This window comes from Paenibacillus monticola (genome assembly GCF_009664975.1).
Classification (GTDB): Bacteria; Bacillota; Bacilli; order Paenibacillales; family Paenibacillaceae; genus Paenibacillus_AQ; species Paenibacillus_AQ monticola.
This window is the reverse complement of record NZ_WJXB01000006.1, coordinates 173015-230685: the sequence shown is the minus strand read 5'-3', so window position 1 is coordinate 230685 and position 57671 is coordinate 173015. Positions and strand designations below refer to the sequence as shown.

Here is a 57671-nt window from a genome sequence, read left to right as displayed (position 1 = left end):
CTCTATTATGGAAGAAAGTCAAAAAAGGCTTGTCCGCCGGACGGGTGCAGTCGGTAGCTGTGAAGATTGTCATGGACCGGGAAAATGAGATTTCGATGTTTGTTCCGACAGAATATTGGAGTATTACAGCCAAACTTGGCATTCGTGATTCCCTTCTTGAGGCTAAATTTCATAAGTTGAATGGCCAGAAGAAGGAGCTTAACCAGGAAAGTGATGTGCAGGAGGTTCTTGAGGCCATCAAGGATGCTGCTTTCAAGGTGAGTGAAGTTAAGGAAAAGGAAAGACAGCGTCACCCATCGGCTCCGTTTACTACGAGCTCGCTTCAACAGGAAGCCGCCCGCAAGCTGGGATTCCGTGCAGCCAAGACGATGTCAGTTGCGCAACAGCTGTATGAGGGTGTGGAATTAGGTAAAGAAGGAACCGTTGGTTTAATTACTTATATGCGTACAGACTCCACGCGGCTGTCCGTAATTGCGCAGGATGAAGCCAAAGAGTTGATTGCTGCGAAATACGGTGAGAAATTCATTCCGGAAACACCGCGGCAATATTCCAAGAAGGCTGCCGGAGCACAGGAAGCACATGAAGCGGTTCGGCCGACTTCAGCCATGCGAGAACCTGATATGGTGAAGGAATTCTTGAGTCGGGATCAGTTCCGTTTATACAAACTGGTTTGGGAACGTTTTGTATCCAGTCAGATGGCTTCCGCCCTACTGGATACGCTTTCGGTTGATATCACTGCTGGCACAGCCATCTTCAGAGCTGTGGGTTCCAAAGTTTCTTTTCCTGGTTTTATGAAGGTCTATGTGGAAGGAAACGATGATGGAACGACGGATGAAGATAAATATTTGCCTCCGCTTAAAGCAGGAGATGACTTAATCAAGCAAGATATCGAACCTAAACAGCATTTTACGCAGCCTCCGCCTCGATACACAGAGGCCCGTTTGGTAAAAACAATGGAAGAACTGGGTATTGGACGTCCAAGCACCTATGCACCAACCTTGGAAACCATCCAGAAGCGCGGCTACGTAGCCATCGAAGAAAAAAAGTTCATGCCGACAGAGCTCGGAGAACTTATTATTGAACAAATGGAACAGTTCTTTCCTGAAATCCTTAACGTGGAATTCACGGCACACATGGAAGGGGATCTTGACCATGTGGAGGAAGGTGCGGAAGATTGGGTGAAGGTTCTTGCCGAATTTTACGAGACCTTCGAGAAGCGTCTTATCTTTGCAGAAGAGGAAATGAAGGAGATAGAGATCGAAGATGAGGTCTCTGATGAGTTCTGTGAGAAATGCGGTAAGTCAATGGTGTATAAGCTGGGACGATTCGGTAAATTTCTAGCTTGCTCCGGATTTCCAGATTGCCGCAACACCAAGCCTATCGTGAAGGATATCGGTGTCAGCTGTCCGAAATGCAATGAAGGACGGGTAGTGGAACGTCGCAGCAAGAAAGGGCGAGTCTTCTATGGCTGTGATCAATATCCTGCCTGCGATTTCGTTTCATGGGACAGACCGTCCATTAAGCCTTGTCCTGTCTGTGGTTCTTGGATGGTAGAGAAGCGTAATAAGCAGGGAACCAAACTGCAATGCACTTCTTGCGACCATACAGAGGCAGTCCTTGACAATGAGGAAGAACTAGCAGAATAAAGTCTTTACAGGAGGAAGTTTAAATTGACCGAGATAGCAAAAGTTACAGTAATTGGGGCAGGCTTAGCCGGAAGCGAAGCAGCCTGGCAAATAGCCTCACAAGGCGTACCAGTGAGATTGTATGAGATGCGGCCTGTCGTGAAGACGCCAGCGCATCATACGGATCAATTCGCGGAGCTTGTGTGCAGCAACTCGCTGCGTGCTAACGGACTCGCTAATGCAGTGGGTGTACTGAAGGAAGAAATGCGGCGGCTAAATTCACTTGTGCTAGGCGCAGCTGACCGAAATGCAGTACCAGCTGGCGGAGCACTTGCTGTGGACCGGGATGGATTCTCTGGCGAGATTACGGCAACTCTGCACAATCATCCCCTTGTAGAAGTCATAAATGAAGAACTTACGCATATACCGGAGGAAGGGATTGTCGTTATTGCTACGGGTCCCTTAACTTCACCGGCATTATCTAATGATATAAAGACTTTACTGGGTGAAGAATATTTCTACTTTTATGATGCCGCTGCACCCATTGTTGAGAAGGATACCATTGATATGAGTAAGGTATATCTCGCCTCCCGTTATGATAAGGGAGAAGCAGCCTATCTGAATTGTCCTATGACAGAAGCCGAATTTGATGTGTTCTATGATGCGCTAATTGCAGCAGAGACCGCTGAACTCAAGGATTTTGAAAAAGAGATTTACTTTGAGGGCTGTATGCCAATTGAAATTATGATGCGGCGTGGCAAACAAACAGCACTGTTTGGCCCGATGAAGCCGGTGGGGCTGGTAAACCCACATACGGGTAAGCTGCCTTATGCGGTTGTTCAGCTTCGTCAGGATAATGCAGCCGGAACGCTCTATAATCTTGTCGGCTTTCAGACTCATTTGAAATGGGGCGAGCAGAAGCGCGTTTTCTCGCTGATTCCAGGTCTTGAACAAGCAGACTATGTGCGTTATGGGGTTATGCACAGAAATACCTTTATTAACTCACCTAAGCTGCTGCATCCTACCTATCAAATGAAGGGTCATGAAAGATTGTTCTTTGCCGGCCAGATGACAGGTGTAGAAGGTTATGTAGAGTCGGCAGCTTCTGGTCTTATCGCTGGGATTAACGCTGCCAGAGCCGTTTTAGGTCAAGAAGGTCTGGTCTTTCCCGAGGATACGGTTCTGGGTAGTATGCCTGCATACATCACATCGGCTGATCCAGACCATTTTCAACCGATGAATGCCAATTTCGGTTTGCTACCAAAACCTGAGAAGAGGATGCGGAGTAAGCGAGAAAAAAATGAACTTCTAGCCCTCCGAGCACTGGACAGTCTTGCTGGGTTCGCAGCCCAGACAGGTCTTGCCTACACAGCGCCGGAGGATGAAGAGCAGAGCCCATCTTAAAGGAGGTTTTTCACAATTATGGTTCCTAGTTTTCATGCCACTACAATATGTGCTGTAAGACACAACGGCCAGGCTGCTATTGCTGGTGATGGTCAGGTTACCTTCGGAGAGAGCGTTATCATGAAGACGACGGCTAAGAAAGTCCGTCGTTTGTATAGAGGACAAGTAATCGCTGGGTTTGCGGGTTCGGTAGCGGATGCAATAACCTTGTTTGAGAAGTTTGAAGGAAAGCTTGAGGAACATCACGGCAACTTGCAGCGCGCTGCTGTAGAGCTTGCCAAAGACTGGCGCCAGGACCGTATCCTGCGCAAGCTGGAAGCACTGATGATCGTAATGGATAAGGATGGCATGCTGCTCATTTCCGGTAACGGTGAAATCATCGAACCGGATGATGATGTGCTAGCCATTGGTTCTGGAGGTAATTTTGCCTTAGCATCTGGCCGTGCGCTTAAGCGACATGCCCCTGCTTTAAGTGCTGCAGAAATCGCCAGAGAAGCACTCCAGATTGCTTCCGAAATATGTGTGTACACCAATTCCAATATTATTGTTGAACAATTATAGGCCCCGGTGCCATAAGAGAGATGGAGGAAGTCACGATGGTGAATCAATCACTTACACCCCGCCAAATCGTAGCCGAATTGGATAAATATATTGTAGGTCAGAAGCAGGCCAAGAAATCGGTAGCCGTTGCACTGCGCAACCGCTATCGGCGTAGTCTGTTGGCCGAGGAACTCCGTGATGAAGTCGTACCGAAGAACATTTTGATGATTGGTCCAACTGGCGTAGGGAAGACCGAGATTGCTCGCCGCTTGGCGAAGCTCGTAAATGCCCCTTTTATTAAAGTGGAAGCAACCAAATTCACTGAGGTCGGTTATGTAGGTCGCGATGTGGAGTCAATGGTTCGCGATCTGGTGGAGACATCCATTCGCATGGTGAAGCTAGAACGGACGGAAAAGGTTAAAGACCGTGCGGAAGAGTTGGCTAACGAGCGAATTGTCTCTATTCTGGTTCCTTCATCCTCCAAAGGCAAGACTCAACGTAATCCTTTTGAAATGATCTTTGGAGGGAATGGTTCCGGCCAGGAGGATTCCAAAGAAGATGACGAACAAGACGGAAGTCTAAGTGAGCGCCGTCGCGGGATTAAGTTTAAGTTGCTGGCTGGCCAATTGGAAGAAACAATCATCGAAATCGATGTTGAAGACACCACTCCAAGCATGTTGGATATGTTTGCTGGCCAAGGGAATGACCAGATGGGCATGAATATGCAGGAAATGTTCGGTAGCCTGTTGCCTAAACGCACCAAGAAGCGTAAACTTCCAATCCGAGAGGCACGCAAAGTGCTGACTCAGGATGAAGCAGGCAAGCTAATCGATATGGATGATTTGATTCAAGAGTCAGTGTCGCGGGCTGAGCAGTCCGGTATTATTTTTATTGATGAGATTGATAAGGTGGCTAGTCAAGGCAAAGGTTCTGGACCAGATGTATCCCGCGAGGGCGTACAGCGTGATATCCTGCCGATTGTCGAAGGGTCTACAGTGATGACGAAATATGGCCCTGTGAAGACGGACTATGTACTCTTTATGGCAGCCGGTGCTTTTCATATCGCCAAACCTTCTGACCTTATCCCAGAGCTTCAGGGCCGCTTTCCGATCCGTGTGGAGCTAAGCAGCCTGACGCTGGAGGACTTTGTATCTATTTTGACTGAACCGGAGAATGCACTAACAAAGCAATATGTGAATTTGCTCAAAACAGAAAACATTGAAATACAGTTTCAGCCGGAAGCTATTTATGAGATCGCCAGAATAGCAGCTTCAGTTAATCAAAATATGGAGAATATCGGCGCACGACGTTTGCACACCATTTTGGAGAAATTGCTTGAAGATTTGTCCTTCGAGGCCCCCGAGTTAACTTTGGATACTATGGTAATCACACCGGAATATGTACGTGAGAAACTGGCGAGCATTGCACAGGATCGGGACTTAAGCCAATATATCCTGTAAAGTGCCGACAACCTTCGGCATAGTTCGAAATTAGGTAGTTTGAATTAGAAATTTAAAATTGTGTGTCCGAAAAAAGGCATAAAAAGTAAGAATATGAAATAAAGAAGAAAATTTTGGAACGAAAAAGGTTGAATATGGAAGAAAAATGATTTAAGCCCTGTCTTTTCTGAAAAGATAGGGCTTATTTCTTATTGTAATAATATACAAATTCTAAGAGAATCAATGTATATGAGAAAGACATAATAATGATTGACGACATCTTTCGACTAAATTCGAGGAAAATGGGATTTTTTTTGCTTTTTTTGTCGAATCTAGCAGGAATTTAGAAGGAGTTGTGGAATTCTTTTCATTATGATAGCTTTGAAAGGGGGATATCCATGGGATTGCTGAATAGTGTCAGTTTTCAACGATTACAGGGAGGCATTGACGCTGCCACCAAACGACAAAGTGTTCTAGCTAACAATGTGGCTAATGTCGATACACCAAATTTTAAACGTTCTGATGTTTCATTTGAAAGTTTTCTCCAACAACAAGATAGTGGACTAAAGTCCCAACTCAGTGCCAAGGTTACGGATTCCCGCCATTTTCAGTTCGGATCGAATACTGTTGTACCCGCTACAGTCGTTACTACAGATGAAACAACCTCGATGAATAACAACGACAATAATGTAGATATTGACCGGGAAATGGCGCTTAGCGCTGAGAACCAGCTCAGGTACAGTTCTTATATTCAACAAATGAACAGTCAGATTTCGATGATGCGTACAGTAGTTGAGGGGAGATAATTAAAGATGAACTTTGGTAGTAGTTTTGGGATCAGCGCTTCTGCGCTAACTACTCAGCGGTTGCGAATGGATGTTATTTCTTCCAATATTGCCAATGCCGAAACAACGAGAGCGTCTGTCGTTGACGGCAAAGCTGTTCCTTACAAGCGTAAGCTTGTAGTACTGGAAGCCACCCAGAGTGATAAATTTTCGAATATTTTACACTCCAAAATGAATGGAAGCCCTGAAGGTGTTAAGGTTCAATCTATAATTGAAGACTCTTCTCCACTAAAGCCTGTGTACAACCCAAGTCATCCTGATGCAGATGCGAATGGATATGTGTATATGCCAAACGTAGACATCACAAAAGAGATGGTAGATATGCTATCTGCTTCACGTTCTTATGAAGCCAATGTTACTATGCTGAATGCAACAAAAGCTATGGTAAGTAAAGCGCTTGAAATAGGAAGGTAAGTAAAAACATCTAGGAGGGTAAACGTCTATGTCAAGTTTGTCTATTGGAACTCAAGCTGTGCAGCAGCTCGCTATGAAACCGACAACAACTAATTCTTCAGCAGCCTCCACTGATTCAACGGAGAGCTTTGGTTCTTATCTGGAGGATGCACTGAATCAAGTAGCTGCTCAGGAGCAAACTTCTAAGGATATGAGTAACAAGTTTGTTTTAGGAGAAGTAAATGTAGACGAGGCAATGATTTCATCGCAACAGGCTCTGCTAAGTTTGCAACTGACTACACAAGTCCGGAACAAAGTGATTGAAGCCTATCAGGAAATTATGAGAACTCAGATTTAGATAATCCTAGTTTAGTTTCGGATGGGGTGACACTGTGAATGAAAGATTGGCCCAATATCGGGAGAAAATCATCCTGTATTGGAACAAATTTAGCGGTAAACAGAAAATATTATTTTTCTCAACACTTTTTATCATCATCATAATAATCGTAGTTTTGACAATGCAGCTATCGAAGACGGAATACGAAGTGGCTTTTCAGGATTTGGATAGCACAGATTCAGCGGGTGTAATGACTTATTTGGACTCAGCTGGGATCTCTTACCGTTTAAGTCCTGATGGAAAAAGTATTTCTGTACCTAGTACTGAAGCAGCACGAATTAAGGTTGACATAGGTTCTCAGGGGATCGTGCAAGGCGGATCTATCGGTTACAAAGTATTTGACACCAATTCATCAATGATAGGCACCACTGATAGTGAATTTAATGTGAAGTACAATAACGCACTAAATGGTGAAGTGGAACAATTAATGAGGCGTATGCAGGGGATCAAAGACGTCAAAGTTCTTATCAATTTACCTAAAGAGACCGTTTTTGCCTCGCAGTCTGATCAGGAACAGGCATCCGCTTCCGTGGTGCTTACTTTTAATCCGGGATTCAGGCCGAGTCAAGATAATATCGACGGATACTTCAATCTCGTAAAGACTGCGGTACCCAATCTGCCGATTGCAAACATAACAATTGCTAACGATGAAGTTGAATTAATGCCTACAGCCAAAGGTGGACAAGCAGGCGTTTCCAGTCAAGTAGAAGAGAATTTTACACTGCAGAAGAAATTTGAGGAAGATGTCAAAAAAGATGTCAAACAATTTCTGAGTACTCTTACTGGTCCGGACAAAGTGGATGTATTGGTATTCTCCAAGCTGAACTTCGATAAAGAGAGTCGTAAAGAAGATCTTGTAACACCTGTTGATGTGCCTAACATGAAGGGGATCGAGATCAGTTCGCAAATTATCAGCAATACTTATTCGGGTCAAGGAAATACCACTGGTGGTGTCGCGGGTACGGGTTCACAAGATGTTGCGGGGTACCCTTCAGATACGAATTCAGGCACTTCAACCTCGGATGAATCGTCGGAAACGAGGAACTACGAGGTCAATAGAATTACGAGAGATATAATTGCCAGTCCTTATTCTGTAAAAGATTTAACCATAAATGTTGCGGTTGAACCACCTACGGGGCAAACAACTTTGGATCAGGCAACATCAACTGCTATCCAAAATATTCTGGTTAATATCGTTCGTGCTTCACTTGCGGATTCTGGTGTTATTTATACAGACGCGGATTTAGCGAAGAAAGTTTCGGTCTATTCACAGCAATTTGGTAGTAATACAGCAACTACTACTTCGGCTGGACTAGCAACATGGATGATATGGGCGATCGGCGCAGCTGCACTGCTCGTCGGTGTCGGTGGTGGATATCTGTTCTATCGGAGTCGCAAAAAGACTGCTGAAGAGGAAGAAGAAGACATACCTTTACAAGTTCCAACTGAATTTCCATCCATTAATATGGAGAGCGTGACGAATGACAGTCAAGTTCGTAAGCAGCTTGAGAATCTGGCTAAGAAGAAGCCGGATGAATTCGTAAATCTGCTGCGTACATGGCTTGCTGACGAACAGAGGTGAACCCATGGCAAAAGCTAGCCAGCAGGTGCTTAGCGGCCGTCAAAAGGCGGCAATCCTGCTTATCACACTAGGACCCGAGGTATCTGCACAAATATTTAAGCATTTGAAAGATGAGGAAATTGAACAACTGACACTCGAAATTGCCAATGTCCGCAAAGTGGAGAGCGGTGAAAAAGAAACGATCATGTCAGAGTTCCATCAGATATGCCTCGCCCAGGAGTATATATCGCAAGGTGGTATTAACTACGCCAAAGAGATTCTGGAGAAAGCGTTGGGTCCGCAAAAAGCAATGGAGGTCATTAATCGCTTGACTGCAACCTTGCAAGTAAGACCCTTTGATTTTGCGCGTAAGGCAGATCCTAACCAGATTCTGAACTTTATCCAGAATGAGAATGTACAGACGATTGCATTGGTTCTATCTTATCTTCAATTTGAACAGGCTGCGGCTATTCTATCTTCACTCCCACAGGAGAAGCAGGCTGAGGTTGCCAGAAGAATTGCCGTCATGGATAGTACCTCTCCAGAAGTTATCACTCAGATTGAGCGAGTGCTGGAGCAGAAACTTTCGGCAACTGTAACTCAGGATTATACAAATGCGGGTGGTATCGAATCGATTGTACAGATTCTGAATGGGGTAGATCGCGGAACAGAGCGGACCATTCTGGATTCCCTGGAGATCCAAGATCCGGAGCTTGCCGAAGAGATCAAGAAACGGATGTTTGTGTTCGAGGATATTGTCAATGTGGACAACCGTTCGATCCAACGTATTATTCGGGATATCGAGAATGCAGATTTGCAGTTGGCGCTCAAAGTCGCCAGCGAGGAAGTGCGGGATGTTATTTTCCGCAATATGTCCAAACGTATGGCAGATACATTCCGGGAAGAGATGGAGTATATGGGTCCGGTGCGGCTGCGTGATGTCGAGGAAGCCCAGACCCGCATTGTTGGCACGATCCGTAGACTGGAAGAGTCCGGTGAAATAATTATTGCCCGCGGTGGAGGAGATGACATAATTGTCTAAGCTGATCAAACACTCCCAATATGTTCCGGTAGATGTTCTGAAGAGACTGGAGCAGGCAAGGCATTATGCCGGCCTTGTCGAAGAGCCTATTCTGGAAGAGATTACCGGAGAAGTACACTATCAGGACCCCGCCCGTGAAGCTGCGGAACTAGCCCGTAAGCAAATGCTGAAGGATGCCCAGGAATTTGCCGAAGGGCAAGTCCGAAACGCATCCCAAGAAGCAGAAATTATTGTGGAATCGGCGCGGTCGGAAGCTGAAGAGTGGTGGCGTCAACGCCGGGAGCAGGATGAGCATCTTGTCGAAGCAGTCAAATCCGAGGGGTATCAGCTAGGTTATCAGGAAGGCGTATCGCAGGCAGAGCAAGAAATGAAAGAGAAAATGGCCGGAATGATGGAAGAAGCCCGAACAGTGCTGTATGAAGCCTACAAGGCTAGAGATGTCATCATACAGGAAGCAGAGCCTTTTCTGGTAGAGCTAAGTTGCGATATTGCTGAAAAAATAGTAGATAGGCAGTTAACTATTGAACCACAGTTTACTATGGAGTTAATCCGAAAGAATCTGGCTCGTAAACGCGAGCAAGGAATGATTTCCTTGTGCGTAGCACCCGCACAGTTTGCATTTGTGAATGCGGCAAGGGAGGAATTAACACTCGCAGTTGATTCCCAGGCTGAATTACAAATTTTGCCTGACTCTACTGTGAAAGACCGTGGTTGTGTGATCCGCTCTTCCTTTGGAAGCATTGATGCCCGTATTGATACTCAGCTTGCAGAAATTAAGAAAGAGCTGGTAAGGATCGCGCTCGATACTGAGGAGCACGGAAGTGGGGAAGATGATGCTTGACAGCAAGCGTTACAAAGAGCAGCTGCGTAATTTCGACCCTGTAAGGATCAATGGTAAAGTTACACAAGTTATAGGGCTAATGGTTGAATCAGAAGGGCCGGATGCCAGCATAGGTGATGTGTGTTATATCTATCCGGCAAAAGGCAATAAGCCGCTGCAGGCAGAAGTCGTTGGTTTCCGTGACAACAAGGTTTTACTTATGCCGCTTGGAGAGTTGCAGGCTATTGGCCCCGGCTGTGATGTTGTCGGTACAGGAAAGCCATTAAGTGTTCAAGTTGGTTCCGAACTGCTCGGTAAGATACTTGATGGTCTTGGACAGCCGCTTGATGGCTCACTCATCCCTGCTCGTATGCCGCATAGCTCTACTTTTAACATCCCGTCCAATCCGCTCAATCGTCCACGGGTACTAGAGCCAATCAGTATTGGTGTTAGAGCGATTGATGGATTATTGACCATTGGTAAAGGGCAGCGAGTGGGTATCTTCGCAGGCTCAGGTGTTGGGAAGAGCACATTGATGGGCATGATTGCCAGGAATACTTCAGCAGACGTAAATGTTATCGCTCTGATTGGGGAACGGGGCAGGGAAGTCCTGGATTTTATTGAACGTGATTTGGGACCAGAAGGTCTACAACGTTCGGTGGTTATCGTAGCTACATCAGATCAGCCAGCGCTAATCCGGATTAAGGGAGCACTTATTGCTACAACGATTGCTGAATACTTTCGGGATCGTGGACTCAATGTCATGCTGATGATGGATTCTGTTACACGGTATGCCATGGCTCAGCGTGAAGTTGGGCTTGCAGTGGGTGAACCTCCGGCAATGAGAGGGTATACTCCTTCTGTATTTGCTAGTTTACCCAAGTTGCTGGAAAGAGCAGGAACTGGGCCTACGGGTTCAATAACCGCTTTTTATACCGTGCTGGTTGACGGTGATGATATGAATGAGCCCATTGCCGATGCTGTTCGGGGAATACTGGACGGACATATTGTGCTAAATCGGAGTATTGCCAACAAAGGACATTTTCCAGCAATTGATGTACTTTCGAGTATTAGCCGTGTAATGAAGGATATCGCACCTGAAGAGCAGATCGCAGCAGCAGAAAATGTTAAACGTCTAATGGCAGTTTATAAGGATTCAGAGGATTTGATTAATATCGGAGCTTATCAGAGAGGTTCTAATGCTCAGATAGATGAGTCAATGCATTACATTGACAGTATTTGGGAATTTACCAAGCAGAAGGTAGATGAGAAAGTAACACTGGCTGAAGTTCAACAATCTTTAATTTCTCAATTCTCAAGGAGCTGATCCGGTATTATGAGATTTCATTATACTTTTCAAAAAGTAGTGGATTTGAAGGGCAATGAGAAGACTCAGGCAGAGTGGATTCTTTCAAGCGCGTTAGTTGAACTACAGGCTCAGGAAAAAAGTCTTGAAGAGTTAACGGTGCAACGCAATGCTATCATAATCTCTCTACAAAGTGCTGCTGAACAAAAGACGCCAATCGCAAAGATTATGGAAATGCAGGAATATGTTAATTATCTCGATACATGCATTGCCCGTAAAAATAAAGACATTAGCCATGCGCATCAGGAAGTCCAGAACAAGCAGGAAACGCTCAGTACGAAGGTGCTGGATGAAAAAGTATGGTTGAAGGCAAAAGATAAAGCTCAAACCTTGTTTCAGCAGAGTATGAATTTACGGGAACAAAACGAAATGGATGAGATGGCTACCGTCCGGTTCGCGATGAAATCCCTCTAACTGGGAGGTTTCCTCAAGTGGCTAAGAAAGATATAGAGCTTGAAAATGAAGGGTCAGCGGGGAAGTTTGAACGGTTTTTATTTTTAATGATTCCCATTATATTCACACTTGTCCTACTTGGTGTACTGTTAACGCTTTTTAACATGGACATTCGCAAAAATGTGCTCGAAATTGCAAATAAGATCCCTATTGTTCAAAATTGGGTCCCTGATCCAGTTGCAGTAGATACAGAGAAACAAACTGTGGAGCAGGCAGCGAGCTCGGACACGACGATCAAGCAGTTAAAGGCTGAACTTGCTAAGCAGGAAACGACTTTGAAAAAGGCTCAGGAAGAGAAGACGGCTCAGGATACACAAGTGAAATCGTTGCAAGCTCAAGTTGAGAAAATGAAAACGGAGGCAGCGGCAGTAGCGGTAACAACGCAGGCTGTAGATGATCCGTATCAGAAGAACGTAACAGATCTTGCACAGCTTTACGCAGGAATGAAGGCTGCAAATGCGGCACTGATTATGGCAAACCTGACTAATGAAGAAATGGTACAAATCTTTAGTGTAATGAGTAATTCAAGTAAGACCGCTATTCTGGAAAAGATGGATCCCAAAAAAGCAGCAGAAGTTTCAATAAAGCTAAAAGAAACGACAACTTCTACCGATATGGCAATTGCAGCCCTTCAATCACGATTGAAAAAGGATACCCCCACGACGGCTACAACTGGAACCAGTGCTAATCTGGACAAAGCAAAGCTTGTACAGACCTTCACTACGATGCCAGCGGCCAATGCGGCTGTACTTCTTGGATCGATGTACACGATAAGCCCAGATAAAGTGCTTACTATACTTAATTCAGTAAGCGACAGCGTACGCTCCTCTATATTAGGGGAAATGACCAAGAACGATAGTGAACAGACAGCCAAGGTCGTTAATCGGCTAATGGGTGGTAAGTAACATTTGAAGGGAGGTGAAAATATATGAGTATAGTTGTTCAATCAAATTCTAGTGGTAACGCCTCAATTGCAAACGGGACAACTTCCACTTCTGCTTCTAGCGGTTCTGCGGTGGTACTGCCCTTTGCACAAGCTCTTGTCCAAACTATGGGTGAGAATACGGCGCAGAAACCTGCCACTCCGGTACTTGGAAATCTTGCTTCTTTGCTCCAAGGTTTACTAAATGCGGTACAGCCGACTGGAAAAGAAAGTGGGGATTCGGTTCCTAAGAGTACTGATCTCGTAGCTAGTCTGAAAGAAGATATCGATAAGCTGGATGATAGTATCAGTGCAGACCCAGCCTTACTTGTTGCCTTACAAAGCTGGCTTCTTCAGGTATCTGCATTATTATCAGGAAGTAGTACTCCAAAGGCAGTGACGACAACTGGAGCAGAAGTCGGAAGTGAAGTCCCAACTGAAGCCGCTATTGAGACAGTTGGTAGTTTGTCGCCATTAGCACAGAGTCCTGCTACTATCCGGTTTGCCGTTCAGGATGATCTCAACAGTCTGGTTACCTTGGTTCAGCAAGCAGTTGTCAGTGGGGATACAGAAACGGCAACTAAAGGAATTAATTTATTGAATAATTTTACGGCACTGTTGGAGCAGGTACCTTCTACAGACAACAAAAATAAAGCAACAGCTTCCAGTATTGTAGTGAATTCTGGCGTAACCGTAGAACAGCCGGCTGTAACTGAGAACAAAGTAAGCACCAAAACAGCAGCTACGAATGTAGTGGTGAATTCTGGCGCAACTTTTGAACAGCCAACCGGAGCAGAGAACAAAGTGGATTCTAAAGACAACACAGTAAAAGCTCTTCCCACTTTGGTTAACCGTTTGGAAGATATCTTAGGGCTTAAGAAAGAGACAAGCGCAACTGCTGCAGCTTCTTCCTCGGCAACTGCTTCAGCTGCTACCGAGATTTCAAACATACCTTTGCTTAAAGTGATTGTAGCTGCTGGAGATGTCAAGAAGACTGATACAATTAAGGATACCTTGCCAGAGGCAATGGTGGTTTCCGAAGACCCAGAAGTTGTTACTGCGGGTCAATTATCCTTGCGTGGTGGAATTACAGCTCCACTGAAATCGGAGGTGCCTCCGGTACCGATTCATAGGTTTGTGCAGGAAATGACCGGACTTATTACTGGTAAATTGGAAATTGTCAACAAGGGTGGAATTGCTGAAGCTACGATCTCACTCTTCCCGGAGAATCTTGGACAAGTGGATGTTAAGATTACTATGCAGAACGGCAATCTGGTCGCTCAGTTCTTAACGCAAAATTCAACAACTAAAGATATGTTGGATCAGCAAATGACTCAGCTGCGGACAGCATTGCAGTCCCAGGGTTTGCAGGTTGAGAAATTGGAAGTGACACAGAACAATACACCATTGCAGTCCCAATTCGGTCAAGACGGACGCCAGCCTGGTTCTGGAGGACAGCAGTCAGACAGTCGTTCCAAAAAAAGCCGCGGAGATTCCGAAGATGCAATCCATGCCGCTGAGCTGAATAGTGAATGGAAAGAATGGACCGCAAACGCAGTGCAATCAGAACGGAATCAAGGTGGAACTTTTTCTGCTAAAGCTTAAATCTTGTATTTCATGAAAGTGAGGTGAATCAACATGACAACTAACCCTGTATCTACCAGTGACCAATGGAACTACTCGGCTGCTAATGCAGCTGCAGCAAGCAAAACTACTGGAAACTCTACTTTAGGCAAGGATCAATTCTTGAAAATTCTTATTACTCAGCTACAGAATCAGGACCCGATGCAACCGATGGAAGACAAAGAGTTTATCGCTCAGATGGCCCAGTTTTCATCCGTAGAGCAATTAATGAATATTTCAACCCAGTTAACTGCATTAAACCAATCACTTGGCTCAGTATCGGGACTTATTGGTAAGGCTGTCACCTGGAATGATGCAGAAACAAAATTGCCGAAGACGGGTAATGTTGAATCTATCGTTGTAAGTAGCGGTGTTCAATATGCGGTTGTAGGTAGTGAGAGAATTGCTTTAACCGATATTACTCAAATTCAGAATGCTGCAGCGGAAGTAGATACTATTACAGACAGTAATACTAATACTTCAGGAGACAGTGGGGAGAGCGGGGCGTAACTATGAGCGACCGGCTGACTATAGGTCAAATGTATCCTGTAAATGTTCATTCATCAGTTCTACAGCGTCCATCAGCAACTAAGAATGTTGTGACTCCGGAAGCTTCATTTGAAACTGTTTTGCAGCAAAAAATGCTGAAATTCAGCAATCATGCCGCGAAACGTCTGGAGCAAAGAGGGATAGAGCTCGGAAGTGGCGAGTTGGAACAGATTTCGTCCGCTGTGGACAAGGCTGCAGCCAAGGGCAGTAAAGAATCACTAATATTGATGAAAGACATGGCTCTAATCGTTAGTGTACAGAACCGTACGGTAGTTACAGCTATGGATGGCAGCTCGATGAAAGACAATGTTTTTACACAAATTGATAGTGCAGTAATCATATCGTAAACCGGCCGGTCCTAACGGAGAGCCGGGGTGACCGCCGACCGATTGACGCGGTCCCAGCTCTGAATCACTTATACAAATCCAAATAATTCACTTTAGGAGTCATAAGACTTCATAATCTGGGAGGACAACAAACATGTTAAGATCTATGTATTCAGGAGTTTCAGGAATGCGCGGTTTCCAAACAAAGTTGGATGTTATCGGTAACAATATTGCTAATGTTAATACGATTGGCTTCAAATCAGGACGTGTAATGTTTAAAGATATTATGAGTCAGACAGTATCTGGGGTTACAGCTCCCTCAGATGGCGCACAGGGTGGTGTGAACGCCAAGCAGATTGGGTTGGGCGTAAGTATAGGATCTATAGATACTTTGCATCTAGCTGGCAGTGCAATGACAACCAATAATCCGACTGACTTGCGGATTGACGGAGATGGATTTTTTTTGGTGAAGCTCTCAGAAGATCAAGAGGTACCTTTTCTCACCCGTGCAGGTGACTTCCATATGGATGCAAGCCGCAACCTTTTAACCGCTGATGGAATGCACGTACTGGACTCGGACAGTACACCCATCCAGTTAGGAGAAGAAGTAACAGCTTTTACTATCTCCAATGATGGTACGCTTGTCCAAACAATGGCTGATGGCACTACAGAACAAGGTGTCAAAATTGGAGTGGCCAAGATAACAAACCCCGAGGGTCTGGAGAAAATTGGCGGCAATCTCTATCGTATGACTTTGAATGCTAATACTGATGGTGAACTGGTTCCAACGACAGCGAACAACACAGAAACAGGTACTGGAGCAATTGTTGCTGGGCAACTGGAAATGTCCAATGTAGATCTTACGAATGAGTTTACAGAAATGATTGTATCTCAACGTGGTTTCCAAGCAAACTCACGTATAATTACAACGTCTGATGAAGTGCTGCAAGAAATTGTTAACCTGAAACGTTAATATAAAGAGCATTAGCGAGGGTTTATTAAATACATTTCGATTTTGGCAAAAGCTTTTGGTGAAGTCACGGGGGAGGGTCTCCTTCCCCTATTTTTGTTAGGAGGCCTGCTATGATTTCGGTAACAAGATTAAATGGTACACCGATGTGGCTTAACGCTCTGTTGGTAGAAATGGTTGAAGAAAGCCCCGATACATATATTACACTCGTCACGGGGAAACGATTGATCGTTCTTGAAAAAGCCGATGAAGTCATTACGAAGATCCGGGATTATAACAGGGACATAGGCACATATGCTGCCACCATCAAAGTCCAATCAATGGAGGAGCTTTCATGAAAAAGATGCTGCCGTGGCTCATCACAATTTTATTGGCGATTACACTTATCGCAGTAGCCGCATTTTTGTTAATGGATAAAATCTTCCCGAATAATGCAGATCCTGTAACTGCAGCAGTTGAGAAGGTGGAAGCCAAGAAATTAAGCGCCGACGAAATCGTTAAATTAACGTCAGAAATCATTGATATCAAAACTAATCTTGCTGACCCCGATTATATCGTTATGATAAACTTCGCATTTCAATTGGATACTGAAACCGCCAAAACGGAATTCGATAAAATTAAAGATATTAAGATCAAGCCGCTTATTATTAAGACGCTAGCTGACACTAAACCGACCGAGCTTAATGGGGCAAATGGCAAAGATCAAATTAGTAGCAAGCTTGTTAATCTAATTAATAAGACTTTGACTGAAGGCAAGCTGACTCAAATAGAAGTGACTAGCTTCATTTTGACTACGTTGTAGCTGCAGTCGTGATTATTCTCTGATGGGGGGGTGAATGAATTGGTTGATGTACTTTCACAAAACGAAATTGATGCTCTGCTTGCTGCGCTATCATCCGGTGAGATGGACGCTGATGAGCTAAAAAAAGAAGAAACACAGAAAAAGATCCGTTCTTATGACTTCAAACGGGCTGTACGCTTTTCTAAAGATCATATCCGCAGTCTTACGCGGATTCATGACAATTTTGCCCGCTATCTCACAACCTACTTTTCAGCTCAATTGCGGACTTTTGTGCAGATCAGTGTCGTTCAGGTAGAGCAACTCCCTTATGATGAGTTTATTCGCTCCATTCCGAAAATGACGATTTTGAATATTTTTGAAGCCGAACCTTTAGAAGGTCGAATGGTAATGGAGGTTCACCCTAATATTGCTTTCGCCATGCTGGATAGGCTATTAGGAGGTTTTGGAACGGCCCCCACAAAAATAACTAACTTAACTGAAATTGAAACAACAATTATGGAACGTATTTTTAGCAGGTGCTTTGAGAGTCTGCAGGAAGCTTGGAAGACGGTTCTGGATATTCAGCCACGAATGGAGGCACTGGAAACCAATCCACAGTTTATGCAGATTGTATCGCCGAATGAGACCATTGCGTTGATCTCCCTGAGTACCAAAATCGGAGATACGACGGGGATGATCAATCTTTGTATCCCCCATGTTGTTCTAGAACCAATAATGTCGAGGCTGTCCGTTCACCAGTGGTTTGTTACTGAGAAAAAAGTGCGAGACGAGGATGAACTGGCGGCTATCAAAGCTAGGGTACATAGAGCCCAGCTTCCAATTGTTGCTGAGCTAGGCGAATCGAAGATTTCAATTGCTGAATTTCTTGGACTCGCTGTTGGTGATGTAATTTCACTGAACAAGACCGTGGATTCCGGACTTTCAATTAAAGTAGGGAACAAGTTGAAGTTCATTGGGAGTCCAGGGATGATTAAAGATCGGGTGGCTGTGCAAATAGACGAGATTGTTAGTGAAGGAGTTGAAGAATTTGACGAGTAAAGATTATTTATCCCAAGAAGAAATCGACGCCCTTCTACGACAATCCGCAGAAGGCACGTTGGCTCCCGTGGAGAAGTCAGTGAACGACTTTTTAACACCTTTCGAACAGGATGCCTTGGGAGAAATAGGTAATATTACTTTCGGCAGCGCAGCAACTGCCCTTTCCACCTTGCTGGGGAAAAAGGTTGATATCACTACACCACAGGTATCTATTATTACACGCAACGAGTTCGAAGAAGCTTTCCCAAAACCACATGTTGCAGTACACGTTCAGTACGTAGATGGTTTTGAGGGCATTAATTCACTTGTTATCAAAATTAGGGATGCTCAAGTCATTGCGGATTTAATGCTTGGTGGTGAGGGAGATCCCAAGGACGAAGAGCTTAATGAGATTCATATCAGTGCCGTTCAGGAAGCGATGAATCAAATGATGGGTTCATCCGCAACCTCGATGTCGACTATTTTTAACAGGTTCGTTAATATCTCCCCTCCTGGAATCGATATACTCAATATGTCGAGTGGAGAAGGGGTAGGTAGCCTACCTGATGCTGAGACGTTAATTCGTATTTCATTTCGTCTCAAAATAGGAGATTTGATTGATTCGACAATTATGCAGCTTTTGCCAGTGAAGTTTGCAAAAGATATGGTGACGATGTTACTCGGCGATGTTAGTGCCGAGACACAAGAGGCAGCCGCCGCCTCTATGGAAGCAACTTCAAAGTCAGCACACTCTGCACCACCCGAAACGGCTCCGCCTGCACCTCCGGCGCAGCAGGAACCCTCTCAACCGACAGGAGGTATGCCTCCACAGTATCCACCACAGGGGATGCCCCCTTATCCGGGAATGCCAGAAGGTGGCTATTATTATCCTCCGGCAGGTATGCCTGCTTACGGAATGCCCGGAATGCCGCCATACGGAATGCCACCGCAAGGTATGCCATATGGTCAGGCTCCACCGCCAAATTCAATACCGAATCGCAACGTAAATGTACAGCCAGTGCAATTTGCTAACCTTACTGGTGGGGCTTTTGGCAATATTGATGAAAACAATTTAAATTTATTGATGGACATACCACTGAGAGTAACCGTAGAATTAGGTAGGACCCAGAAGCAGATCAAAGATATTTTAGAAATGTCCCAAGGCTCGATCATTGAGTTGGACAAGCTGGCTGGTGAGCCGGTGGACATTTTGGTTAACAACAAGCTTATTGCCAAAGGGGAAGTCGTAGTTATCGACGAGAACTTCGGAGTTCGCGTTACGGATATCGTCAGCCAGTGGGACCGAATTCAAAAATTACAATAAGCATATTTAGGGAGGATTTTGTAAAAATGGCTAACCGAATTCTAATCGTGGACGATGCAGCTTTTATGAGAATGATGATCCGAGACATTTTGTCGAAAAATGGATTTGAAGTAGTGGGTGAAGCTCAGGATGGTTCTCAGGCTATTGAGAAATTTAAGGAATTGCGTCCTGACTTGATCACGATGGATATTACAATGCCTGAGATGGACGGAATCGCCGCCCTGAAAGAAATTAAAAAAGTGGACGCTAACGCTAAAGTAATTATGTGTTCAGCCATGGGCCAGCAGGCTATGGTTATCGATGCTATTCAGGCGGGCGCTAAGGACTTTATTGTGAAGCCTTTCCAAGCTGACCGTGTAATTGAAGCTATCAACAAAACGCTAGGCGTGTAGTAAAAAAACATGTCATTGTTAGCCAATTCAGTACCGCTCGGTAGCGATAACGTCCTGCTGAATTTGTTTAAAGTTATTATTGTCCTTGCGGTAATTGTTGTACTTATAGTGTTGCTGATCCGGTTTCTAGGACGCCGGAATCAGACTTTTATGAGTAGCCGTTCCATTCGCACCCTTGGTGCGGTTGGACTTGGCCCTAATAAGTCGATGCAGGTTATTGAAATCGGCAGCAGCCTATATTTGATTGGGGTGGGTGAGAATATATCCATTCTGGATAAAGTTATCGATCCAACTGAGGTAGCATTGATCATATCGGCATTTGAAGATCCAGCCTCAGGTCAGAATAATATTCTTGCACCCCTTATTTCCAAGATCAAGCGTAAGCTGAGCGGGGAAATTCCATCTCAAGAAATCGAACTTAGTGAAACATCATCCTTTTATGAAACATTGCAATCCAAGCTTCGTACTGCGCCTGAACGCAAAGAGAAACTGGAAGAGCTATTTCGGGATGATGCCTCTAAGGATGAGTCGAGGGATTTATGAAAAAAAAGCTAATCCTTGCTTTTCTGCTACTCGGTATCTTAAGCGTACTTATGATTCGCCCGATACATGCTGATCCCATACCTAATATTAATATTCAAGTCGGCAATAATGATGGTTCAAGTGGTGGTACCAGTTCTATATCTATACTGCTTCTCACAACGGTCCTTAGTGTAGCGCCTGCTTTCTTAATGCTGATGACCAGCTTTACGCGGATAGTAATTGTACTAGGTTTTGTTAGAACATCGCTGGGGACTCAGCAGATGCCTCCGAATCAGGTGTTGGTGGGACTTGCTCTTTTTCTTACTTTGTTCATTATGTCACCAACTTTGGCTACCGTGAATGAAACGGCACTGCAGCCATATATAAAGGGTACAATAACGCAGACTGAAGCGCTTAATAAAGCCGCTGATCCGATGAAGGAATTCATGTTTAAGCAGACTAGTACCAAAGATTTATTGCTATTTATGAACTACACCAGCAAAACCAGTACCACGACAAAGCCGGCTAACTATAGTGAAATTCCACTAACGGTGATGGTGCCTGCTTTTGCTATCGGTGAAATGAAAAAAGCTTTTACAATGGGGTTCTTGATTTTTATTCCATTTCTCATTATTGATATTGTAGTAGCAAGTACTTTAATGGCTATGGGTATGATGATGTTGCCGCCAGTTATGATCTCATTACCGTTTAAAATTATGCTCTTTGTACTGGTAGACGGCTGGTACCTAGTCATTAAATCATTACTATTAAGTTTTAACCCCTGACGCAGAAGAGGAGGCATGAGGGATGAGTACGGAGTTTATTATTGGTCTAGCTGGCCAAGCCGTATATTTGGCACTTGAAGCCAGCGCTCCCATGCTAATTCTTGGTCTGGTAGTAGGACTGATAATCAGTATTTTTCAGGCTACTACACAAATTCAGGAGCAGACGCTAGCTTTTGTTCCTAAAATCGTTGCTGTAATGCTGGCATTATTGATTTTTGGACCATGGATCATCACGAAGATGATGGATTTTACCAGTCAGATTTTGGGCAATCTCTATATGTACATTGGGTAATATCAATATGGAGTCCATACTGCAAAGTTTACCCGTCTTCATGTTGATTTTTTGTCGAATTTCATCTTTTTTTGTTGTAATTCCCGTATTTTCGTCTCGAAGTATTCCCACAACATTCAAAATTGGACTTTCATTTTTTATATCATTAGTGATATTTAGTTCAATTGGGACAGGAGTCACGGTTCCTCAGGATCTTAGTTATATTTTGCTGATCGCCAGAGAGGTATTAATAGGATTACTACTCGGTTTTGTAGGTTATCTCATGTTTATGACGATACAGACGGCGGGCTCACTTATTGATATCCAGATTGGCTTTGGGATGGCAAATGTTATCGATCCTATGACGGGTGCATCTGCTCCAATTCTTGGTAACTTCAAGTATATGATCGCACTGCTGATGTTTCTAAGTATGAATGGACATCATTATCTGTTGGATGCAATTGTATATAGTTATAAGTGGATTCCGCTGAATAATGATTTGTTTCTCAAAATGATAGATGGAAGTTTGTCCGAGTTTCTGGTTCGAACTTTTGCACAGTCGTTTGTACTGGCGTTTCAAATGGCAGCTCCTTTAGTAACTGCGCTTTTTCTGACCGATGTGGGTCTTGCCTTTCTTGCTAGAACTGCTCCACAGTACAATGTATTCGTTATCGGGATTCCACTCAAAATTATTGTGGGTCTTGCGTTGTTACTTGTATTGATGCCAACTCTAGCCGTGCTATTCCAGAATCTCTTCGATATTATGTTCCAGTCCATGCATAATTTACTGACCATCATGGGGAATAAACCATAGGTGACTGTAAGGGGAGAATGTTGTGCCAATAACGAAGCGTTATAAACTGGATCTTCAACACTTCGCGGGTGAGAAGACGGAGAGAGCTACTGCGAAGAAGAGACAGGATGCACGTGAAAAGGGCCAAGTGGCCAAAAGTGCTGAGTTATCCGGTGCTACAGTGCTACTGACGGCAATAGTAAGCTTGATGATGTTTGGTGGCTTTATGAAAGAACGTTTTATGTCGTTGTTCACTGATGTTTTTCTGAATCGGCTACAGATGAAGCTTACTCCAGAAAATGTGACTGAACTTTTTAACCAGTATGGCATTCAAATATTGATCCTGCTTTCTCCGCTGCTAGGGCTTACATTTATTATGGCTATTGTGGCGAATATTGCTCAGGTAGGCTTTATGGCTACTGGTGAAGGGATAACCCCCAAGTTCAGCAAGATCAATCCGATCAAAGGTTTCAAAAATATATTTTCCACTCGCTCGTTCGTTGAGTTTTTGAAGTCAATATTTAAGCTTGTATTGATTGCTTATCTGGTTTATAGCACACTTTGGGGCCAGAGGAGTAGCTTTGCTTCTCTCTCTCATATTGGTACAGAGGAGATTTTCCATTTTGCCGCTAAGATGACTATGAGTCTGGGAATGAAAATCGCTGTTGTACTGATGATCATGGCCTTTATGGATTTTATGTATCAGAAGTATGAGCATGAAAAGAGTCTGAAGATGTCCAAGCAGGACATCAAGGATGAATACAAGAAAATGGAGGGTGATCCTCTAATTAAAGGCAAGATCAGGGAACGTCAACGCAGTATGGCCATGCAGCGGATGATGCAAGAGGTTCCAAAAGCGGATGTAATTATTACGAATCCAACACATTTTGCAGTTGCGCTGAAATATGATGGTTCCAAGATGGAAGCACCACAGATTATTGCCAAAGGTCAGGATTTTGTAGCACTCCGCATTCGGGAGCTAGCTAAAGAGCATGGCATTGTAACTATGGAAAACAAACCGCTGGCACGGGCATTGTTCCAACGAGCAGAAATTGGGGATGTAGTTCCCGCTGATCTGTTCCAGGCTGTAGCCGAAGTGTTGGCATATGTATATAAGCTAAAAGGTAAGAAAAGATAAGGCGGGGGAGGTCAAGGACATTGAAAGCTAAAGAACTAACAGTCTTACTAGGCATTATTGGTATCGTGCTTATGATGATTCTGCCAATCCCGTCCTGGCTTTTGGACGTTTTGCTGGTCGTTAATATTTCGATAGCGCTGACTATCATTTTGGTAGCCATGAATACCAAGGATCCTCTTCAGTTTTCAATCTTTCCTTCCCTGTTACTGATTACAACATTGTTTAGACTTTCGTTGAACATTTCAACAACAAAGCTCATTCTGACTTATGGAGAAGCGGGTTCGGTTGTCGCAACATTCGGAAGCTGGATTGCTGGTGGACAGATTGCTATTGGGTTTGTCGTGTTCCTGATTCTCGTTGTAGTACAGTTTATTGTTATTACTAAAGGTTCGGAACGCGTTGCCGAGGTTGGAGCAAGATTTACGCTGGATGCTATGCCTGGTAAGCAGATGAGTATTGATGCCGACCTTAATGCGGGAATGATTAATGAACAGCAGGCGCGGGAGCGTAGACAAAGCGTCGAGCGTGAAGCAGATTTCTTCGGAGCCATGGACGGTGCGAGTAAGTTTGTTAAAGGGGATGCTATCGCGAGTATCATTATCCTCTTTATAAACTTGATTGGCGGATTTATTATCGGTATGGTTGTTCACGGTATGCCTTTTGGAGAAGCGTTATCCACATATTCTTTATTAACAATCGGAGATGGCTTGGTCAGTCAGATTCCGGCTCTACTTATTTCGACCGCAGCCGGCCTGATTGTAACGCGGGCTTCTTCGGATGGGAATTTGGCTGAAGATTTAACAAGACAATTGTTATCTTATCCGAAGTTACTATATATTGTTTCCATTACCATTGCTTTTCTGGGTCTTTTTACCCCAATACATATCATCACTACGCTTCCACTGGCAGCTTTATTGGCCTTTGCAGCCTATACGATGGGACAGAATTTAAATCGCAAGCAGATTGCTGAAGAACAACTCGTTGAGGAAAAACAGATCGAAGAAGTACGCAGTCCAGAAAGTGTTATCAACCTGCTATCTGTTGATCCCATCGAATTTGAATTTGGTTATGGACTTATTCCTTTGGCCGATACGGGTCAGGGCGGTGATTTACTGGATAGAATCATCATGATTCGACGGCAATGTGCACTTGAAATGGGACTTGTAGTGCCCGTTATTCGCATTCGCGACAATATTCAACTAAAACCGAATGAATATGTCATCAAAATTAAAGGAAATAACGTTGGTGGTGGTGAATTATTACTAAATCACTATCTTGCTATGAGTCCTGGGTATGACGATGATTCTATCAATGGTATAGAAACAGTTGAGCCTTCCTTTGGACTTCCTGCACTTTGGATTGACGAATCTGTTAAAGAGCGGGCAGAGTTATCCGGATATACCGTTGTAGATCCGCCTTCAGTTGTTGCTACGCATTTAACGGAGCTTATCAAGCGACACGGGCACGAGTTGCTTGGCCGTCAGGAGACCAAAATGCTGGTCGACAATCTGCGGGAAAACTATCCTGTGTTGGTAGACGAGTTGATTCCCGCGGTACTAGCCATTGGCGATGTGCAAAAAGTGCTTGCAAAACTGCTTCGTGAGAAAATTTCCATTCGAGATTTAGTCACCATCTTCGAAACGTTGGCTGATTATGGAACTTACACCAAAGATCCTGATATTCTAACTGAGTATGTTCGCCAATCTTTGTCCAGACAGATTACTCAGCAGTTCTCGCAGGCTGGGGAGACGTTGCGTGTAATTACTGTAGGACCGACACTGGAGAAGAAAATTACCGAAAGCGTACAACAATCGGAGCAGGGAAGTTATCTTGCACTTGATCCAGTGTCAACTCAAACGGTCTACCAGCGGCTTACCGAACAGATTAACCGGCTTCTGCAGTCGGGACATCAGCCTATTGTTCTGACTTCACCGACCATCCGTATGTATTTACGGCAAGTCATTGAACGAACCATGCAGGATATTCCGGTGCTGTCCTACAGTGAGCTAGAACCAAATATTGAAATTCAAAGCGTTGGAGTGGTGAATTTATGAGAGTGAAGCGTTACGTGGTCGACACGATGCCGGACGCCATGCATTCCATTCGCAGCGAGCTTGGAAGCGATGCCGTCATTTTAAGTACGAAAGAGATCAAAATTGGTGGTTTTATGGGTCTGTTCACAAAGAAGAAAATAGAGGTAGTAGCTGCTGTTGAAAAAGAGCAAAAGGCTATTGTTCCTGAAAAGCGCCCAACTCCTTCACTCAGCGTACCGCGTAGTGCAGTGCCGCAGGCCTACCAAAAAGCCTCAGCCAATGCTCTTGCATTCGCAGATAAGCCTGCGGAGAATCGCACATTTGCTGAGATTGCAGCAGCATTATCTGAAGCTGTGGGGATTCAAAGTTCAGTTGCTGTACTATCAGAGCCTACTTTGGAAGAAACCCATGCAACGGCATCTAATTTGCAGCAATCTGCACCGAGTAAGGAATCATTGGCATTTACTCAAGCGCTGCATGAATCGCTAGGATTGGAACCAGTACCTGCTGTCGCCACAGGGCCAGAAAATGATGTTCTCCGAGAGATTAGGGATATGAAGCAGTGGATGGAACGGATTGCTCGACACTCATCAGTGACAAGGGATCTGCCATCGAGGCTGGAGCAATTGCGAGATCGTTTAATTGAACAGGAAACGGACACTGTGCTTGTTGAGGAGTGGGTCGAAACAGTCGTTGAACGCTGGAATGAGGATGGGCGTACATGGATTCCAGAACAATTTGATGAATGTCTGAGGGAGCAATTGGACAAATTCTTGTCGAATAGGATCGGCTATGGTATTGCGTCGGATACACGGATCGTCTATATTGCAGGTCCTACTGGTGTTGGCAAGACAACGACGATAGCAAAACTGGCGGCTGAGCAGCTATTCCGTCAGGGGCGCAAAGTGGGTCTTATCACTTCTGATACCTATCGTATATCAGCAGTGGAGCAATTACGGACTTACGCAGCCATTTTGAATATACCCTTGGAGGTAGTGCAGTCGCCTGGAGATTTGCAGAGAGCGTTGTTCCGTCTCGAGAGTTGTGACCTTGTGCTAATGGATACTGCAGGACGCAACTACCGTAATGAGATGCTCGTTGCAGAATTACAGAGCCTGCTTGCCAAGGAACTCAAAAGCGAAACGTTCCTGGTGCTAAGCTTAACCTCTAAGAGCCGAGATATGAAAATGATTGCTGAACATTTCGGCAGATATCAGCTTGATAAAGTCATATTTACTAAGCTTGATGAAACGGGTAGTTATGGTCCGCTTTTCAATGTTCTGAATGATTACCCTTTGGCATTGTCGTATGTGACTAACGGGCAGAATGTTCCTGACGATCTGCTGATGGTTTCTAAGGAGCAGCTGTGCGACTTGCTGCTGGGAACAGGGGGGCCATAATGGATCAAGCACAATCCTTAAGACGGCTTGTATCAAGTCAGGACCCCAAACATATTGCTGGTGGTGAATCCACTGCCCGCATCATTACTGTCTGTAGTGGTAAAGGTGGTGTCGGTAAGTCTAATTTCACTCTAAACTTTGCTTTGGCACTGAAAGCGATGGGTAGAAGGGTATTATTATTCGATGCAGATATTGGCATGGCTAACATAGATGTGTTGATGGGAGTAACCGCCAAGTATAACCTGTATCATTTGTTGAAAAGAGAAGCGGATATTGGACAGATCATTCAGTTGGGGCCGAACGCACTCCCTTTTATTGCTGGGGGGTCAGGCATGGATGAGTTATTCTCACTCTCTGAATCTGACCTTAATTATTTCACTGCACAAATCGCTCAAATCGCGGACACTATGGATTTCATTTTGTTCGATACAGGAGCGGGACTATCCAAAGAAACAATGAAATTCATTACCTCAGCTGACGATTGTCTTGTCGTGACAACGCCTGAACCCACGGCAATAACAGATGCCTACGCTCTGATGAAGGTCGTGAATAATTCTAATCCTGGACTTTCCTTTAGGCTGATTGTTAATCAAGCCGTTGATGAGAGGGAGGCGGTAGTAACCAGTGACAAAATTCGGATGGCTGCCAGTCGATTTTTACAATTAGATGTTCCTTTTCTGGGTTATATAAGCAGTGATGTGCATGTTGTGCAGTCGGTCAAACGGCAAGTTCCATTCTCAATCGCCTTTCCGAACAGTGCTGCAGCAAAAGATATACAGCGACTCGCACTTAGTTACCTAGCAAGTGGTAATATAGAAGTATCAAAGGTGCAAGGTATTAAGGGTTTTATTAGCAAATGGTTAAAGCGAAGCAAATAATTGTTCTGAATTTAAGAACAGAGGTGGAAATGATATGAAGCCATATAAAGTTTTGGTTGTTGATGATTCTGCCTTTATGCGCAAGATTATATCTGATTTAATAGAAAATGATGCTGACTTTCAGGTAACGGCTACAGCTGCAAATGGTCGTGAGGCTATTGAAAAGGTGAATGAACTCCGTCCGGATTTGGTTACTATGGATGTAGAAATGCCGGAAATGAACGGCCTGGAAGCGCTGAAAATAATAATGGCCTCTCATCCGTTGCCAGTAATCATGGTTTCGGGTATCAATGAAGAGGGCATGAAGGAAACCATACTTGCACTTGAATGGGGAGCTTTCGATTTTATTCGCAAGCCTTCAATTTCAAATTCCCAAGATATTATGGCTGTGGGAGAATCCTTAAAAGAACAAATGAGAGAAGCTATGTTGGCCCGTCAGCAGCGTGAGGCGCGGGCAGCGGCTATCAAAGCTCCGGAGATCAAGCCTTCGGACATTGTATTGCCGTCAATACCAGTCCTAAAACCATCATTGGAAGAATCCAAGAGTAGCCTGAATGTTCCAAAGAAAGCTGCTGACAAACCGCTTAAAGATGCTAAACCTTCTCCAGAAATAGAAGCGGCAAGACGATTGAAGGAAAAGCTACCAGCAGACAACAATGTCACCCAAAAAGTAGCCAAGCCTTTACCTTCTCCATCGAAGCCATCCGAGAAGTTCCTAAATCGCTCTAAAGCGGATAATCATCCAGTTCCACCCATCTCACGGTTGGTGCCTGAACCCATTTTTGAAGCTTATTCTGAGCCTCCTGCGGCTGTTACAGACCGGAAGTCTGGTGTCAAAGGTCTTCGTAAGTTAGTTGCTGTAGGCTGTTCAACAGGAGGACCGCGTGCTCTAAAGGCACTGTTGGAGAATATTCCTGCCGATTTCCCAGCGCCAATTGTTATTGTGCAGCATATGCCGCCCAATTTCACCAAATCGTTAGCGCAGCGTCTGAATACCTTCAGTCCACTTGAAGTGACAGAAGCAGAGCAGGGGATGACATTGCGTCAAGGAGTTGCTTACATTGCCCCCGGTGGTTACCATATGAAGGTTGTTCCAATTCCCGGCGGGCAATATGCAGTTACACTTACAAAGGAAGAAATGAGGAATGGCCATCGGCCTTCGGTGGACGTGCTATTCGAATCAGTGCTTTCCCTTACCTCTTTGGAACGTCATGCAGTGTTGATGACCGGTATGGGGAGTGATGGCGCAAAAATGATGAAGTCCCTTTACGATTCTGGTGTTACATCGACTTTTGCTGAAAGTGAAGAAACCTGTGTTGTCTACGGGATGCCGCGATCGGCAGTCGAATTACAATGTGTTAAATACGTCCTGCCGTTGCAAGAAATTGCTCCAAGGCTGGTGCAAGCCGTTAAATAACGGAAAAGCGAACTCGAAGGGGAGGTGCTCACAATGGACATGAACCAATACTTATCCATGTTTATTGATGAGTCAAATGATCATCTACAGTCTTTAAACGAGAGTATGATGGGACTAGAAGCAAATCCTGATGATCTTAGTATTGTACAGGTGATATTCCGCTCTGCACATACGTTAAAGGGCATGGCTGCCACAATGGGCTTTGAGGATTTGGCTTCACTCACACATCAAATGGAAAATGTGCTTGATCTGGTTCGCAATAATAAACTGCGGATGCAGGATTTCATCTTTGACACATTATTCAAAAGTATTGATGCTTTAGAATCTATGGTTGAGGATATTATGGGAGGCGGAGATGGCAAAGCTGATGTGTCGGCAATTGTAACTTCCCTTCAAGCAATTGTTCGGGGTGAGATTCCTAACGCGGGAGGAACTGTGGCTGAAGTCTCGAAGCCTGTAGCTAAAGCATCAGACGCTCCAGTTTTTCTGGATGAGTTCCAATTCTCAGTGCTGGAACAGTCCATGCAAGAAGGCCATAATGTAATATATGTGGAGGTAACGATTCGCAAGGATTGTCAACTTAAAGCGGTACGCGCATATATGGTATTTGATCTCTTGGAACGTTCAGGTGAAGTAATTAAATCCTTCCCTTCGGTACAGGACATAGAGCAAGAGAAATTCGACCAAAGTTTCTCACTCTATTACATAACTCAAAAGGGCGCAAGCGAAATACAGGCTATGATTCTGAACTTGTCGGAGATCGAGAAAGTAACGTCTGTAGGACTTGATCAAGAATCATTACGACAGTTAGGGCAAGATTCGGTTGCTGCAACTGCGGAAGTACTCACTACTGCTCCAGTAATTTCATCAGTCTCAGATTCTTCTGCAGGCTCGTCGAATATGTCGGCAGCTAGAGAAGAAGGAGGGAAAGCAGCACCAGCCAAAACTGGCGGAGCACCTTCTCGGACGATTCGTGTAGATATCGAACGTCTTGATGTGCTGATGAATCTATTTAGTGAATTGTTGATCGACCGTGTCCGATTGGAACAGCTTGCTTCAGAAGTACAGAATGGTGATCTGACCGAAACCGTTGAGCACATGAGCCGGGTCAGTGGGGATTTGCAGAATATTGTAATGAAGCTGCGGATGGTTCCAGTAGATACTGTATTCAATCGCTTTCCACGTATGGTGCGGGATCTCGCTAAGTCGCTGGATAAGAAAATAGATTTAGTAGTCACTGGTGCCGAAACAGAACTAGATCGGACAGTTATTGATGAGATCGGTGATCCGTTAGTGCATCTACTGCGTAATGCCGTTGATCATGGTATTGAATCCGTGTCTGATCGGATTGCTGCCGGTAAACCAGAGATGGGTACGATCAATCTGCGGGCTTTTCATAGTGGTAACCATGTCTTTATTGAAATTGAGGAAGATGGGGCTGGAATAGATTCGCAAAAAGTATTGAAGTCAGCTGTGAAAAAAGGCGTCATTACACAAGAGCAAGCGGCGACTATGAATGATGAAGAAGCACACCAGATGCTCTTTGCGGCAGGTTTTAGTACCGCAGAAGTGATTTCCGATGTCTCTGGACGTGGGGTAGGGTTGGATGTAGTGAAGTCGAAGATTTCTTCGCTTGGGGGAAATGTAACGATATATTCCACCTTAGGTAAAGGCACCAACTTCTCTGTACAGTTACCACTTACTCTATCTATCATCGCTGCCATGCTCATTCGGCTTGGTTCTGAGAAATATGCAATTCCATTGTCTTCTATTGTAGAAACGGGGATTGTGAAAAAAGCTCAAATTCGTACCATACACGGAAATAAAATGCTTGAGTTCCGCAATAAGAATATTCCACTTCTTTCATTAAGTCGCATTTTCTCAGTTCCTGATTATGACGAGAGCGACGAAGAGGAAACCGAAATTGTTGTGGTTCGCAAGGGAGAACGTTTAGTTGCCATGGCAGTCCAAGATTTTATCGGGCAGAACGAAATCGTTATTAAGAATCTCGGAAAATATTTGCCGGACATTCAAGGAATATCAGGTGCTACAATTCTTGGTGACGGGCAAGTTGCACTTATTATCGATCCAAATGCTTTTATTAAATAACTAGGATAGAACAGGGAGGTTCATTCCATGGCTGAAGATATTAAAGTGATCGTATTCAAATTGGGATCAGAGGAATATGGTATTGAAGTAGAAAAGGTACAAACCATTGAGCGTATGATGCCGATTACCCGCGTACCCAAAACCTATTCTTTTATCAAAGGTGTTATTAATTTGCGCGGCGTAGTTATTCCTGTTATTGATTTGCGGGGGCGTTTTGGCATTGAAGAGGGTGAACACACGGATCAGACCCGTGTAATTATTGTATCCGTAAATGATATGGAAGTTGGCTTCATCGTTGACTCTGCAAATGATGTTATAGATTTAAACAGGGACTCTATTGACACACCTCCGGACGTTGTAGGCGGAATCAAAGCTAAGTATCTGGACGGGGTTGCCAAAATCGGAGAAGAACGTCTACTCATCATGCTTAACTTGTCTGAGGTGCTTAACAAGGGCGAAATCGTTCATTTAGAAAGTCTTGAGGGCTAGCCTGTGGAATTATTCAAGCACTTCAAGGATTTTAAAATGGATGTGCTCAAGGAAATCGGTAATATCGGAGCGGGTAATGCAGCCACTGCATTATCCCAACTCTTGAACAAACCGATTGATATGGCGGTTCCAAAAGTACAATTGCTGAGTTTTGAAGAGATTACCGATAAAGTTGGCGGAGCAGAAGAACTTGTATATGCTATATTCTTACGTGTTGAAGGTGAAGCACCAGGCAATCTATTCTTTATTCTTACACCTGATGCAGCAAGGAGCTTACTTAGTCGAGTTGCAGGTCTCGAAATGTCAGACAATGAAGAACTTACCGAGATGGAACTGTCTGCATTAAGTGAAATAGGTAATATTCTAGCAGGTTCCTATCTCACTTCTCTTGCAGACTTCACCTCGCTGTCTATGTATCCTACAGTGCCAGCACTGGCGATGGACATGGCGGGGGCAATTCTGAGTTATGGTTTACTGCAATTCGGTCAAATGGGAGATAATGCCTTGTTGATTGACACCACCTTTCTAGAAGGAAAAAATGAAATTGAAGGGCAGTTCTTCCTGATTCCCGATCCAGAATCATTCCCGAAAATCTTCAAATCTCTTGGAGTCCCGTTTGAAGATGATTGAAGAACAGAGCATTATTAAAGTAGGGATGGCTGATCTTAACGTGGGGAGCCAAGAGAGTTTAATCCGCACCACTGGCCTTGGTTCCTGCGTAGGGTTGACGTTGTTCGATCCCGGGAAAAAACTTGCGGGGATGGCGCATGTTATGCTGCCATCGTCCGATATTGCCCGTGAAGGACAACTTAACATAGCAAAGTTTGCAGATACGGCAGTGCCGGAGCTCTTATCCCGTCTGTTGGAACTTGGAGCGGTCCGGAGTCGGATTGTGGCTAAGATGGCAGGAGGCTCACAAATGTTTGCCTTTGCCGGGGGGAGTGATACCATGAGGATCGGGCCTCGAAATGTGGAATCTTGTAAACTTGCGCTCGAGTTATTAAGAATTCCGTTAATCGCGGAAGACACAGGCGGCAATTATGGCCGTACGATTGAAATCGCCTGCAACACCGGAGTTTTATATATCCGTAGTGTGCAAAAGGGCGCTAAGGAATTATAATTATGATTGGAAACATTTTGATAAACCTTATCTTTGGATTGATAGGTTTCATTTTTACTTTATTGGTCAATTTAGGGAATAATTTACTGATGACCAGCTTTATTCGGAGTATTATGGGATTTATCATTTGGTTTGTGCTTGCTTTCCTCTTGAGATGGGTATTAGGTTCTATTGTTCAACAAAACTTGCCTCCCATAGCCTCCGATTTTAACCATGAGGTCGGTGATGAGGAGCTTGGTTCTCAATTGGATATTAGTACTCCTAATGAGGATGAGGAATTAATAAACCTTCTTAAACCGCAGCCGGGACTAGGAAGCGGAAAGAGTGAAGGATTCACACCACTGCAGCCACCGAAACTGGTGTCGCTGAAAGATCCTGAAGAATTGGCCAAGGCCGTTCGTCACCTGAAAGAAGAATAAGCGAGTGCTGCGGTGGAACCGGTCATCCTATAGCAAGGAACGCTTCACCGCGAAAAAGCGCGTTGACTAAACTTTGGGAAGGGTGAAAGCCATTGAGCGAGCGTAAAGTTTCTCAATTGGAAACTGACGGGTTATGGGAACAGTGGAAAGAACACGGTGATCCTGAAGCCAAAAAAAAGTTGATTGAGAGTTATCTTCATATTGTAGATTATGTATCTAGTCGTTTGGCTGTGGGTTTGCCCAAAAATGTATCCAAAGATGATTTGTCAAGCAATGGTATTATGGGACTGATAGATGCGATCGAGAAATTCGACTACAAAAGAGGCCTGCAGTTTCAGACATACGCCTCTTGGCGGGTACGTGGAGCAATTTTGGATTCTTTGCGCCAAAGTGACTGGGTCCCTAGATCAGTACGCGAAAAAGCGAGAAAAATTGAGGATGCTTATCAGCAATTGGAACAGAAATATTTAAGATCAGTCAGTGACGAGGAAATGAGCCAGTATCTGGATATTAGCGAACTTGAATTTCAAAATATGCTGCAGGATGTGGCGGTTATGACACTCTGCTCACTGGAAGATCCCATTCGTGAAGAAGAATCGGAAACCCGGATGTCCATACTGGTGGACGATAAAGCTAAGAATCCGGACCGTAAGGTAAATGAGTTCTATTTACGTGAAATGCTCACCAAAGGAATTGAGAAATTAACGGTGAAAGAACGGACCGTTGTGTCCCTTTTATATTATGAGGATTTATCTTTAAGCGAGATCGCTGAGGTTATGTCTCTATCCCCCTCACGTATTTCGCAGCTTCATTCCAAGGCTATTTTGCGGCTGAGAGGAACGCTTGAAAAAAACCGCGATCTTCTCATGCAAAACGATTAACCGGCGGCGGTGACAAGGGGGAGCATAGAATGATCGGTCAGTACGCTTTGAATCAATATTTAAGCATTACGTTTTCGGAGGATAAAGAGATCGCTTATCTTCAATTCTCCAAAAAAGATGAAAATTTTTCCTGCTCAGTTGAAGATCTTGAAGGCTTCCTGCACAGTCACAATATTAAATTTGGTATCCAGCACGATATAGTTAAACGCCTTAGTGAACATCCAGAAGAATATTTCTTTAATAGAGTACCTATTGCTATTGGTGAATCCGCTGTAAAAGGTGAAGATGGACAGGTTATGCTTACTGTTGATCTGGAAGTGGACCGCAAACCACTTGAAAAAGCTGATGGTAAGGTGGATTACAAGGATTTAATTCGGCTGCATAATGTCCGTAAAGGCCAGTTGATTGCCAAAATCATTCCTCCACTGCCTGGGAAGGTTGGTAAGACAGTTACGGGTGAGGAACTTACGTTCAAGGCAGGAAAAGAAGCCTACTTCAAAATCGGTAAGAACGTGCTGATCGACAAAGACGAAATCGCAATGTATGCAGCCATTGATGGTCTTGTAACACTCACGGATAAAGGCAAGATTAATGTATTCCCTGTATATGAGGTTAACGGCGATGTTGATTACAACACAGGCAATATTGATTTTGTTGGTACGGTTGTTATCCGAGGGAATGTGCTTTCTGGATTCAGCGTGAAGTCTGTTGGTGATATCCGCGTAATTGGTGGAGTGGAAGGTGCCGAGTTAATATCTGGTGGTTCCATCGAGATTACTGGAGGAATTATAGGTTACAACAAAGGTCATGTAAGCGCTGGGAAAAATGTAAAGGTCTCGTTCATTCAGGATGGAAATGTGAATGCTGGAGAAGATGTTATCGTATCCCAAAGCATCATGCATTCTAATATACGGGCAGGCAGAGATGTCATTTGCAGTGGCGCCAAGGGATTAATTGTGGGTGGTACTGTTCAGGCTGGAGAAAAAGTTGTCGCACGAACTATCGGGAACTCGATGTCAACAGCAACTGCGATTGAGGTTGGTGTTGTTCCTGAATTAAGAAACGAGATTAATGAGCTGCGACAAGAGCTGCGGCAGTTGCTGGATAATGAAGATAAAACTACTAAAGCATTATATCTATTGAGTCAATTAGCGAATAACGGGCAGCTCTCACCTGATAAAGTAGCACTACGTATTAAACTTAACGCTACCAAACAATCACACCAGCGTGAGGAGAAAAGAATCAAAGAACGAGTGCTGGAGATTGAAAAAATGCTTGAAGATACAGGCAGAGCTAGAGTGGAAGTCATTAAGACGATATATGGCGGTTCCAAAATAGTAATTGGCAGATATACCAGATTTGTCAAGGATGCTACGGAACGTGTTGTGTTTACCTATAACGAAGGTGATATTTCTATATCACCTTACATTTAAAGCTACTTTTAAATGAGTTTTAGCCGGTTATTACTTGTGAGAAGAGGGTTAATATGAGCCTGAGACCTGTAGAATTGCAAGTTGCTATCCCCCGAACAACCGATGCCGGAAAAATCCAGAATGAGTTGCAGCATCGTCCAGCCTTAGATCAGCAGCATTTGGCAGGGCAAAATGTGAAGCACAGCTTGGAAATGAGTCAGCGAAATACCGAAGTAGATGATACTTCTGAAACTGCCTTGCGGGATGATGGTCAACGGGGAAAACATTCAGGAAACAACTCTTCTTCAGAAAAACGTCATAATTCAGACGCTGAACATGATGCGGAACATCCCTACAAGGGACACCGTATCGATTTGAGTCTTTAAGCTTCAGCTTATATTCCGTATATAGAAGGAGATAAGGTACTTGCAACCATGGGTATATATTGTGCTGGTGGGCGCCGTTGCTATCGTTTACGCCCTGATACTGCCGGCGCGTGCACGGCAAGGAAAAACAGAGAAACAAGGTCTGAAAGAGATAGAAACTGCTCTTGAACTGTATATGGCAGATATTGAGCGTGAGAACAATGAATTGGTACAATTGATTGGCAGTCTCAAACAGCAGTCTCAAAGTAATCAGACATCCTTGCAAGAGCAGCTAAATGAGCTTCGGGGTCAATTCACTGAACTGCAGAAGAGTTCACATCAGCTTGAGGCGCGAATGGCTGCGGAAGAGAAAGGTCTGCTTCAGCTAGCCGTTTCGTATGGAAATAGTTCTTCAACAGCTGCAGCAACAGCGGAAAGCTCAGTTCCGCGAAATGATTCGCATCTGGAACAGGCTAAAGAAAAATCTAAACCAGTCAGTTCTATTAAACTGCGCTATCCACGCTTGTTTGAATTGCATGAGCAGGGGAAGTCCATAGATTCCATTGCCAAGACGGCAGGACTCCAACGGGGTGAAGTACAATTAATCCTGCAGCTTGCCAAACAGGAGGAAGCACTATGATTAAGAATCGCTCCTTCATGCTTGGTATGGGTTCAGGACTTATTGCAGGCGCACTGCTGCTTCAGTTGGTAATATCAAGTGGCGCTGCCCCACTTACGAAGGATCAGGTTGTAAAAGGCGCGGCAAAACTCGATTTAAAAGTAACTGATGAAACGGCTAAACTACTCACCGCTGAGGAGTGGAAAGCGAATTCGGAGGCGACTCTAGCCACGCCTGCTCCTTCAGAGCCCGCTGTCGCTGTTTCTCCATCTCCGGCAGTATCACCAGTCACTGCTGGGGAACCTAGTGCTGCTACGGCTCCTAAAGAGCCTGTGACGCCCTCTCAACCTGCTGAAGTAGAAATGCAGCAGCCGAAGGTAACAGCCCCCTCTTCGGCAAATACGGTTTCTCCTGCTCCACCGAAGATATCAGTAAGCGGAACCATTTCCGTAAGAATTCCAAATGGGACCACATTAACTGAGACCGCAAATCTATTAGCTGAAGCTGGAGTCATTCAGGATAAAAGTATTTTTCTACAGGCTGCCAATGAGCGTAAAGTTAATAAAATTATACAGTATGGAACCTACAGCTTTGCTGATAATGAGAGTATAAGCAACATTATAGATATGCTCGTAACCGTGAAGTAGCTAAAGGCATTCTGATTTTTTGTTGCATACGTGAAATTATTATGGTATAGTAATTGACGGTGTTATAACACACGCCGGTTGATTTCGACAAGAGGTGCTTTCTTCTGAAGAAAGTCTTGCTGAAAGATGACACGCGGCGGAGGAGACACACAATAAACCAAAACTAGGAGGTGTGTGAAGATGGCAGTAATCTCCATGAAGCAGCTTCTCGAAGCTGGGGTACACTTCGGTCATCAGACTCGACGTTGGAATCCGAAAATGGATCGTTATATCTTCACTGAAAGAAACGGAATTTACATTATTGACCTGCAAAAAACGGTCAAGAAGGTAGAAGAAGCTTACAACTTTGTGAAAAGTATTGCTGGTGACGGCGGTACAATCCTATTCGTAGGAACAAAGAAACAAGCACAGGATTCCGTTAAAGAAGAAGCTGAACGTTCAGGTATGTTCTTCATTAACCAACGTTGGTTGGGTGGTACACTGACTAACTTCCAGACTATTCAGAAGCGTATTGATCGCCTGAAGAAATTGGAAGCTTGGGAAGAAGACGGTACCTTTGCAGTTCTACCTAAGAAAGAAGTTATCATTCTCCGCAAAGAGAAAGATCGTCTTGAAAAATTCTTGGGCGGTATCAAGAACATGAAAGGATTGCCAAGCGCGCTGTTCATTATTGACCCGCGTAAAGAGCGTATCGCTGTTGCGGAAGCTCGCAAACTGGGAATTCCTATCGTTGCTATTGTTGATACTAACTGTGATCCTGACGAAATCGACTATGTTATTCCGGGCAACGACGACGCCATTCGCGCCGTGAAATTGTTGACTGGTAAGATGGCTGATGCTGTTGTAGAAGCTCACCAGGGCGAAGAAACAACTACAGCTTAAGTAGCAACACAACTTAAACAAGAACATAAATGAAAAGGGTGGTTGGCAGGTGGATAACCTCTCACTGCCCTTTTTTTAAAATAATAGAAAGAATATGCTTCAGCTATTCTTTCTATTATTTTCGAGTAACGAAACATCAATAATGAAATCAAACGACAATTAATCTGGAGGGAATAAACAATGGCAGTAGACGCAAAAGCAGTAAAAGAACTTCGTGAAAGAACAGGCGCGGGTATGCTTGATTGTAAACATGCACTGGAAGAAGCTAATAACGATATTACTAAAGCCGCTGAATTGCTTCGTGAAAAAGGATTATCCGCAGCTGCAAGCAAAGCAGGACGTATTGCAACTGAAGGTGTTGTTCAATCGTACATCCACGCTGGCGGTAAAATTGGCGTACTCGTAGAAATTAACTGCGAAACTGACTTCGTAGGTAAAACAGATCAATTTAAAGACTTTGCCCGCGACATTGCTATGCAAATCGCAGCTGCAAATCCTCGCTATGTTCGTCGTGAAGAAGTACCGCAATCAGAAGTAGACAAAGAGAAAGAAATTTTGACTGCTCAAGCCCTGAACGAAGGCAAGCCTGAGAAAATTGTGGCGAAAATGGTAGAAGGAAGAATCAGCAAGTTCTATGAAGAATATTGTTTGCTTGAGCAAACTTTCGTAAAAGACCCTGACAAAACGATCTCCCAATTGTTGAATGAAAAAGTCAGCACTATTGGTGAGAACATCTCCATCCGTCGTTTTGTTCGTTATGAGCTGGGCGAAGGTTTGGAAAAGAAAGTTGACAACTTTGTCGAAGAAGTAATGGCACAAGTTAATAAATAAGTAAATAAATGTTCGAAGTTTTGAAGAACAGAATATAGGCAAGCATCAGAAGAGCGGAACACGTACAAGTAGTGTTCCGTCTTTTGTAAGAAAGTGAGGGTATACATTTGGAACAGCCGGTTTTTAAAAGAGTAGTGCTTAAGGTTAGCGGAGAGTCATTGGCAGGACCCAACGGATACGGCATTGATGCAGAGATGATTCTTTCGATCGCAGAACAGGTCAAAGAAGTGGTTGAGCTTGGAGTGCAAATCGCAATAGTCTGCGGCGGTGGTAATATATGGCGCGGAATAGCAGGTAGTGCAAGCGGTATTGATCGTGCTACTGCTGATTACATGGGCATGTTGGCTACAGTCATGAATTCACTTGCTCTGCAAGATGCATTAGAGCAAATTGATGTGCCAACGAGAGTGCAAACTTCTATTTCCATGCAGCAAATCGCTGAGCCTTACATTCGCCGCCGTGCTATTCGGCATCTAGAAAAAGGCCGAGTAGTTATTTTTGCAGCGGGTACAGGTAATCCGTTCTTCTCCACCGATACGACAGCGGCACTAAGAGCAGCTGAGATCGAAGCTGAAGTCATCCTGATGGCAAAGAACAAAGTAGACGGTGTATATTCTGCCGATCCTTTCAAAGACAGCACTGCGGTGAAATATGATCAGCTGACCTATATGGATATTCTGAACAAAAATCTTGGCGTGATGGATTCTACTGCTTCTTCTCTATGCATGGACAACAATATACCACTCATTGTGTTTGCCATTACGCAACAAGGTAATATCAAACGTGTTGTTCTCGGTGAGAAGATCGGGACTATTGTTAAAGGGAGTGTAGATTAATGCCACAAGCAATCAAACAAAGTGCTGAAGAGCGTATGGAAAAAGCGATTTTGTCGCTGAGACGTGACTTAGCTTCATTGCGTGCAGGTCGTGCATCAACATCGCTATTGGATCGTATTCAGGTTGAATATTATGGTTCCCCTACACCTATTAATCAGTTGGCCAATATTAGCACGCCGGATTCCCGGACGTTGCTAATCCAACCATGGGATAAAACATCGATGTCAGACATCGAACGGGCGATTATGAAGTCGGATATTGGAATAACTCCTGCAAATGACGGCACAATCATTCGTCTTTCTATTCCTGCACTGACTGAAGAGCGTCGGACTGAGCTAGTGAAGTTCACGAAGAAGTTTGGCGAAGAGGCAAAGATTGCGATCCGCAACATTCGCCGTGATGCTAATGATGATATCAAGAAAATGGAAAAAAACGGGATATCCGAAGACGAATCCCATGGACATCAGGAAGACATCCAGAAAACTACGGATAAGTTCATAGCTGAAGTCGATAAAGTGCTCCTGTCCAAAGAAAAAGAGATTATGGAAGTTTAATGATATTCAAGAGACGAAAAGCCCCTCCGCTAATGGTGGGGTTTGTCTCTTTCTGATAAGAGCTTGGAGGAAAAGGAAATGATTAAACGGGTTCAAGCATGGCTGGGCCGTAAAGAGAAGCATCAGCCAGTCGAGATTTCACCGGATAACATTCCCCGACATGTGGCTATAATTATGGACGGCAATGGGCGATGGGCCAAACGACGCGGTTTGCCACGTATTGTCGGTCATCGGAATGGGATGAAGGCCGTCAAACGCGCTACCATTGCTGCAGATGAGCTGGGTGTTCAATTTTTGACCATGTACGCATTCTCAACGGAAAATTGGAAGCGTCCTAAGGAGGAAGTTGATTTCTTGATGCGTTTACCGGTGGAGTTCTTGGCGATTGAGCTGGATGAGTTGATCGAAAAGAACGTTCAGGTACGCGTGATGGGCGATATGGAAGAAGTGCCTTCTTATACCCGTAAAGCTATGGAAGAGGCAGTGGCACGTACGGAAGGAAATACTGGACTTATACTGAATTTTGCCTTGAATTATGGGGGACGCAAGGAAATTACGGACTGCATGCAAGACTTGGGACGGGACATTCAAGCGGGCTTGCTGTCACCAGAAGAAATTACTTCAGCACTGATTGACAGTCGCTTATTATCCAGCGGCATACCTGATCCTGATCTGCTTATTCGCACAAGTGGTGAAATGCGGCTCAGCAATTTCATGTTATGGCAGCTTGCCTACAGTGAACTATGGTTTACAGATGTATACTGGCCGGAGTTCGACAAAGAGCATTTGCTTCAGGCAGTGGCTGAATATCAGCGGCGCACACGGCGCTATGGTGGACTGAAGTAGCCTGATGGGAGATGAGAACCTTTGAAGCAGCGCTTAATTACCGGAATTATTGCCGGTGCATTATTTTTAGGTTTATGCCTTTTGGGAGGCTGGTCGTATCAGCTTTTGTTAACTGCCATGGCTCTTATGGGGTATTATGAGTTTGTGAAAATGACAGGCACGCCTGCGCTTAGAGGCAGTGCTTTACTTGGTTATGCTGCGGTTCTTATTTTTATGATTCCATGGGGTTTGCTTGGAGTTTCGGCACCTTTATCGTGGGAACAAGGGATTTGGCTGCTGTTGCTGCTATTTCTTCTGGTTACTGTATTCACTAAGAATAAATTAGATATTCGCATTACGGCGTTGCTGTTTACGGGTATCGTATATCTAGGGATGGGTTTCTCCTACATGGCTGTGGCTCGTGCATCTAATGACGGACATGGTTTATTCTGGACATTCCTGCTCCTCTTTTGTATATGGGGAAGTGATGCTGGAGCCTATTTCGTGGGCAGGAGCTTTGGAAAGAATAAGCTATGGCCAGCGATTAGCCCCAACAAAACAATAGAGGGTGCAATTGGTGGAGTTCTGATCTCGATGATCATTTCCTTAGCTTTTGCGATATTTGTTCCTGATCTGCTGACGATTGGACGAGCGCTGCTTATTGGTCTTTCCTGCGCAGTTCTGGGTCAACTTGGAGATCTTGTACAGTCTGCCTATAAGAGGGTGTACGGTATTAAGGATTCGGGCTCGCTTTTGCCCGGTCATGGTGGTATTCTAGACCGCTGCGACAGCTGGATTATCGTATTTCCGTTCGTACATATTGTAATGCTCATGCCTTACTATTAACGGAGGGGTACAACTGTGAAAAAAATAAGTATTCTCGGTTCCACAGGTTCAATTGGCACTCAAACACTTGATGTTGTGGCCATGCACCCGGAATCTTTTGAAATAGAAGGTTTGGCGGCGGGCAGCAACATAGCGTTGCTGTTGGAACAGGTTCGCCGGTTCAAGCCACGGCGTGTCTCTGTTGCCACAAAGGAGTTGGCAGCGGAAATAAGAGCCAGCCTGCCCTCTGGAATAGAAGTGTTTAGCGGTAACGAGGGCCTGGTTGAGATCGCTGCAGGTGGAGATGCAGAAATGGTCGTTACTGCTGTAATGGGCAGCGTGGGACTGCAGTCAACCCTAGCTGCAATCGAAGCTGGCAGACATATTGGGCTTGCGAATAAAGAGACACTTGTAACGGCCGGACATTTGGTGAAAGCACTTGCAGTTCGTAAGGGTGTTAAGCTGCTGCCCGTGGACAGTGAGCACTCCGCTATTTTTCAATGTATGAATGGCGAGAATCGTGAAGATGTTGCTTCGATTACAATAACTGCATCAGGTGGTTCTTTTCGGGATTACACCCGGGATCAACTAAAAAATGTAACGGTGGAAGATGCACTTCGTCATCCCAATTGGAGTATGGGCGCCAAAATAACAATCGATTCCGCAACGATGGTGAATAAAGGCCTTGAGGTGATCGAAGCCCATTGGTTGTTCGGACTCTCTTATGAGCAGATTAATGTATTGCTGCATCCGGAGAGCATTATCCATTCTTATGTAGAATTCCGTGACTGCAGCATTATTGCTCAGTTGGGCACACCTGATATGCGTGTACCCATCCAATATGCACTGACCTATCCCGAGCGTTGGGAATCACCGGCACAGCGTCTGTCACTTGCTGAGGTAGGGCGGCTCACTTTTCGGGAGATGGATTATGAACGCTACCCAGCCCTTAGACTGGCTATAGACTGTGGCAAGGCTGGTGGAACAGCTACAACTGCTTTTAATGCTGCTAATGAAATTGCGGTTGCTCGTTTTCTGCGGGGTGAAATTCCATTTCTACGTATCGAGGAGATTATTTCGGAGGTACTGCAGCGACATATCAATTCAGGATCTCCGGATTTGGAGCAAATTGAGTTCACTGACCGGACTGTCCGCGAGCTGGCGTCTAGTCTTTAATAGGCTTAAGGTTTGTTTTACAGCTGGAAATACTTGTGTTGCCCTAAAAATAGGTATGGACTGTTGATTCTCTTGTGCCTGATCAGAGAATAATGATAAATTAAGAGGACATACTTCGGTCTTACACCTAAAGGGGGTTGTTACGCTTGGAAATGGTTCAAGTTGTTTTTTTAACGGTGCTCATGTTTTTTGTACTTGTGACCGTACATGAATGGGGACATTACTATTTCGCTAAACGCGCAGGTATTCTCGTCAGAGAATTCGCTATCGGTTTCGGCCCGAAACTGTTTTCTTATAAACGCAATGAAACCCAGTTTACCCTTCGCTTACTCCCGTTTGGAGGGTATGCGCGTATGGCTGGTGAAGATCCTGAGATTATCGAGATCGGTTCAGGTCAGACCATCGCTGTGAGACTCGGGCAGGATAACAAGGTTAAGAATATTTATCTGGATGCTCTCGACACCCGCAGAAATGTTATCCGTGGTGAGGCACAATATACTGACCTTGAGGTTGAACTGGTGATTCGGCTGGATGTAGATGGAGAAGTTACTACCTATGATGTCAACCCACAAGCGATGATGATCAGAGGGACACAACAGACCCAAATTGCTCCTAAGGACCGTCAATTTGGCAGTAAAACGGTTGGACAGCGTGCATTGGCGATTGTTGCAGGTCCTGTGATGAACTTCCTGTTAGCTTTTGTTCTATTCGCCATCCATTTACAAATGGTAGGAATTCCAGTCGAGAATCCTACCTTCGTTAAGATAGGTGATGTTAGCCAAGGGATGCCTGCACAAGAGGCAGGTCTGCAAAAAGGTGACATTGTAGAATCTATTAATGGAGAAAAGATCGGCGCCGATTATCAAAAGATGATTACCCTAACCTCGAAGTCTAAGGGCAAGGAAATGAAATGGACTTTGCTGCGCGGCGACGAGACGATTAACGTGACTATGGTACCTCGAGGTATGGAGGGTGAAGACGGTGGCAAGGTTGGGATTACTCCTGAACTTCCTAGTCGTAAGGCTGGCATAGGCGAGACTGTAAAGGGTTCCGGTGTGGCTATGGTCGACACAACCAAGGCGATTTTTCTGGGATTCAAACAGCTAGTAAATAAATTTAATATGGATGATATCGGAGGTCCGGTTCGCACATTTGAATTGACTGGCCAGATTGCCCAGCAGGGCATTGAATATCTTACCTATTGGGCTGCTATTCTGAGCTTGTATCTGGGTATTTTCAACCTGCTACCAATTCCTGCACTTGATGGAAGCCGTTTGGCCTTCCTTGGAGTAGAGGCACTGCGCGGCAAGCCAGTCGATCCAGGACATGAAGGTATGGTCCATTTTGTCGGATTCGCGATGCTGTTCTTGCTAATGATTGCTGTTACTTATAATGATATATTGCGCTTGATCACTGGATAATTTTTTTGGGGAGGAACTTCATTACATGTCAAAAGATAAGCAGTTTGTTACAGAAATCACACCACAGGCGCAGGATTTCTCACGCTGGTACATTGATGTTATTAAAAAGGCAGACCTGATGGATTACTCTCCGGTACGGGGCTGTATTGTTTTTAAGCCGGACGGCTATGAAATTTGGGAGCATATTCAAGAGGAAATGAACCGTCGGTTCAAGGCAACCGGTCACCGTAACGCCTATTTCCCGCTGTTTATTCCAGAAAGCTTTTTTCAAAAGGAAAAGGAACATATTGAGGGCTTCAATCCGGAACTCCCTTGGGTCACTGAAGCAGGTGGAGATAAGCTGGAAGAGCGTCTGGCGATTCGTCCGACTTCGGAAACCATGTTTGGTCATATGTACTCCAAGTGGATTCAATCGTATCGTGACCTACCAGTTCTGATCAACCAATGGGCTAATGTTGTCCGCTGGGAGAAACGGACTCTACCGTTTATTCGCACTAGTGAATTCCTCTGGCAGGAAGGGCATACGGCGCATGAGGAAGAAACCGAAGCTCGTGAAGAAACTATGCGTATGCTGGAGATTTATCGTGACTTCGTTGAGGGCTACTTGGCCATCCCGGTTATCACTGGACAGAAGACGCCTTCGGAGAGATTTGCCGGAGCAGTGGATACCTACTCCATTGAAGCGATGATGAAGGATGGACGTGCTGTCCAAGCGGGAACCTCACATTATTTGGGTACAAAGTTCGCCGTCGCTTTTGATATTCAATATTTAAGTCGTGAGAACGTGCTTGAGTATGTACACACTACTTCATGGGGAACTAGTACGCGCCTGATCGGTTCGTTAATCATGGTGCATGGTGATGACCGTGGTCTTGTCTTGCCACCAAAAGTTGCTCCAACTCAGGTGATAATGATTCCGATTGGACCTCCTAAGACTCGTGAAGCTGTGATTGGACGGACGGACGAGCTGTTCCAGGAGCTGAAAAGTGCTGGAATTCGCGTGCGTGTGGATGATCGTGCGGATGTAACACCTGGCTGGAAGTTCAACGAATACGAAATGCGTGGTGTACCTGTCCGTCTGGAACTTGGACCACGTGATATGGAGAATGGTGTGTGTGTGCTAGTCTCACGCATTACCGGCGAGAAGAAGATCGTTCAGCAGGAGAACCTCGTGGAAGAAGTCAATGCCATGCTGGAGCAAGTCCATACAGATATGTTCGAGCGTGCGCTGAAGTTCCGTGAGGATAACTTCTATTCTGTAGATACACTGGAAGAAATGAAGGCTTCCATGGAAGAGAAACGTGGCTTTGCGCTGGCAGGCTGGTGTGGCTCGGAGGAATGCGAGACCAAGGTTAAGGAAGAAACCGGGGCAGGCAGCCGCAACATTCCTTTTAACCCTTCAGAAGTTAAAGAAATTTGTATCTGCTGTGGAGAGCCTGCTAAGCATACAGTTGTTTTTGCTAAGGCTTACTAAATTTAATCAACTTATTATGATGTTCTCAAATGTAGCTTCTGGCGAGAGGAGTCGGCGGGCCGAAAGAACCCAATGCTTTTTATCCCGGGAGCTTTTTATCATAATGTCAGAGAGTTTATGCTTCAGTCAGGTAAGGGGGATAGCATGGAACAGAACATGGAGAGAAGAAAACGGTTCGAGTTGCTGATGAAGCAGGGAGAAATACCACCCGCGCTGATTGATCCCTACTTTTTGGACGGGTATATAGAACGTGTGGAGATCAGCCGTGGCAACCGGGATTGGCATATTGTGATCACTAAGGAAACACTGATTCCGGCACAGACCTACCGAACATTCTGCCTCAGGATGCGCGAGAAGTTGCAGCATATTGCCAAAGTGAGTTTTTTGTTTCTATATGATGAGAAAGTTAACAGAGCAGACCTTGTTGGGGAGTACTGGGGGCTGTTTCTGGAGTGGGTGCACCGCGAGATTCCTTCCGTTAACGGTTGGATGACGCGTTCAACTCAAGAGCTTAAAGGCGATATATTATTGCTGACGATGAGTGATTCCACTTCGCTGGAACTGGCCCGCAAAAAAGGGATTGACGCGGCAATTATCAAATTTTACGAGAAGTACTTTGGTCTTGTTCTTAAGGTTAAAGTACAAATGGCGGAAAATGTGAGTAACGTCAACGTCTATGAAGAATTGCAGCAAAAGGTTCAGCAGGAAGAGCGGGAGCTAGTAGAGCTTATGATGTCCGCCAGCGAGCCAGAGGTTTCTTCTGAAGAGAGTGACTCAGGTGAGGTAGTCCGGCTGCAGGTTGGCTATGAGATCAAGGAGCAAGCTGTTCCAATGGTGGATATACAGGATGAAGAGAAGAAGATTACCATTCAGGGTACGATCTTTGGGCTGGACCGCAAGGAATTGCGTAACGGCAGTACACTGTTCACCTTTAGTTTGACCGATTTCAGCGATTCACTGCAGATGAAGATGTTTGCCAAGAACAAAGAGGATTTAAAGGTAATGAGCCAGCTTGCAAACGGCAAATGGGTGAGAGCACGCGGCAAGGTGGAATTCGATCGTTTTATGCAGATTCCCGAGCTGGTCATGATTCCATCCGATTTGTCGGAGGTACAGGCTCCGCCTGCACGCAAAGATAATGCTCCACTGAAGCGGGTGGAATTCCATCTTCATACGAAGATGAGCGCGATGGATGCGGTGGCTTCCATTGATGCTTATGTCAAAACAGCTTCGAAATGGGGTCATCCAGCAATTGCCGTCACCGATCATGGTGTGGTTCAAGCTTTTCCGGACGCGGCGCATTCTGCACATAAGAACAAGATCAAGATGATCTATGGGGTCGAAGCCAATGTAGTTAATGACGCTGTGAATATAGTCGAGAACGCTCAGGAGCTGGAGCTCAAGACGGCAACCTATGTCGTGTTTGATATCGAGACCACGGGTTTGTCGATTACTCGCAATAATATTACCGAGCTGGCAGCCATTAAAATGTGCGAGGGTAAGGAACTTGGCCGTTATTCTACTTTTGTTAATCCGCATGAGAAGATTCCTTATCATATCACGCAGTTGACGAGCATAACAGATGAAATGGTCAAGGATGCCCCTGATCTGGAACCCGTGTTACATCAGTTTGTGGATTTTGTAGGGGACAGCATACTAGTTGCGCATAACGCCAGATTTGATATGGGATTTATTCAAGCATCACTAGTAAAGTTGGGACTGCCAAAGCTGACTAATCCCACGCTGGATACCCTTGAACTGGCACGTCTGCTGTATCCGACTATGAAAAATCACAGGCTGAACACTTTGGCCGACAAATATAAAGTTTTGTTGGAGAGCCATCACCGTGCGATAGATGATACTGTTGCTTTGGGCGGGATTCTAAACGGTTTGCTGGTGGATGCGCAGAAGCTAAAAGGCATGACACGACTTGATCGCCTAAATGATTATGTAGGTAATGATCTTTCAACCGTGCGTCCGTTTCATTGCTGCATTTATGCGCTCAACCCTATTGGCAAGAAGAATCTGTACAAGCTGATTTCGATGTCGCATACGGAGTACTTTAAACGTGTACCTTGTATTCCAAAGTCGAAACTAGAAGAGTTGCGAGATGGTCTGCTGATTATTTCTGGCTGTGAACGTGGGGAATTCTTTGAGGCTGTGCTGAACAAAACTACGGAGGAAGCGACGGAGGTTGCCCAATTCTACGATGTTCTGGAGATTCAACCGCTGACGATGTACATGCATTTGGTGGACAAAGGTTTTGTGGCCAGTCCAGAGGAGCTGCGGGGTGCGGTACGCAAGGTCTGCGAAATTGGCGAACAGCTGAATAAGCCGGTTATTGCTACGGGTAACGTCCATTATCTTGAACCACGTGATAAGCTGTTCCGCGATATCACCATTAATGGAATTACGGGCTTTAGCCCATTGAAGGATTTGCGTAAACCGGATGCCCATTTTCGGACAACGGATGAAATGCTGACTGAGTTTGAATTTCTAGGTTCTGAAAAAGCGCTGGAAGTCGTCGTCACCAATACAGTGGAGTTAGCCGAACGCTTCGAGGACTATGAGTTATTCCCGGAAAAGCTGTTTACGCCCGTTATCGAGGGTGCCGATGAAGAGATTCGTGAGACCTGCTACAGCACAGCCAAGTCCATTTACGGCGAGGAGCTGCCAGAAGTAGTGATAGCTCGATTGGAGAAAGAACTGGCGCCAATCATCAAATTTGGTTTCTCTGCCAACTATCTGATCTCTGAACGTCTCGTCAAAAAATCGAATCAGGACGGTTATCTTGTTGGGTCTCGAGGATCTGTTGGCTCTTCAGTGGTAGCGACCTTTCTCGGGATATCCGAGGTTAATCCGCTTCCGGCTCATTATATTTGCGGTAATTCTGAATGTCGGCACAGCGAATGGTTCCTTGACGGCAGTGTGCCGAGCGGGTTCGACTTGCCGGATAAGACCTGTCCGGATTGCGGCGGAAAGTTGAGAGGCGAAGGACAGGATATTCCTTTTGAGACCTTCCTTGGATTTAAGGGTGATAAGGTTCCCGATATCGATCTTAACTTTTCAGGTGCTTATCAGCCGAATGCCCATAATTTCACCAAGACGATGTTTGGACCGGACAACGTATTCCGTGCGGGGACGATCGGTACGGTGGCTGAGAAGACCGCCTTTGGCTTTACCAAGAAATATGAGGAACATCATCAGAAACGTTGGCGCGGCGCTGAGGTCGGCCGTCTAGCGGCTGGCTGTACGGGTGTGAAGCGAAGCACGGGCCAGCATCCCGGTGGGATAGTCGTTTTGCCGGACTATATGGAAATAGAAGATATTACGCCTGTGCAGTTTCCAGCCGATGATGTCAACTCCGAGTGGAAGACGACTCATTTTGATTATCATGCGTTTGATGCCAATTTGCTTAAGCTTGATATTCTGGGTCACGATGATCCGACGATGATGCGTATGCTGCAGGATTTAACAGGTGTTGATCCTACGTCGATCCCGATGAACGATCCCAAAGTAATGAGCATGTTCAACTCTACGGATTCACTTGGGGTAAGACCCGATCAGATACGCACGCCAGTTGCAACCTATGGCGTTCCAGAGATGGGCACACGTTTTGTCCGCCAGATGCTTATCGAGTCCCAACCTTCGAGCTTTGCCGATTTATTGCAAATTTCCGGGTTGTCGCATGGTACCGGTGTATGGTTGGGCAATGCCCAGGATCTCATCAAGAACAACACCTGTAACATCAAGACCGTTATTGGTTGTCGGGATGATATCATGCTTTTCTTAATATATAAAGCGGGTATGGATGCAGGTCTTGCCTTCAAAATTACGGAAAGCGTGCGTAAAGGTAAAGGTCTGTCGGCCGAATGGATCGATGAAATGAAGAAATGCAAAGTTCCGCAGTGGTATATTGATTCTTGCTTGAAGATCCAGTACATGTTTCCAAAGGCGCATGCTGCGGCTTATGTTATATCTGCTGTCCGTACCGCCTACTTTAAACTCTATTACCCGATAGAATATTATGCGACCTATTTCTCGGTAAGAGCAGCGGATTTTGACATTGAGCTTTGCTGCAAGGGGTATGATGCCATTACCCGTCAGATTGTCGAAATTGAGCAAAAAGGATTTCAGGCCTTGCCGAAAGAAAAAGCCATGCTGCCTATTCTTGAAATGGCACTGGAAATGACCGCACGTGGTTTTGTTTTCAAAAATATTGATCTTTACCGGTCCGATGCTATCAACTTTATAGTTGACGGCAACAGTCTTATCCCCCCCTTCTCTGCATTACAGGGTATTGGTGATAATGCAGCCTATAACGTTGCTGCCGCCAAAGAGGCTGGTGAATTTCTTTCCATCGAAGATTTCCAACAGAAATCAAAGGCGAGCAAGACGGTTATTGAGCTCCTAACCGGGATGGGCTGCTTCCGCGGATTACCGGAAAGTAATCAACTTTCCTTATTCTAAGACCTCATAATATCTAGAAAATGAATGTTCAAAAGAGGCAGTCAAGGGCTAGCACTTGTCAGTGCTACCGCTGTATGGTATAATTTCTTTGGTAATAATGAGATAAGTCCGTTGTGTAAAGAGTGGGGAAACCCACTCTTTATCTTTGGTATATAGCAAAAGACAAGTTCGTGGAGGTTATTTTCTTTTGAGCACACCCAAATCAAATATTAAACAAACGGTAGAGCAGATGCTCGGGCCCTATCTCGACGACAATGGTTTCGAACTGGTGGACGTTGAATACGTGAAGGAAGGCTCCAATTGGTTTCTGCGCATATTCGTAGATAAAGAAGGCGGCATCGATATTGATGACTGCGGAAGTATCAGCGAATATTTCAGTCAAAAATTGGATGAGAATGATCCTATCCCTGAGGCTTATTTCCTTGAGGTTTCTTCGCCGGGAGCTGAACGTCCGCTCAAAAAAGCTGCGGATGTTGCTAAAGCGGTAGGCAAGGACGTGTATGTGACTGTTTATGAGCCGATTCAAGGACTCAAAGAATTCGAAGGTCGGTTGCTCTCGTTCGAGAACGAGGAACTGCTCATCTCCGCGGGCAAAAAAGAACAAACAATACCATATGCCAAAGTTGCCAGCGCGAGATTGGCCATTATTTTTTAACGTCTTGAAAGGGGGACCGGAATTTCATGAGTATGGAGTTTATTGATGCTATGAATGAACTGGAAAGGGAGAGAGGCATCAGCAAGGATGTGCTATTTGAAGCCATCGAAGCTGCACTGATCTCCAGTTATAAACGTAATTTTAATGCAGCGCAAAACGTGCGTGTCGACATGAATCGCGCAACAGGTGTGATCAGGGTTTATGCTCGCAAGCTGATTGTAGAAGAAGTCTTGGATATCCGGACTGAAATCTCACTGCCATCTGCTCGGGAGATTAACCCGCACTTCCAGCTTGAAGATATCGCTGAGCTTGAAGTGACACCTCGTGATTTCGGACGTATTGCCGCCCAGACCGCTAAGCAGGTTGTGACCCAGCGTATTCGCGAAGCAGAGCGTGGACTCATCTATAACGCTTTTATTGACAAGGAAGATGATATCGTTACCGGCCTTGTACAGCGTCAGGATATGCGCAACATCTACATCGATCTTGGCAAAATCGAGGCGGTTCTCCCGCTTGGCGAATTGATGCCTGGTGAGAAGTTCAAGCAAAGCGAGCGCATCAAAGCCTACATTACCAAGGTTGAGAACACAACCAAAGGACCGCAGATTATGCTGTCCCGTAGTCATCCTGGTCTGCTGAAGCGTTTGTTCGAGCTGGAGGTTCCAGAAATTTTTGATGGCGTGGTTGAAATTCGTTCCGTTGCACGTGAAGCTGGCTTCCGTTCCAAAATTGCTGTGTATTCCCGCAATCCGGAAGTCGATCCTGTCGGTTCCTGCGTAGGTCCAAGAGGCACACGAGTTCAGACGATCGTTACAGAACTTCGCGGCGAGAAGATCGATATCGTCCGTTATTCTGATCTTGTTCAAGAATATGTGGCGAACGCGCTTAGTCCATCCAAAGTGCTTGAAGTACAGATCTTTGAACCGGAGAAAATGGCACGGGTCATTGTTCCTGATTATCAATTGTCACTGGCTATCGGCATTAAAGGGCAGAACGCACGTCTTGCTGCCAAACTTACCGGCTGGAAAATTGATATCAAGAGCGAAAGCCAAGCGGAGCAGGAATACGGCAGAGCGAGAACTTCAGTTGATGAAATGCATCAGGATTCCGTCTCCATTGATTAATTAACCTGTTGACGGGAGGCTTATGTTATGAAACAAAAGAAGGTACCGCTGCGCAAATGCGTTGTTAGCCAGGAGATGAAGCCCAAGAAAGAGCTGATTCGTGTGGTTAGAACGCCGGAGGGCGAGGTGCTTATCGATCTGACAGGTAAGAAATCAGGTCGAGGTGCTTATATATGCGGGAAACTGGAATGTTTTAAATTGGCGCAAAAGAATAAAGCACTTGATCGTGCGTTAAAATGTCAAGTGAGTCCTGAAATCTATGCCCAGCTTGCCCGGGATTTTGTATCCGTGGAGGAGCAGTTTTTAGCAGCAAAGGATAGTGAGGACAATGAGTAAGGCACTTTCTTATTTAGGGCTTGCAATGAGAGCAGGCAAGATTGTCACCGGCGATGAGGCTGTACTTAAGGCAGTGCGGTCTTCAGAAGCGAAGCTGGTCGTTCTGGCGGGTGACGCTTCAGATAATACCCAGAAAAAGTTCCGCGATAAATGCGGAACCTACGATATTCCACTAGTAATCGCATTTCATCGAGACAGTCTCGGTGCAAGTATTGGTAAAGTTCAGCGCGTTGTGCTGGCCGTTACGGATAAAGGATTCGCGGAAATGATCTCCAAGCAACTTGGAGATACTGTCGGAGGTGGAGTTATTGACTAAAGAAGACAATAAAGATAAACTGCGTGTTTACGAATACGCGAAATCATTGAACATGAGTAGTAAAGAAATTATTACCATTCTGAAGCGTTTGGATGTCCCTGTGAACAATCATATGAGTGTCATGGAGAATGGTTCCGTGAACAAAGTAGAACAGTTCTTTAAGGATATTAAGTCAAACGCTGCAGCCAAGCGGGAACCCGGTACTAGCAGCCGCCCAGTGACAACCACCGGAGCGGTAACCGCCGAACCCCAGAGTGCTCAGAACGCCAACCAAAATCAACCGGAAAAGCAGGTAGGTATGAACAGTAACCAAAACAACAACCAATCGACGACGTCCCCAAGGCCCCAAAGCGGACAAGATTCCCGCACAGCACAAACAGGTTCCACACAGAATGCACGTCCGCAAGGCAGTACAACAGGTAGCCGCCCACAAGGCAGCACTACTGGAAGCCGCCCACAAGGCAGCAGTACAACTGGTAGTCGTCCGCAAGGCAGTACAACTGGAAGCCGCCCACAAGGCAGCAGCACTACCGGAAGTCGCCCACAGGGTAGCAGTACAACAGGTAGCCGCCCACAAGGTAGCGGAACTACTGGAAGTCGCCCGCAAGGCAGCAGTACAACTGGAAGCCGCCCACAAGGTAGCTCACCAGCTGGTAACCGTCCGCCGACCCAAGGTGCAGCTCCTCGCACCGGCGATCGTCCGCAAGGTCAAGGCGGAGCGCCTCGTTCAGCGGGTCCACAAGGTCAAGGCGGCGCAGGCGGAGATTTCTCCAAAGGTGGTCCTAAGAAGAGTGGTGCTACTGGTGGTAGCAGACCAACTACGGGTACAGGCCAAAGACGCTTTGATGATGGTAAGGGCGGGAACTTCCGCGGACGCGGAGGCAAAAACGGCCGCGGTAAGAATCAACAAATGGAACGTCGCGAGAAGGTTGATAATACGCCGAAGAAAATTATTGTTCGTGGCAGCATGACTGTTGGCGAAACAGCGAAACTGCTGCATAAGGATGCTTCGGAAGTTATCAAAAAACTGATCTCGATGGGTGTTATGGCTACCATAAATCAAGAGCTTGATCTTGACACTATTTTACTTCTTGCTGGTGAATTTGGTGTAGAAGTAGAAGTGAAGATTCCTGTTGATGAGGACAGCTTTGAAACCGTTGAAGAGAACGATACTGAAGAAGAACTGCAGAGCCGTCCTCCGGTTGTAACGATCATGGGTCACGTCGATCATGGTAAAACAACATTGTTGGATGCTATCCGTTCTACAAATGTGACCAGCGGCGAAGCCGGTGGGATCACTCAGCACATCGGTGCGTATCAGGTCGAAATCAACCACAAGAAAATTACGTTCCTGGATACTCCAGGTCACGAAGCGTTTACCGCAATGCGTGCCCGTGGAGCACAGGTTACAGATATGACCATAATTGTGGTGGCAGCGGATGATGGTGTTATGCCTCAGACGGTAGAAGCCATTAACCATGCTAAGGCAGCAGGACTACCAATCATTGTAGCTGTTAACAAAATTGATAAAGTGGGCGCTGATCCTGACAAGGTGAAGCAAGAGCTTACTGGATATGGCCTAGTTCCTGAAGAGTGGGGCGGCGATACAATCTTTGTAAACTTGTCTGCTAAACAGCGCACGAATCTGGAAGAACTGCTGGAAATGATTTTACTTGTAGCTGAAGTGAATGAATACAAAGCGAACCCAGACAAACGGGCGCGTGGTACAGTGATTGAAGCGGAACTTGATAAGAACCGTGGACCAGTCGCACGTATTCTCGTACAACATGGTACCCTGAGAGTGGGAGACGCTTTTGTAGCAGGTAACTGCTTCGGACGTGTTCGTGCCATGGTGAATGACAAAGGTCGCAAGATCAAAGAAGCGGGACCTTCCACACCAGTGGAAATTACCGGTTTGACTGAAGTGCCGCAAGCTGGAGATCCGTTTATGGCCTTTGAGGATGAGCGTAAAGCTCGTGCGATTGCTGACAGACGGGCTATTACTCAGCGTCAATCCGAGTTGAACGTTAACACCCGTGTAACTTTGGATGATCTGTTCAAGCACATTAAAGACGGTGAAATCAAAGACCTGAACGTTATCATTAAAGGTGATGTACAGGGTTCGGTTGAAGCACTTAAAGGTTCTTTGGCTAAAATTGAAGTCGAAGGCGTACGCGTGAAGATTCTTCACAGCGGAGCTGGAGCAATTACGGAATCGGATATTACGCTGGCAGCGGCATCCAACGCCATCGTTATCGGTTTTAACGTTCGTCCGGACGCTCAGACTAAGGCAGCGGCTGATCAAGAAAAGGTAGATGTTCGTTTGCATCGCATCATCTACAACGTCATTGAAGAAATTGAGCAGGCCATGAAAGGTATGCTGGATCCTATCTTCAAAGAGAGCATTATCGGCCATGCTGAAGTACGCAACGTCTTTACAATTAGTAAAGTGGGTACCATTGCAGGATGTATGGTTACTTCCGGCAAAATTGCCCGCAATGCTGAAATGCGCTTGATTCGTAGCGGTATCGTTGTTTTCGAAGGTAAGATTGACACCTTGAAACGCTTTAAAGACGATGCCAAAGAAGTCGCGCAGGGGTATGAATGCGGGATTACATTGGAACGCTATAATGACCTCAAAGAGGGCGACATTATCGAAGCGTTCATTATGGAAACTGTAGAGCGCTAAGAAGAGGTGGATATAGATGTCTAAAATCAGAGCTGGACGTGTAGGCGAACAGATTAAAAAAGAACTAAGCCTACTGATCCAAAAAGAAATGAAAGATCCTCGAATCGGTTTTGTAACAGTAACCGGCGTAGAAGTCACTAATGACTTGACGCAGGCCAAAGTATACCTAAGCGTATTAGGGGATGAAGATCAGAAGACAGCTTCGCTTAAGGCGATTGAGAAGGCACATGGCTTCCTTCGCTCAGAGCTTGGTAAAGCTATCCGCCTCCGGCATACACCGGAGCTGGTCTTTAAGACGGATGAATCCGTAGCTTACGGCAGTCATATTGAGAAGCTGCTTGGAGACATCGGGAAGACAGAGTAGATTTAGGCAACCTTGTTAATAAGGAGACGGCGAATGCAGAGCTATGAACAAAGTCTCCAGCAGACCCGTGAATTTCTGCTGGAACACGACGATTACCTTGTAGTGTCGCATGTTCAGCCGGACGGAGACGCAGTCAGCTCCACCCTCGCGGTGGGCTGGCTTCTCTCATGTCTGGGCAAGAATTATTCGATGCTGAACGAAGGCCCGATTCCCAAACGAATGGAATACTTGTGGCATGCCGACGAAATTATCAATTTGGCTGCTAGTGAGCAAACACGTAAATACAGTAATGTTATATGTGTCGATTGTGCCGATTTCCAGCGTGTAGGTCTGACGCAATGTTATTTTGCAGATGATGCGCTCATCGTAAATATAGATCATCATCCGACCAACAATGGATATGGCCTCGTTAATCTCATCAAGCCAGATGCAGCAGCCACGGCAGAAATTCTATTCGACCTGCTGAAAGTGTTTGGGATCGAGTGGGATATTCATATTGCTACAGCTATTTATACGGGACTGTTGACAGATACCGGAGGCTTCCGCTACGCCAATACTTCACCCAAGGTAATGGCAGCTGTATCAGAACTATTGGCACTTGGTGTTAAAGGTCCTGAACTGGCGGAAACATTGCTTGAAGAAATGACACTTGCGCAAGTTAAGGTTCTGAACCGGGCGTTGAACACCTTACAGTTATCGCCAGAAGGTGATATAGCTTGGGTTCACGTTACCCCTCAGGATATGCTTGACTGTGATGCAGCTAATGAAGATTTGGAAGGGATTGTGAACTATCCGCGCAATATACGCGGCGTGGAAGTTGGCATTCTGTTCAAGGTCATTCATGAGCAAGCAGTAAAGGTCAGTTTGCGCTCCGCTGGCAAGGTGGATGTAGCTGCGCTAGCTCAAACCTTCGGTGGTGGGGGTCATACCCGTGCTGCGGGTGCGCGCATAGAAGCTACATTGGAGAAGGTTATTCCCTTGGTACTTGAGGAGGTAAAACGTCATTTATGAGTGAACTTACAGGTGTATTGGCTGTCTACAAGCCAGCAGGATTCACATCACATGACGTTGTAGCTAAAGCACGCCGCATTCTTGGAATGAAACGGATTGGTCACACGGGGACACTCGATCCCCAGGTGACTGGTGTGTTGCCCCTTTGTCTCGGACGAGCTACTCGGGTAGTGGAATACATTCAGGAGTTGCCTAAGGAATATGTCGCAACGCTTAGACTAGGATTAGCCAGCGATACGGAAGACATGACTGGAACGATCACGGAAACGGTAGATGAGGTTCATGTTACCGAGGAAGAGGTTCGGGCTGTGCTTGGTTCTTTCCGAGGAGTAATCTCTCAGGTTCCTCCTATGTATTCAGCGGTGAAAATTGACGGCAAGCGCTTGTACGAATTAGCCAGAGAAGGCAAAACCGTAGAACGCAAAAGTCGTGAAGTAGAGATCTATGAGATTGAAATGCTAGGAATGAGTTGGAGCGGCAATTATCCTGATATTACTTTTCGTGCACTTTGCTCTAAAGGCACCTATATTCGCACACTATGCGTGGATATCGGCCGGGCTTTAGGGCTGCCAGGTGTAATGGTGAAGCTGGAAAGAACGATGTCTGCAGGAATTAGAGCCAGCCACTGTCTCACTCTGGAAGAAATTGCTTTCCATATGGAAGCAGGAACCTTGGAAGCTCATCTTATAGCAGCTGACGAAGCGATCTCACATTTGCCACGTCATACTGTTGTAGATGAGAAGAGAAAGTCGGCATTGCAGGGACAACGCCTTT

At 45.2% G+C, this 57671-nt stretch carries 58 protein-coding genes and 1 pseudogene (2 of these 59 running past the window's edge); all 59 read left to right on the top strand.

Annotated features, from left to right (window positions below):
- Nucleotides 1-1646 carry the 3' portion of a type I DNA topoisomerase gene (topA, locus tag GJB61_RS17920; RefSeq protein WP_154120338.1) on the top strand. 454 nt of this gene lie to the left of the window's left edge, so only the last 1646 of its 2100 coding nucleotides appear in the window; the start codon falls outside the window, past its left edge; the stop codon is at nucleotides 1644-1646.
- A gap of 24 nt (nucleotides 1647-1670) precedes the next feature.
- Nucleotides 1671-3029, top strand: coding sequence for an FADH(2)-oxidizing methylenetetrahydrofolate--tRNA-(uracil(54)-C(5))-methyltransferase TrmFO (trmFO, locus tag GJB61_RS17915; RefSeq protein ID WP_154120337.1), 1359 nt, complete (start codon nucleotides 1671-1673; stop codon nucleotides 3027-3029).
- 18 nt (nucleotides 3030-3047) lie between these two features.
- Nucleotides 3048-3590, top strand: a complete 543-nt coding sequence (gene hslV, locus GJB61_RS17910; protein ID WP_154120335.1) for an ATP-dependent protease subunit HslV — start codon at nucleotides 3048-3050, stop codon at nucleotides 3588-3590.
- Nucleotides 3591-3625: 35 nt separating this feature from the next.
- A complete protein-coding gene (gene hslU / locus GJB61_RS17905; RefSeq protein ID WP_154120333.1) occupies nucleotides 3626-5029 on the top strand; it encodes an ATP-dependent protease ATPase subunit HslU in 1404 nt (467 codons plus the stop codon).
- Between the two features lie 377 nt (nucleotides 5030-5406).
- Complete coding sequence (flgB, locus tag GJB61_RS17900) at nucleotides 5407-5814, top strand: flagellar basal body rod protein FlgB (RefSeq protein WP_154120331.1); 408 nt, start codon at nucleotides 5407-5409, stop codon at nucleotides 5812-5814.
- Nucleotides 5815-5820: 6 nt separating this feature from the next.
- Nucleotides 5821-6267 carry a flagellar basal body rod protein FlgC gene (flgC, locus tag GJB61_RS17895; protein ID WP_154120330.1) on the top strand — a complete coding sequence of 149 codons (447 nt, stop codon included), beginning with the start codon at nucleotides 5821-5823 and terminating at the stop codon, nucleotides 6265-6267.
- Nucleotides 6268-6295: 28 nt separating this feature from the next.
- On the top strand, nucleotides 6296-6604 hold the full coding sequence (gene fliE / locus GJB61_RS17890) for a flagellar hook-basal body complex protein FliE (protein ID WP_154120328.1): 309 nt from the start codon (nucleotides 6296-6298) through the stop codon (nucleotides 6602-6604).
- 34 nt (nucleotides 6605-6638) lie between these two features.
- Nucleotides 6639-8225 carry a flagellar basal-body MS-ring/collar protein FliF gene (gene fliF, locus GJB61_RS17885; protein WP_338115918.1) on the top strand — a complete coding sequence of 529 codons (1587 nt, stop codon included), beginning with the start codon at nucleotides 6639-6641 and terminating at the stop codon, nucleotides 8223-8225.
- Nucleotides 8226-8229: 4 nt separating this feature from the next.
- Complete coding sequence (fliG, locus tag GJB61_RS17880; protein WP_154120326.1) at nucleotides 8230-9246, top strand: flagellar motor switch protein FliG; 1017 nt, start codon at nucleotides 8230-8232, stop codon at nucleotides 9244-9246.
- Nucleotides 9239-10087 (top strand): FliH/SctL family protein, encoded by an 849-nt coding sequence (locus GJB61_RS17875; RefSeq protein WP_154120324.1) that lies wholly within the window; start codon nucleotides 9239-9241, stop codon nucleotides 10085-10087. Before fliG ends, GJB61_RS17875 begins: the two co-directional genes overlap by 8 nt.
- Nucleotides 10080-11393 (top strand): flagellar protein export ATPase FliI, encoded by a 1314-nt coding sequence (gene fliI, locus GJB61_RS17870; RefSeq protein WP_195724380.1) that lies wholly within the window; start codon nucleotides 10080-10082, stop codon nucleotides 11391-11393. Before GJB61_RS17875 ends, fliI begins: the two co-directional genes overlap by 8 nt.
- Nucleotides 11394-11402: 9 nt before the next feature.
- Nucleotides 11403-11846, top strand: coding sequence for a flagellar export protein FliJ (fliJ, locus tag GJB61_RS17865; RefSeq protein ID WP_154120322.1), 444 nt, complete (start codon nucleotides 11403-11405; stop codon nucleotides 11844-11846).
- Between the two features lie 17 nt (nucleotides 11847-11863).
- Nucleotides 11864-12790, top strand: a complete 927-nt coding sequence (locus GJB61_RS17860; RefSeq protein ID WP_338115917.1) for a MotE family protein — start codon at nucleotides 11864-11866, stop codon at nucleotides 12788-12790.
- Nucleotides 12791-12813: 23 nt separating this feature from the next.
- The gene (locus GJB61_RS17855) at nucleotides 12814-14412 is read left to right on the top strand and encodes a flagellar hook-length control protein FliK (protein ID WP_154120320.1); all 1599 of its coding nucleotides are present in this window, start codon (nucleotides 12814-12816) and stop codon (nucleotides 14410-14412) included.
- A 27-nt stretch (nucleotides 14413-14439) separates the two neighbouring features.
- Nucleotides 14440-14940 carry a flagellar hook assembly protein FlgD gene (gene flgD / locus GJB61_RS17850; protein WP_338115924.1) on the top strand — a complete coding sequence of 167 codons (501 nt, stop codon included), beginning with the start codon at nucleotides 14440-14442 and terminating at the stop codon, nucleotides 14938-14940.
- Nucleotides 14941-14942: 2 nt separating this feature from the next.
- Nucleotides 14943-15326, top strand: coding sequence for a TIGR02530 family flagellar biosynthesis protein (locus tag GJB61_RS17845; RefSeq protein WP_154120316.1), 384 nt, complete (start codon nucleotides 14943-14945; stop codon nucleotides 15324-15326).
- Between the two features lie 133 nt (nucleotides 15327-15459).
- A complete protein-coding gene (flgG, locus tag GJB61_RS17840) occupies nucleotides 15460-16278 on the top strand; it encodes a flagellar basal body rod protein FlgG (protein ID WP_154120314.1) in 819 nt (272 codons plus the stop codon).
- Between the two features lie 110 nt (nucleotides 16279-16388).
- Complete coding sequence (locus tag GJB61_RS17835; RefSeq protein WP_154120312.1) at nucleotides 16389-16613, top strand: flagellar FlbD family protein; 225 nt, start codon at nucleotides 16389-16391, stop codon at nucleotides 16611-16613.
- Nucleotides 16610-17077, top strand: coding sequence for a flagellar basal body-associated FliL family protein (locus GJB61_RS17830; RefSeq protein ID WP_154120310.1), 468 nt, complete (start codon nucleotides 16610-16612; stop codon nucleotides 17075-17077). The genes GJB61_RS17835 and GJB61_RS17830 overlap by 4 nt, the downstream gene beginning before the upstream one ends.
- Nucleotides 17078-17116: 39 nt before the next feature.
- Nucleotides 17117-18115, top strand: coding sequence for a flagellar motor switch protein FliM (gene fliM, locus GJB61_RS17825; RefSeq protein WP_154120308.1), 999 nt, complete (start codon nucleotides 17117-17119; stop codon nucleotides 18113-18115).
- On the top strand, nucleotides 18105-19418 hold the full coding sequence (gene fliY / locus GJB61_RS17820; protein ID WP_154120306.1) for a flagellar motor switch phosphatase FliY: 1314 nt from the start codon (nucleotides 18105-18107) through the stop codon (nucleotides 19416-19418). Before fliM ends, fliY begins: the two co-directional genes overlap by 11 nt.
- Before the next feature lie 26 nt (nucleotides 19419-19444).
- The gene (locus GJB61_RS17815) at nucleotides 19445-19810 is read left to right on the top strand and encodes a response regulator (protein WP_019910416.1); all 366 of its coding nucleotides are present in this window, start codon (nucleotides 19445-19447) and stop codon (nucleotides 19808-19810) included.
- Between the two features lie 9 nt (nucleotides 19811-19819).
- Nucleotides 19820-20353 carry a flagellar biosynthetic protein FliO gene (locus GJB61_RS17810; RefSeq protein ID WP_154120304.1) on the top strand — a complete coding sequence of 178 codons (534 nt, stop codon included), beginning with the start codon at nucleotides 19820-19822 and terminating at the stop codon, nucleotides 20351-20353.
- Entirely contained in the window at nucleotides 20350-21117 is a 768-nt protein-coding gene (gene fliP, locus GJB61_RS17805; RefSeq protein WP_154120302.1) for a flagellar type III secretion system pore protein FliP, read from the top strand. Before GJB61_RS17810 ends, fliP begins: the two co-directional genes overlap by 4 nt.
- A 22-nt stretch (nucleotides 21118-21139) precedes the next feature.
- A complete protein-coding gene (gene fliQ, locus GJB61_RS17800) occupies nucleotides 21140-21409 on the top strand; it encodes a flagellar biosynthesis protein FliQ (protein WP_154120301.1) in 270 nt (89 codons plus the stop codon).
- Nucleotides 21410-21416: 7 nt separating this feature from the next.
- Nucleotides 21417-22202: a flagellar biosynthetic protein FliR gene (gene fliR, locus GJB61_RS17795; protein WP_154120299.1), complete on the top strand. Its 786-nt coding sequence runs from the start codon at nucleotides 21417-21419 to the stop codon at nucleotides 22200-22202.
- Nucleotides 22203-22230: 28 nt separating this feature from the next.
- On the top strand, nucleotides 22231-23319 hold the full coding sequence (gene flhB, locus GJB61_RS17790) for a flagellar biosynthesis protein FlhB (RefSeq protein WP_338115923.1): 1089 nt from the start codon (nucleotides 22231-22233) through the stop codon (nucleotides 23317-23319).
- Nucleotides 23320-23339: 20 nt separating this feature from the next.
- Nucleotides 23340-25373 carry a flagellar biosynthesis protein FlhA gene (gene flhA, locus GJB61_RS17785; RefSeq protein WP_154120297.1) on the top strand — a complete coding sequence of 678 codons (2034 nt, stop codon included), beginning with the start codon at nucleotides 23340-23342 and terminating at the stop codon, nucleotides 25371-25373.
- The gene (gene flhF, locus GJB61_RS17780; protein ID WP_154120295.1) at nucleotides 25370-26752 is read left to right on the top strand and encodes a flagellar biosynthesis GTPase FlhF; all 1383 of its coding nucleotides are present in this window, start codon (nucleotides 25370-25372) and stop codon (nucleotides 26750-26752) included. Before flhA ends, flhF begins: the two co-directional genes overlap by 4 nt.
- Nucleotides 26749-27630: a MinD/ParA family protein gene (locus GJB61_RS17775; RefSeq protein ID WP_338115922.1), complete on the top strand. Its 882-nt coding sequence runs from the start codon at nucleotides 26749-26751 to the stop codon at nucleotides 27628-27630. The genes flhF and GJB61_RS17775 overlap by 4 nt, the downstream gene beginning before the upstream one ends.
- A 34-nt stretch (nucleotides 27631-27664) precedes the next feature.
- The gene (locus tag GJB61_RS17770; RefSeq protein WP_154120291.1) at nucleotides 27665-29047 is read left to right on the top strand and encodes a protein-glutamate methylesterase/protein-glutamine glutaminase; all 1383 of its coding nucleotides are present in this window, start codon (nucleotides 27665-27667) and stop codon (nucleotides 29045-29047) included.
- A gap of 33 nt (nucleotides 29048-29080) precedes the next feature.
- Nucleotides 29081-31156 (top strand): chemotaxis protein CheA, encoded by a 2076-nt coding sequence (locus tag GJB61_RS17765; RefSeq protein ID WP_154120289.1) that lies wholly within the window; start codon nucleotides 29081-29083, stop codon nucleotides 31154-31156.
- A gap of 27 nt (nucleotides 31157-31183) precedes the next feature.
- Nucleotides 31184-31645: a chemotaxis protein CheW gene (locus GJB61_RS17760; RefSeq protein ID WP_154120288.1), complete on the top strand. Its 462-nt coding sequence runs from the start codon at nucleotides 31184-31186 to the stop codon at nucleotides 31643-31645.
- A 36-nt stretch (nucleotides 31646-31681) separates the two neighbouring features.
- On the top strand, nucleotides 31682-32275 hold the full coding sequence (locus GJB61_RS17755) for a chemotaxis protein CheC (protein ID WP_154120401.1): 594 nt from the start codon (nucleotides 31682-31684) through the stop codon (nucleotides 32273-32275).
- A complete protein-coding gene (locus tag GJB61_RS17750; protein WP_154120286.1) occupies nucleotides 32268-32765 on the top strand; it encodes a chemotaxis protein CheD in 498 nt (165 codons plus the stop codon). The genes GJB61_RS17755 and GJB61_RS17750 overlap by 8 nt, the downstream gene beginning before the upstream one ends.
- Before the next feature lie 2 nt (nucleotides 32766-32767).
- Complete coding sequence (locus GJB61_RS17745) at nucleotides 32768-33184, top strand: hypothetical protein (protein ID WP_154120284.1); 417 nt, start codon at nucleotides 32768-32770, stop codon at nucleotides 33182-33184.
- Nucleotides 33185-33276: 92 nt separating this feature from the next.
- Nucleotides 33277-34065 carry a FliA/WhiG family RNA polymerase sigma factor gene (locus tag GJB61_RS17740; RefSeq protein ID WP_154120282.1) on the top strand — a complete coding sequence of 263 codons (789 nt, stop codon included), beginning with the start codon at nucleotides 33277-33279 and terminating at the stop codon, nucleotides 34063-34065.
- 29 nt (nucleotides 34066-34094) lie between these two features.
- The gene (locus tag GJB61_RS17735) at nucleotides 34095-35498 is read left to right on the top strand and encodes a DUF342 domain-containing protein (protein ID WP_154120280.1); all 1404 of its coding nucleotides are present in this window, start codon (nucleotides 34095-34097) and stop codon (nucleotides 35496-35498) included.
- Nucleotides 35499-35551: 53 nt separating this feature from the next.
- Nucleotides 35552-35863: a hypothetical protein gene (locus GJB61_RS17730; protein WP_154120278.1), complete on the top strand. Its 312-nt coding sequence runs from the start codon at nucleotides 35552-35554 to the stop codon at nucleotides 35861-35863.
- 40 nt (nucleotides 35864-35903) lie between these two features.
- On the top strand, nucleotides 35904-36482 hold the full coding sequence (locus tag GJB61_RS17725) for a DUF6115 domain-containing protein (protein ID WP_154120276.1): 579 nt from the start codon (nucleotides 35904-35906) through the stop codon (nucleotides 36480-36482).
- Nucleotides 36479-37108, top strand: coding sequence for an endolytic transglycosylase MltG (locus tag GJB61_RS17720; RefSeq protein ID WP_154120274.1), 630 nt, complete (start codon nucleotides 36479-36481; stop codon nucleotides 37106-37108). Before GJB61_RS17725 ends, GJB61_RS17720 begins: the two co-directional genes overlap by 4 nt.
- A 180-nt stretch (nucleotides 37109-37288) precedes the next feature.
- Complete coding sequence (rpsB, locus tag GJB61_RS17715; RefSeq protein ID WP_154120273.1) at nucleotides 37289-37990, top strand: 30S ribosomal protein S2; 702 nt, start codon at nucleotides 37289-37291, stop codon at nucleotides 37988-37990.
- 180 nt (nucleotides 37991-38170) lie between these two features.
- A complete protein-coding gene (tsf, locus tag GJB61_RS17710; protein WP_154120271.1) occupies nucleotides 38171-38821 on the top strand; it encodes a translation elongation factor Ts in 651 nt (216 codons plus the stop codon).
- Between the two features lie 107 nt (nucleotides 38822-38928).
- Nucleotides 38929-39657, top strand: coding sequence for a UMP kinase (gene pyrH / locus GJB61_RS17705; RefSeq protein WP_154120269.1), 729 nt, complete (start codon nucleotides 38929-38931; stop codon nucleotides 39655-39657).
- A complete protein-coding gene (gene frr / locus GJB61_RS17700; RefSeq protein ID WP_154120267.1) occupies nucleotides 39657-40211 on the top strand; it encodes a ribosome recycling factor in 555 nt (184 codons plus the stop codon). Before pyrH ends, frr begins: the two co-directional genes overlap by 1 nt.
- A gap of 78 nt (nucleotides 40212-40289) precedes the next feature.
- The gene (locus GJB61_RS17695) at nucleotides 40290-41057 is read left to right on the top strand and encodes an isoprenyl transferase (protein ID WP_154120265.1); all 768 of its coding nucleotides are present in this window, start codon (nucleotides 40290-40292) and stop codon (nucleotides 41055-41057) included.
- Nucleotides 41058-41078: 21 nt separating this feature from the next.
- Nucleotides 41079-41882: a phosphatidate cytidylyltransferase gene (locus GJB61_RS17690; protein WP_154120263.1), complete on the top strand. Its 804-nt coding sequence runs from the start codon at nucleotides 41079-41081 to the stop codon at nucleotides 41880-41882.
- Between the two features lie 15 nt (nucleotides 41883-41897).
- Nucleotides 41898-43037: a 1-deoxy-D-xylulose-5-phosphate reductoisomerase gene (locus GJB61_RS17685; RefSeq protein ID WP_338115914.1), complete on the top strand. Its 1140-nt coding sequence runs from the start codon at nucleotides 41898-41900 to the stop codon at nucleotides 43035-43037.
- Nucleotides 43038-43183: 146 nt separating this feature from the next.
- Nucleotides 43184-44458 (top strand): RIP metalloprotease RseP, encoded by a 1275-nt coding sequence (gene rseP, locus GJB61_RS17680; protein WP_154120261.1) that lies wholly within the window; start codon nucleotides 43184-43186, stop codon nucleotides 44456-44458.
- A 25-nt stretch (nucleotides 44459-44483) separates the two neighbouring features.
- Nucleotides 44484-45932, top strand: a complete 1449-nt coding sequence (gene proS / locus GJB61_RS17675) for a proline--tRNA ligase (RefSeq protein ID WP_154120259.1) — start codon at nucleotides 44484-44486, stop codon at nucleotides 45930-45932.
- 144 nt (nucleotides 45933-46076) lie between these two features.
- Entirely contained in the window at nucleotides 46077-50402 is a 4326-nt protein-coding gene (locus GJB61_RS17670; protein ID WP_154120257.1) for a PolC-type DNA polymerase III, read from the top strand.
- Between the two features lie 187 nt (nucleotides 50403-50589).
- Nucleotides 50590-51057, top strand: a complete 468-nt coding sequence (gene rimP / locus GJB61_RS17665; RefSeq protein WP_154120255.1) for a ribosome maturation factor RimP — start codon at nucleotides 50590-50592, stop codon at nucleotides 51055-51057.
- Between the two features lie 26 nt (nucleotides 51058-51083).
- On the top strand, nucleotides 51084-52181 hold the full coding sequence (gene nusA / locus GJB61_RS17660) for a transcription termination factor NusA (protein ID WP_154120254.1): 1098 nt from the start codon (nucleotides 51084-51086) through the stop codon (nucleotides 52179-52181).
- Between the two features lie 27 nt (nucleotides 52182-52208).
- Nucleotides 52209-52517, top strand: a complete 309-nt coding sequence (gene rnpM / locus GJB61_RS17655) for an RNase P modulator RnpM (protein WP_154120252.1) — start codon at nucleotides 52209-52211, stop codon at nucleotides 52515-52517.
- A pseudogene (locus GJB61_RS31245) lies at nucleotides 52510-52828 on the top strand (L7Ae/L30e/S12e/Gadd45 family ribosomal protein); the annotation flags it as partial. The gene rnpM and the pseudogene GJB61_RS31245, both read left to right, overlap by 8 nt.
- Nucleotides 52826-55522, top strand: coding sequence for a translation initiation factor IF-2 (gene infB, locus GJB61_RS17650; protein ID WP_154120399.1), 2697 nt, complete (start codon nucleotides 52826-52828; stop codon nucleotides 55520-55522). The pseudogene GJB61_RS31245 and the gene infB, both read left to right, overlap by 3 nt.
- Before the next feature lie 16 nt (nucleotides 55523-55538).
- Entirely contained in the window at nucleotides 55539-55886 is a 348-nt protein-coding gene (gene rbfA / locus GJB61_RS17645; RefSeq protein ID WP_154120251.1) for a 30S ribosome-binding factor RbfA, read from the top strand.
- Between the two features lie 33 nt (nucleotides 55887-55919).
- Nucleotides 55920-56897: a DHH family phosphoesterase gene (locus GJB61_RS17640; protein WP_154120249.1), complete on the top strand. Its 978-nt coding sequence runs from the start codon at nucleotides 55920-55922 to the stop codon at nucleotides 56895-56897.
- On the top strand, nucleotides 56894-57671 hold the 5' portion of the coding sequence (truB, locus tag GJB61_RS17635) for a tRNA pseudouridine(55) synthase TruB (protein ID WP_154120247.1). It continues 137 nt past the right edge of the window; only the first 778 of its 915 coding nucleotides appear in the window; it begins with the start codon at nucleotides 56894-56896; the stop codon falls past the right edge of the window. The genes GJB61_RS17640 and truB overlap by 4 nt, the downstream gene beginning before the upstream one ends.

Excerpts from the sequence above, each read along its gene's own strand:
- flgC (WP_154120330.1), top strand. The coding sequence starts at position 5,821 with ATGAACTTTGGTAGTAGTTTTGGGATCAGCGCTTCTGCGCTAACTACT.
- GJB61_RS17855 (WP_154120320.1), top strand. The coding sequence starts at position 12,814 with ATGAGTATAGTTGTTCAATCAAATTCTAGTGGTAACGCCTCAATTGCA.
- GJB61_RS17760 (WP_154120288.1), top strand. The coding sequence starts at position 31,184 with ATGGCTGAAGATATTAAAGTGATCGTATTCAAATTGGGATCAGAGGAA.
- fliG (WP_154120326.1), top strand. The coding sequence starts at position 8,230 with ATGGCAAAAGCTAGCCAGCAGGTGCTTAGCGGCCGTCAAAAGGCGGCA.
- GJB61_RS17830 (WP_154120310.1), top strand. The coding sequence starts at position 16,610 with ATGAAAAAGATGCTGCCGTGGCTCATCACAATTTTATTGGCGATTACA.
- hslV (WP_154120335.1), top strand. The coding sequence starts at position 3,048 with ATGGTTCCTAGTTTTCATGCCACTACAATATGTGCTGTAAGACACAAC.
- GJB61_RS17845 (WP_154120316.1), top strand. The coding sequence starts at position 14,943 with ATGAGCGACCGGCTGACTATAGGTCAAATGTATCCTGTAAATGTTCAT.
- fliE (WP_154120328.1), top strand. The coding sequence starts at position 6,296 with ATGTCAAGTTTGTCTATTGGAACTCAAGCTGTGCAGCAGCTCGCTATG.
- tsf (WP_154120271.1), top strand. The coding sequence starts at position 38,171 with ATGGCAGTAGACGCAAAAGCAGTAAAAGAACTTCGTGAAAGAACAGGC.
- GJB61_RS17815 (WP_019910416.1), top strand. The coding sequence starts at position 19,445 with ATGGCTAACCGAATTCTAATCGTGGACGATGCAGCTTTTATGAGAATG.
- flgG (WP_154120314.1), top strand. The coding sequence starts at position 15,460 with ATGTTAAGATCTATGTATTCAGGAGTTTCAGGAATGCGCGGTTTCCAA.
- hslU (WP_154120333.1), top strand. The coding sequence starts at position 3,626 with ATGGTGAATCAATCACTTACACCCCGCCAAATCGTAGCCGAATTGGAT.
- fliQ (WP_154120301.1), top strand. The coding sequence starts at position 21,140 with ATGAGTACGGAGTTTATTATTGGTCTAGCTGGCCAAGCCGTATATTTG.
- GJB61_RS17810 (WP_154120304.1), top strand. The coding sequence starts at position 19,820 with ATGTCATTGTTAGCCAATTCAGTACCGCTCGGTAGCGATAACGTCCTG.
- GJB61_RS17750 (WP_154120286.1), top strand. The coding sequence starts at position 32,268 with ATGATTGAAGAACAGAGCATTATTAAAGTAGGGATGGCTGATCTTAAC.
- rpsB (WP_154120273.1), top strand. The coding sequence starts at position 37,289 with ATGGCAGTAATCTCCATGAAGCAGCTTCTCGAAGCTGGGGTACACTTC.
- fliP (WP_154120302.1), top strand. The coding sequence starts at position 20,350 with ATGAAAAAAAAGCTAATCCTTGCTTTTCTGCTACTCGGTATCTTAAGC.
- rbfA (WP_154120251.1), top strand. The coding sequence starts at position 55,539 with ATGTCTAAAATCAGAGCTGGACGTGTAGGCGAACAGATTAAAAAAGAA.
- GJB61_RS17720 (WP_154120274.1), top strand. The coding sequence starts at position 36,479 with ATGATTAAGAATCGCTCCTTCATGCTTGGTATGGGTTCAGGACTTATT.
- GJB61_RS17745 (WP_154120284.1), top strand. The coding sequence starts at position 32,768 with ATGATTGGAAACATTTTGATAAACCTTATCTTTGGATTGATAGGTTTC.
- fliR (WP_154120299.1), top strand. The coding sequence starts at position 21,417 with ATGGAGTCCATACTGCAAAGTTTACCCGTCTTCATGTTGATTTTTTGT.
- GJB61_RS17695 (WP_154120265.1), top strand. The coding sequence starts at position 40,290 with ATGATTAAACGGGTTCAAGCATGGCTGGGCCGTAAAGAGAAGCATCAG.
- GJB61_RS17755 (WP_154120401.1), top strand. The coding sequence starts at position 31,682 with ATGGATGTGCTCAAGGAAATCGGTAATATCGGAGCGGGTAATGCAGCC.
- GJB61_RS17765 (WP_154120289.1), top strand. The coding sequence starts at position 29,081 with ATGGACATGAACCAATACTTATCCATGTTTATTGATGAGTCAAATGAT.
- proS (WP_154120259.1), top strand. The coding sequence starts at position 44,484 with ATGTCAAAAGATAAGCAGTTTGTTACAGAAATCACACCACAGGCGCAG.
- flgB (WP_154120331.1), top strand. The coding sequence starts at position 5,407 with ATGGGATTGCTGAATAGTGTCAGTTTTCAACGATTACAGGGAGGCATT.
- nusA (WP_154120254.1), top strand. The coding sequence starts at position 51,084 with ATGAGTATGGAGTTTATTGATGCTATGAATGAACTGGAAAGGGAGAGA.
- GJB61_RS17835 (WP_154120312.1), top strand. The coding sequence starts at position 16,389 with ATGATTTCGGTAACAAGATTAAATGGTACACCGATGTGGCTTAACGCT.
- fliI (WP_195724380.1), top strand. The coding sequence starts at position 10,080 with ATGCTTGACAGCAAGCGTTACAAAGAGCAGCTGCGTAATTTCGACCCT.
- GJB61_RS17640 (WP_154120249.1), top strand. The coding sequence starts at position 55,920 with ATGCAGAGCTATGAACAAAGTCTCCAGCAGACCCGTGAATTTCTGCTG.
- flhF (WP_154120295.1), top strand. The coding sequence starts at position 25,370 with ATGAGAGTGAAGCGTTACGTGGTCGACACGATGCCGGACGCCATGCAT.
- GJB61_RS17670 (WP_154120257.1), top strand. The coding sequence starts at position 46,077 with ATGGAACAGAACATGGAGAGAAGAAAACGGTTCGAGTTGCTGATGAAG.
- GJB61_RS17735 (WP_154120280.1), top strand. The coding sequence starts at position 34,095 with ATGATCGGTCAGTACGCTTTGAATCAATATTTAAGCATTACGTTTTCG.
- GJB61_RS17770 (WP_154120291.1), top strand. The coding sequence starts at position 27,665 with ATGAAGCCATATAAAGTTTTGGTTGTTGATGATTCTGCCTTTATGCGC.
- fliJ (WP_154120322.1), top strand. The coding sequence starts at position 11,403 with ATGAGATTTCATTATACTTTTCAAAAAGTAGTGGATTTGAAGGGCAAT.
- GJB61_RS17730 (WP_154120278.1), top strand. The coding sequence starts at position 35,552 with ATGAGCCTGAGACCTGTAGAATTGCAAGTTGCTATCCCCCGAACAACC.
- rnpM (WP_154120252.1), top strand. The coding sequence starts at position 52,209 with ATGAAACAAAAGAAGGTACCGCTGCGCAAATGCGTTGTTAGCCAGGAG.
- frr (WP_154120267.1), top strand. The coding sequence starts at position 39,657 with ATGCCACAAGCAATCAAACAAAGTGCTGAAGAGCGTATGGAAAAAGCG.